At 44.8% G+C, this 57,671-nt stretch carries 55 protein-coding genes, 3 pseudogenes and 1 other annotated feature (2 of these 59 running past the window's edge); of the genes and pseudogenes, 49 read left to right on the top strand and 9 right to left on the bottom strand.

Annotation, left to right across the window (positions count from 1 at the left end; all coding sequences use genetic code 11):
* From accD to MOF34_RS00830, 5 genes are all read left to right on the top strand, one after another.
* On the top strand, positions 1 to 58 hold the final stretch of the coding sequence (gene accD, locus MOF34_RS00850; RefSeq protein WP_268397993.1) for an acetyl-CoA carboxylase, carboxyltransferase subunit beta. It extends 815 nt beyond the left edge of the window; only the last 58 of its 873 coding nucleotides appear in the window; its start codon lies beyond the left edge, outside the window; the stop codon is at positions 56 to 58.
* On the top strand, positions 43 to 1,020 hold the full coding sequence (accA, locus tag MOF34_RS00845; RefSeq protein WP_268397991.1) for an acetyl-CoA carboxylase carboxyl transferase subunit alpha: 978 nt from the start codon (positions 43 to 45) through the stop codon (positions 1,018 to 1,020). Before accD ends, accA begins: the two co-directional genes overlap by 16 nt.
* Before the next feature lie 183 nt (positions 1,021 to 1,203).
* A complete protein-coding gene (gene pfkA / locus MOF34_RS00840; RefSeq protein WP_019715356.1) occupies positions 1,204 to 2,163 on the top strand; it encodes a 6-phosphofructokinase in 960 nt (319 codons plus the stop codon).
* A gap of 41 nt (positions 2,164 to 2,204) precedes the next feature.
* Complete coding sequence (gene pyk, locus MOF34_RS00835) at positions 2,205 to 3,962, top strand: pyruvate kinase (protein WP_268397990.1); 1,758 nt, start codon at positions 2,205 to 2,207, stop codon at positions 3,960 to 3,962.
* Positions 3,963 to 4,056: 94 nt separating this feature from the next.
* Positions 4,057 to 4,440 (top strand): FxsA family protein, encoded by a 384-nt coding sequence (locus tag MOF34_RS00830; RefSeq protein ID WP_268397988.1) that lies wholly within the window; start codon positions 4,057 to 4,059, stop codon positions 4,438 to 4,440.
* A 32-nt stretch (positions 4,441 to 4,472) separates the two neighbouring features.
* Here MOF34_RS00830 and ytvI read toward each other — a convergent pair whose 3' ends face one another.
* Complete coding sequence (gene ytvI, locus MOF34_RS00825) at positions 4,473 to 5,588, bottom strand: sporulation integral membrane protein YtvI (RefSeq protein ID WP_268397986.1); 1,116 nt, start codon at positions 5,586 to 5,588, stop codon at positions 4,473 to 4,475.
* 94 nt (positions 5,589 to 5,682) lie between these two features.
* On the opposite strand from ytvI, the gene MOF34_RS00820 reads away from it, so the two are divergent.
* From MOF34_RS00820 to thrS, 18 genes and pseudogenes are all read left to right on the top strand, one after another.
* Positions 5,683 to 6,147, top strand: a complete 465-nt coding sequence (locus MOF34_RS00820; RefSeq protein WP_268397984.1) for a DUF441 domain-containing protein — start codon at positions 5,683 to 5,685, stop codon at positions 6,145 to 6,147.
* A 329-nt stretch (positions 6,148 to 6,476) separates the two neighbouring features.
* Positions 6,477 to 7,595, top strand: coding sequence for a citrate synthase (citZ, locus tag MOF34_RS00815; RefSeq protein ID WP_268397982.1), 1,119 nt, complete (start codon positions 6,477 to 6,479; stop codon positions 7,593 to 7,595).
* 164 nt (positions 7,596 to 7,759) lie between these two features.
* Positions 7,760 to 9,031, top strand: coding sequence for an NADP-dependent isocitrate dehydrogenase (gene icd, locus MOF34_RS00810; protein WP_003223557.1), 1,272 nt, complete (start codon positions 7,760 to 7,762; stop codon positions 9,029 to 9,031).
* Between the two features lie 43 nt (positions 9,032 to 9,074).
* Positions 9,075 to 10,013 (top strand): malate dehydrogenase, encoded by a 939-nt coding sequence (gene mdh, locus MOF34_RS00805; RefSeq protein WP_003237775.1) that lies wholly within the window; start codon positions 9,075 to 9,077, stop codon positions 10,011 to 10,013.
* A 205-nt stretch (positions 10,014 to 10,218) separates the two neighbouring features.
* Entirely contained in the window at positions 10,219 to 10,941 is a 723-nt protein-coding gene (gene phoP / locus MOF34_RS00800; protein WP_019715351.1) for a two-component system response regulator PhoP, read from the top strand.
* Positions 10,934 to 12,673, top strand: a complete 1,740-nt coding sequence (phoR, locus tag MOF34_RS00795) for a sensory box histidine kinase PhoR (protein WP_268397979.1) — start codon at positions 10,934 to 10,936, stop codon at positions 12,671 to 12,673. The genes phoP and phoR overlap by 8 nt, the downstream gene beginning before the upstream one ends.
* Before the next feature lie 241 nt (positions 12,674 to 12,914).
* On the top strand, positions 12,915 to 15,557 hold the full coding sequence (gene polA / locus MOF34_RS00790; protein ID WP_268397969.1) for a DNA polymerase I: 2,643 nt from the start codon (positions 12,915 to 12,917) through the stop codon (positions 15,555 to 15,557).
* A gap of 22 nt (positions 15,558 to 15,579) precedes the next feature.
* On the top strand, positions 15,580 to 16,410 hold the full coding sequence (gene mutM / locus MOF34_RS00785; protein WP_268397965.1) for a DNA-formamidopyrimidine glycosylase: 831 nt from the start codon (positions 15,580 to 15,582) through the stop codon (positions 16,408 to 16,410).
* 148 nt (positions 16,411 to 16,558) lie between these two features.
* Positions 16,559 to 17,209 (top strand): annotated as a pseudogene (gene ytaF, locus MOF34_RS00780) (sporulation membrane protein YtaF); the annotation flags it as partial.
* A 21-nt stretch (positions 17,210 to 17,230) separates the two neighbouring features.
* A complete protein-coding gene (gene coaE, locus MOF34_RS00775; RefSeq protein WP_019715347.1) occupies positions 17,231 to 17,824 on the top strand; it encodes a dephospho-CoA kinase in 594 nt (197 codons plus the stop codon).
* A gap of 266 nt (positions 17,825 to 18,090) precedes the next feature.
* A complete protein-coding gene (locus tag MOF34_RS00770; RefSeq protein WP_268397962.1) occupies positions 18,091 to 19,113 on the top strand; it encodes a glyceraldehyde-3-phosphate dehydrogenase in 1,023 nt (340 codons plus the stop codon).
* A 237-nt stretch (positions 19,114 to 19,350) separates the two neighbouring features.
* A complete protein-coding gene (speD, locus tag MOF34_RS00765) occupies positions 19,351 to 19,731 on the top strand; it encodes an adenosylmethionine decarboxylase (protein ID WP_003223584.1) in 381 nt (126 codons plus the stop codon).
* 272 nt (positions 19,732 to 20,003) lie between these two features.
* Positions 20,004 to 20,462, top strand: coding sequence for a transcriptional regulator NrdR (nrdR, locus tag MOF34_RS00760; RefSeq protein WP_019715345.1), 459 nt, complete (start codon positions 20,004 to 20,006; stop codon positions 20,460 to 20,462).
* Between the two features lie 114 nt (positions 20,463 to 20,576).
* Complete coding sequence (gene dnaB, locus MOF34_RS00755; RefSeq protein ID WP_019715344.1) at positions 20,577 to 21,998, top strand: replication initiation membrane attachment protein DnaB; 1,422 nt, start codon at positions 20,577 to 20,579, stop codon at positions 21,996 to 21,998.
* 27 nt (positions 21,999 to 22,025) lie between these two features.
* Positions 22,026 to 22,961 (top strand): primosomal protein DnaI, encoded by a 936-nt coding sequence (gene dnaI, locus MOF34_RS00750; RefSeq protein WP_019715343.1) that lies wholly within the window; start codon positions 22,026 to 22,028, stop codon positions 22,959 to 22,961.
* 33 nt (positions 22,962 to 22,994) lie between these two features.
* Complete coding sequence (locus MOF34_RS00745; protein WP_268397953.1) at positions 22,995 to 23,636, top strand: TVP38/TMEM64 family protein; 642 nt, start codon at positions 22,995 to 22,997, stop codon at positions 23,634 to 23,636.
* 78 nt (positions 23,637 to 23,714) lie between these two features.
* A complete protein-coding gene (ytxC, locus tag MOF34_RS00740; protein WP_019715341.1) occupies positions 23,715 to 24,560 on the top strand; it encodes a putative sporulation protein YtxC in 846 nt (281 codons plus the stop codon).
* Between the two features lie 400 nt (positions 24,561 to 24,960).
* Positions 24,961 to 26,892: a threonine--tRNA ligase gene (thrS, locus tag MOF34_RS00735; RefSeq protein WP_019715340.1), complete on the top strand. Its 1,932-nt coding sequence runs from the start codon at positions 24,961 to 24,963 to the stop codon at positions 26,890 to 26,892.
* Between the two features lie 40 nt (positions 26,893 to 26,932).
* Here the strand turns inward: thrS and MOF34_RS00730 are convergent, their stop codons facing one another.
* Positions 26,933 to 27,715: an HAD family hydrolase gene (locus MOF34_RS00730; RefSeq protein ID WP_268397949.1), complete on the bottom strand. Its 783-nt coding sequence runs from the start codon at positions 27,713 to 27,715 to the stop codon at positions 26,933 to 26,935.
* Positions 27,716 to 27,879: 164 nt separating this feature from the next.
* Between MOF34_RS00730 and lytS the strand changes: the two genes are divergently transcribed.
* The 4 genes from lytS to lrgB all read left to right on the top strand — a co-directional run bounded on the left by lytS (position 27,880) and on the right by lrgB (position 31,653).
* The gene (lytS, locus tag MOF34_RS00725; protein ID WP_268397946.1) at positions 27,880 to 29,661 is read left to right on the top strand and encodes a two-component system sensor histidine kinase LytS; all 1,782 of its coding nucleotides are present in this window, start codon (positions 27,880 to 27,882) and stop codon (positions 29,659 to 29,661) included.
* Complete coding sequence (gene lytT / locus MOF34_RS00720) at positions 29,639 to 30,364, top strand: two-component system response regulator LytT (RefSeq protein WP_019715337.1); 726 nt, start codon at positions 29,639 to 29,641, stop codon at positions 30,362 to 30,364. The genes lytS and lytT overlap by 23 nt, the downstream gene beginning before the upstream one ends.
* A gap of 132 nt (positions 30,365 to 30,496) precedes the next feature.
* On the top strand, positions 30,497 to 30,937 hold the full coding sequence (lrgA, locus tag MOF34_RS00715) for an antiholin-like murein hydrolase modulator LrgA (RefSeq protein ID WP_019715336.1): 441 nt from the start codon (positions 30,497 to 30,499) through the stop codon (positions 30,935 to 30,937).
* Positions 30,938 to 30,957: 20 nt separating this feature from the next.
* Positions 30,958 to 31,653: an antiholin-like protein LrgB gene (gene lrgB, locus MOF34_RS00710; protein WP_268397942.1), complete on the top strand. Its 696-nt coding sequence runs from the start codon at positions 30,958 to 30,960 to the stop codon at positions 31,651 to 31,653.
* Positions 31,654 to 31,726: 73 nt separating this feature from the next.
* Here the strand turns inward: lrgB and MOF34_RS00705 are convergent.
* Positions 31,727 to 31,928 (bottom strand): annotated as a pseudogene (locus MOF34_RS00705) (hypothetical protein); the annotation flags it as partial.
* Between the two features lie 230 nt (positions 31,929 to 32,158).
* Positions 32,159 to 32,289, top strand: a sequence feature (ribosomal protein L20 leader region).
* Between the two features lie 58 nt (positions 32,290 to 32,347).
* Between MOF34_RS00705 and infC the strand changes: the two are divergent.
* From infC to MOF34_RS00685, 4 genes are read left to right on the top strand one after another with little or no spacing between them, the layout of a single operon-like run.
* Positions 32,348 to 32,869, top strand: coding sequence for a translation initiation factor IF-3 (infC, locus tag MOF34_RS00700; protein WP_010886591.1), 522 nt, complete (start codon positions 32,348 to 32,350; stop codon positions 32,867 to 32,869).
* 12 nt (positions 32,870 to 32,881) lie between these two features.
* Positions 32,882 to 33,082 carry a 50S ribosomal protein L35 gene (rpmI, locus tag MOF34_RS00695; protein ID WP_003222418.1) on the top strand — a complete coding sequence of 67 codons (201 nt, stop codon included), beginning with the start codon at positions 32,882 to 32,884 and terminating at the stop codon, positions 33,080 to 33,082.
* 31 nt (positions 33,083 to 33,113) lie between these two features.
* Positions 33,114 to 33,473 carry a 50S ribosomal protein L20 gene (gene rplT / locus MOF34_RS00690; RefSeq protein WP_003222420.1) on the top strand — a complete coding sequence of 120 codons (360 nt, stop codon included), beginning with the start codon at positions 33,114 to 33,116 and terminating at the stop codon, positions 33,471 to 33,473.
* Between the two features lie 55 nt (positions 33,474 to 33,528).
* A complete protein-coding gene (locus MOF34_RS00685) occupies positions 33,529 to 33,798 on the top strand; it encodes a DUF1294 domain-containing protein (RefSeq protein ID WP_268397939.1) in 270 nt (89 codons plus the stop codon).
* 16 nt (positions 33,799 to 33,814) lie between these two features.
* Here the strand turns inward: MOF34_RS00685 and ysdB are convergent, their stop codons facing one another.
* A complete protein-coding gene (ysdB, locus tag MOF34_RS00680; protein WP_268397937.1) occupies positions 33,815 to 34,207 on the bottom strand; it encodes a sigma W pathway protein YsdB in 393 nt (130 codons plus the stop codon).
* Between the two features lie 184 nt (positions 34,208 to 34,391).
* Here ysdB and MOF34_RS00675 point away from each other — a divergent pair, with 184 nt between their 5' ends.
* From MOF34_RS00675 to MOF34_RS00605, 15 genes are all read left to right on the top strand, one after another.
* The gene (locus MOF34_RS00675; protein WP_268397935.1) at positions 34,392 to 35,477 is read left to right on the top strand and encodes a M42 family metallopeptidase; all 1,086 of its coding nucleotides are present in this window, start codon (positions 34,392 to 34,394) and stop codon (positions 35,475 to 35,477) included.
* Between the two features lie 155 nt (positions 35,478 to 35,632).
* The gene (locus tag MOF34_RS00670) at positions 35,633 to 36,601 is read left to right on the top strand and encodes a glycoside hydrolase family 43 protein (RefSeq protein WP_268398064.1); all 969 of its coding nucleotides are present in this window, start codon (positions 35,633 to 35,635) and stop codon (positions 36,599 to 36,601) included.
* A gap of 272 nt (positions 36,602 to 36,873) precedes the next feature.
* Positions 36,874 to 38,364 carry an L-arabinose isomerase gene (araA, locus tag MOF34_RS00665; protein WP_268397933.1) on the top strand — a complete coding sequence of 497 codons (1,491 nt, stop codon included), beginning with the start codon at positions 36,874 to 36,876 and terminating at the stop codon, positions 38,362 to 38,364.
* Between the two features lie 15 nt (positions 38,365 to 38,379).
* Positions 38,380 to 40,065: a ribulokinase gene (gene araB, locus MOF34_RS00660; protein WP_019715327.1), complete on the top strand. Its 1,686-nt coding sequence runs from the start codon at positions 38,380 to 38,382 to the stop codon at positions 40,063 to 40,065.
* Positions 40,066 to 40,078: 13 nt separating this feature from the next.
* Positions 40,079 to 40,768, top strand: coding sequence for an L-ribulose-5-phosphate 4-epimerase (araD, locus tag MOF34_RS00655; protein ID WP_268397930.1), 690 nt, complete (start codon positions 40,079 to 40,081; stop codon positions 40,766 to 40,768).
* Positions 40,746 to 41,564 carry an HAD-IIA family hydrolase gene (locus tag MOF34_RS00650; RefSeq protein WP_268398062.1) on the top strand — a complete coding sequence of 273 codons (819 nt, stop codon included), beginning with the start codon at positions 40,746 to 40,748 and terminating at the stop codon, positions 41,562 to 41,564. The genes araD and MOF34_RS00650 overlap by 23 nt, the downstream gene beginning before the upstream one ends.
* Positions 41,561 to 42,745, top strand: a complete 1,185-nt coding sequence (gene egsA, locus MOF34_RS00645) for a sn-glycerol-1-phosphate dehydrogenase (RefSeq protein ID WP_268397928.1) — start codon at positions 41,561 to 41,563, stop codon at positions 42,743 to 42,745. The genes MOF34_RS00650 and egsA overlap by 4 nt, the downstream gene beginning before the upstream one ends.
* A 30-nt stretch (positions 42,746 to 42,775) precedes the next feature.
* The gene (locus MOF34_RS00640; protein ID WP_268397925.1) at positions 42,776 to 44,077 is read left to right on the top strand and encodes an ABC transporter substrate-binding protein; all 1,302 of its coding nucleotides are present in this window, start codon (positions 42,776 to 42,778) and stop codon (positions 44,075 to 44,077) included.
* Positions 44,078 to 44,112: 35 nt separating this feature from the next.
* On the top strand, positions 44,113 to 45,054 hold the full coding sequence (locus MOF34_RS00635) for a carbohydrate ABC transporter permease (protein WP_019715323.1): 942 nt from the start codon (positions 44,113 to 44,115) through the stop codon (positions 45,052 to 45,054).
* Positions 45,055 to 45,900 carry an arabinose ABC transporter permease AraQ gene (gene araQ, locus MOF34_RS00630; RefSeq protein WP_268397919.1) on the top strand — a complete coding sequence of 282 codons (846 nt, stop codon included), beginning with the start codon at positions 45,055 to 45,057 and terminating at the stop codon, positions 45,898 to 45,900.
* 18 nt (positions 45,901 to 45,918) lie between these two features.
* Positions 45,919 to 47,421: an alpha-L-arabinofuranosidase AbfA gene (gene abfA / locus MOF34_RS00625; protein ID WP_003222445.1), complete on the top strand. Its 1,503-nt coding sequence runs from the start codon at positions 45,919 to 45,921 to the stop codon at positions 47,419 to 47,421.
* A gap of 223 nt (positions 47,422 to 47,644) precedes the next feature.
* Entirely contained in the window at positions 47,645 to 47,929 is a 285-nt protein-coding gene (locus MOF34_RS00620) for a DUF4097 family beta strand repeat-containing protein (protein WP_419901017.1), read from the top strand.
* Between the two features lie 112 nt (positions 47,930 to 48,041).
* A complete protein-coding gene (gene cstA / locus MOF34_RS00615) occupies positions 48,042 to 49,838 on the top strand; it encodes a carbon starvation protein CstA (protein WP_268397916.1) in 1,797 nt (598 codons plus the stop codon).
* Entirely contained in the window at positions 49,781 to 49,969 is a 189-nt protein-coding gene (locus MOF34_RS00610; protein ID WP_268397914.1) for a hypothetical protein, read from the top strand. The genes cstA and MOF34_RS00610 overlap by 58 nt, the downstream gene beginning before the upstream one ends.
* Positions 49,884 to 50,252 (top strand): VOC family protein, encoded by a 369-nt coding sequence (locus MOF34_RS00605; protein WP_268398060.1) that lies wholly within the window; start codon positions 49,884 to 49,886, stop codon positions 50,250 to 50,252. The genes MOF34_RS00610 and MOF34_RS00605 overlap by 86 nt, the downstream gene beginning before the upstream one ends.
* 36 nt (positions 50,253 to 50,288) lie before the next feature.
* Here the strand turns inward: MOF34_RS00605 and MOF34_RS00600 are convergent, their stop codons facing one another.
* The 4 genes from MOF34_RS00600 to sspI form a co-directional block, all read right to left on the bottom strand.
* Positions 50,289 to 51,623: a (Fe-S)-binding protein gene (locus MOF34_RS00600; protein ID WP_268397913.1), complete on the bottom strand. Its 1,335-nt coding sequence runs from the start codon at positions 51,621 to 51,623 to the stop codon at positions 50,289 to 50,291.
* On the bottom strand, positions 51,620 to 53,032 hold the full coding sequence (gene glcD, locus MOF34_RS00595; RefSeq protein ID WP_268397911.1) for a glycolate oxidase subunit GlcD: 1,413 nt from the start codon (positions 53,030 to 53,032) through the stop codon (positions 51,620 to 51,622). Before glcD ends, MOF34_RS00600 begins: the two co-directional genes overlap by 4 nt.
* Positions 53,033 to 53,403: 371 nt before the next feature.
* On the bottom strand, positions 53,404 to 54,264 hold the full coding sequence (locus tag MOF34_RS00590; protein WP_268397909.1) for a glycerophosphodiester phosphodiesterase family protein: 861 nt from the start codon (positions 54,262 to 54,264) through the stop codon (positions 53,404 to 53,406).
* A gap of 478 nt (positions 54,265 to 54,742) precedes the next feature.
* On the bottom strand, positions 54,743 to 54,958 hold the full coding sequence (sspI, locus tag MOF34_RS00585; protein WP_019715313.1) for a small acid-soluble spore protein SspI: 216 nt from the start codon (positions 54,956 to 54,958) through the stop codon (positions 54,743 to 54,745).
* Between the two features lie 118 nt (positions 54,959 to 55,076).
* On the opposite strand from sspI, the gene MOF34_RS00580 reads away from it, so the two are divergent.
* Complete coding sequence (locus tag MOF34_RS00580; protein ID WP_268397906.1) at positions 55,077 to 55,823, top strand: TrmH family RNA methyltransferase; 747 nt, start codon at positions 55,077 to 55,079, stop codon at positions 55,821 to 55,823.
* Positions 55,824 to 55,847: 24 nt separating this feature from the next.
* On the opposite strand, the pseudogene MOF34_RS00575 reads toward MOF34_RS00580, so the two are convergent.
* Positions 55,848 to 56,094: pseudogene (locus MOF34_RS00575) on the bottom strand (hypothetical protein).
* An 80-nt stretch (positions 56,095 to 56,174) separates the two neighbouring features.
* Between MOF34_RS00575 and pheS the strand changes: the two are divergent.
* On the top strand, positions 56,175 to 57,209 hold the full coding sequence (pheS, locus tag MOF34_RS00570) for a phenylalanine--tRNA ligase subunit alpha (protein WP_268397904.1): 1,035 nt from the start codon (positions 56,175 to 56,177) through the stop codon (positions 57,207 to 57,209).
* Positions 57,210 to 57,224: 15 nt separating this feature from the next.
* On the top strand, positions 57,225 to 57,671 hold the beginning of the coding sequence (gene pheT / locus MOF34_RS00565; RefSeq protein ID WP_268397902.1) for a phenylalanine--tRNA ligase subunit beta. It continues 1,968 nt past the right edge of the window; only the first 447 of its 2,415 coding nucleotides appear in the window; the start codon lies at positions 57,225 to 57,227; the stop codon falls past the right edge of the window.

The following is a 57,671-nucleotide window of genomic DNA, read 5'->3' as shown; positions in this document are numbered from 1 at the left end:
AGAGAATCTGCTGGATATGCATCAAACAGGAGGTGACATAGAGTGGCTGCAAGATTAGAATTTGAAAAACCGGTGATTGAACTGCAAACTAAAATCGCCGAACTAAAAAAATTCACCCAAGATTCCGATATGGATCTAAGTGCGGAAATCGAACGGCTCGAAGACCGTCTCGCTAAGCTTCAGGATGATGTTTACAAAAATCTGAAGCCTTGGGACCGTGTTCAAATCGCGCGTCTGGCGGACCGTCCGACAACGCTTGATTATATTGAACATCTGTTTACCGACTTTTTTGAATGTCACGGGGACAGAGCGTACGGGGACGATGAAGCCATTGTCGGCGGGATTGCGAAGTTCCATGGCCTTCCTGTAACGGTTATCGGGCATCAGCGAGGCAAAGACACGAAAGAAAACCTAGTCCGTAATTTTGGGATGCCTCACCCTGAAGGCTACCGAAAAGCGCTTCGTCTCATGAAACAGGCTGACAAATTCAACCGACCGATTATCTGTTTTATTGATACGAAGGGAGCATACCCTGGACGAGCAGCGGAGGAAAGAGGACAAAGCGAAGCCATTGCCAAAAACCTGTTTGAGATGGCCGGCCTTCGAGTGCCTGTTATCTGCATCGTCATCGGTGAAGGCGGAAGCGGCGGAGCCCTTGGTCTGGGTGTAGGCAACCACTTGCATATGCTGGAAAACTCTACTTATTCTGTTATTTCTCCGGAAGGTGCCGCGGCACTTTTATGGAAGGACTCCAGTCTTGCTAAAAAAGCAGCAGAAACAATGAAAATCACTGCGCCAGATTTAAAAGAATTAGGTATTATAGATCATATGATAAAAGAAGTAAAAGGCGGAGCGCATCACGATGTAAAGCTGCAGGCAAGCTATATGGACGAAACCCTTACACAATCGTTGAAAACTTTGCTGAAGCTGAGCGAAGAAGAGTTAGTTCAGCAGCGTTATGAAAAATATAAAGCAATTGGCAAGGTCTCGGTTGAAGATCAATATATCGGGGTAAACTAAATAAACGTGAAGCCTTTGGCTCACGTTTATTTTTTGTGACAATCATTAAATTTTATTTAAAAACAATTTATTTAATTGTATAATAGGTAAGGTTTGATAGGGAGGATGGAGATCCCTTTTCATTGTTTTTAGAGCAATGATCATGTTATGTTTAATCATATATGTTGCTGAGGTGAATGGAGAATGAAACGTATAGGGGTATTAACGAGCGGCGGGGATTCCCCGGGAATGAACGCAGCAGTTCGCGCAGTAGTCAGAAAAGCGATTTATCATGACGTTGAAGTTTACGGCATTTACAACGGATACGCAGGATTGATCAACGGAAAGATTGAAAAGCTTGAGCTCGGATCTGTTGGGGATATTATACATCGCGGAGGAACAAAGCTTTATACGGCAAGATGTCCTGAATTCAAAACGGTTGAAGGCCGTGAAAAAGGGATAGAAAACTTGAAAAAGCTTGGTATTGAAGGTCTTGTTGTTATCGGCGGAGACGGTTCCTACATGGGTGCGAAAAAATTAACGGAACACGGGTTTCCATGCGTAGGTGTACCGGGTACAATTGATAATGACATTCCGGGCACTGATTTTACAATCGGTTTCGATACTGCTTTAAATACAGTAATTGACGCAATTGATAAGATTCGAGATACAGCGACTTCTCATGAACGTACATATGTGATCGAAGTAATGGGACGCCATGCCGGTGATATCGCATTGTGGGCCGGTCTTGCAGGGGGCGCGGAATCAATCTTAATCCCTGAGGCAGACTATGACATGCACGAAATCATTGCCCGTTTAAAACGCGGCCACGAACGCGGCAAGAAACACAGTATTATTATCGTTGCCGAAGGTGTAGGCAGCGGTGTTGAGTTCGGGAAACGCATTGAAGAAGAAACAAATCTTGAAACTAGGGTATCTGTGCTGGGCCATATCCAGCGCGGTGGTTCTCCAAGCGCTTCTGACCGCGTGCTGGCTAGCCGTCTTGGCGCATATGCTGTTGAACTGCTGCTAGAAGGAAAAGGCGGACGCTGTGTAGGTATACAAAACAATAAGCTTGTAGACCATGATATTATAGAAATACTGGATACAAAACACACAGTTGAGCAAAACATGTACCAGCTTTCAAAAGAACTGTCTATTTAATGTCAGCTGAAGGCTGAAGATTTCAGAAGGAAGTGAACCAAATGAGAAAAACTAAAATTGTTTGTACTATCGGTCCGGCAAGTGAAAGTGTTGAAATGCTTACGAAATTAATGGAGTCAGGAATGAACGTGGCTCGTCTAAACTTTTCTCACGGAGATTTTGAGGAGCACGGTGCAAGAATTAAAAATATCCGCGAAGCAAGCAAAAAGCTTGGCAAAAATGTCGGTATCCTGCTTGATACAAAAGGTCCTGAAATCCGCACACATACAATGGAAAACGGCGGCATTGAGCTCGAAACAGGCAAAGAGCTTATCGTTTCAATGGACGAGGTAGTAGGAACAACAGATAAAATTTCAGTCACATATGAAGGTTTAGTTGACGACGTTGAAAAAGGTTCAACGATTCTGTTAGATGACGGACTGATCGGTCTTGAGGTACTAGATGTAGATGCTGCTAAACGCGAAATCAAAACAAAAGTAATGAACAACGGAACACTTAAAAATAAAAAAGGTGTTAACGTACCGGGCGTCAGCGTCAATCTTCCGGGGATCACTGAAAAAGATGCACGAGACATCGTTTTTGGTATTGAGCAGGGAGTAGACTTCATCGCGCCATCTTTTATACGCCGTTCCACGGACGTGCTTGAAATTCGTGAGCTTCTTGAAGAGCACAACGCTCAGGATATTCAAATCATCCCTAAAATCGAAAACCAAGAGGGCGTTGACAATATCGATGCGATTCTCGAAGTGTCTGACGGCTTAATGGTTGCACGCGGAGACTTAGGTGTGGAAATTCCAGCTGAAGAAGTACCGCTCGTGCAAAAAGAGCTGATCAAAAAATGCAACGCGCTAGGAAAACCTGTTATTACAGCGACACAAATGCTTGACAGCATGCAGCGCAACCCGCGTCCGACTCGTGCGGAAGCAAGTGACGTTGCAAACGCGATTTTCGATGGATCAGATGCGATCATGCTTTCTGGTGAAACAGCTGCTGGAAGCTATCCGGTTGAGGCGGTTCAAACGATGCACAACATCGCGTCACGTTCTGAAGAAGCTTTAAATTATAAAGAAATTCTGTCAAAACGCAGAGATCAAGTAGGAATGACGATTACAGACGCAATTGGACAATCTGTCGCACATACGGCAATTAACCTGAATGCTGCTGCGATCGTAACACCGACTGAAAGCGGCCATACAGCGCGTATGATCGCGAAATACCGTCCACAGGCGCCAATTGTTGCGGTTACTGTAAACGATTCTGTTTCCAGAAAACTTGCGCTCGTATCAGGCGTATTCGCAGAAAGCGGCCAGAATGCGAACACAACAGATGAGATGCTTGAGGATGCTGTCCAAAAATCATTGAACAGCGGAATTGTAAAACACGGCGATCTGATCGTCATTACAGCAGGTACTGTCGGTGAGTCTGGCACTACGAACTTAATGAAAGTTTACACTGTCGGCGATATCATCGCTAAAGGCCAAGGCATTGGACGCAAATCAGCTTTCGGCCCGGTTGTCATTGCACAAAATGCAAAAGAAGCTGAGCAAAAAATGACTGACGGGGCGGTACTTGTTACAAAAAGCACTGACCGTGATATGATTGCATCTCTTGAAAAAGCGTCTGCTCTTATTACAGAAGAAGGCGGTTTGACAAGCCATGCTGCGGTAGTCGGATTAAGCCTTGGCATTCCGGTAATCGTTGGCCTTGAAAATGCAACATCTATTTTGACAGTAGGCCAAGAAATTACAGTTGACGCTTCCAGAGGCGCAGTCTACCAAGGCCGTGCGAGCGTTCTTTAATTACAAGTGAAAACGGAAGGGATATTCCCTTCCTTTTCTCTTTATCTTGCCTAATGTTGAACAGAGGCGTGTTACACGTGTGGGGGGCTTGGATATGAGATTTTTATTTTTGCTTTTTATTCTATTTCCGGCAATAGAAATCGGCATATTCCTATTTTCAGGCAAGCTGATCGGCATTTTGCCGACGGTCCTTTTAATGATTCTGACGGGCATTATCGGCGCAGCAGCTGCAAAAAAACAAGGAACCGAAGTATATTACAAGGTTCAGCGTGATCTTCAATATGGTAAAATGCCGGGGGAAGCGATTGCTGACGGCCTATGCATTTTCATTGGCGGTCTATTGCTGATGCTTCCAGGCTTTTTATCAGATTTGGCCGGCACCTGTTTGCTTATCCCGTTTACCCGCAGCTGGTGTAAGCCGATTCTGTTCAAATGGCTGAGAGGGATGTCGAAAAACAAGCGGATCATCATCAAATAAAAAACGGCAGCCATGCAACATGGGCTGCTGTTTTATTTTTGCTGAACAGTAATGTAGGACCATATTTCCTTTAATGCGCCTGTTGTGATGAAGGCCTGGATGATGACGAGAACAGCCGGCCCGGCAATCAATCCTAAAAATCCGAATAATTTAAAACCGGCAAACAGGGCGATGAGCGTTGCCAGCGGATCGATCCCAATAGACTTACTAAGTATTTTAGGCTCTGTCAGCTGCCGCTGAATCAGAACGACGAGGTACAGCACGCCGATTCCGATCGCCTGAGGCAGCTGGCCTGTAATCGATAAATATAAAATCCACGGCACAAATACCGAGCCCGCCCCCAAATAAGGGAGAAGATCAACAAGTCCGATTAAAAAAGCAATTGTTGCAGCATGTTCAACCTTTAAGAGAGAAAGGCCGATAAATACAATCACCATCGTAATGAAAACAAGAACGGCTTGAGCTTTGATAAAACCGGTCATTGCTTTTTTTAATTCGCTGGTGATGGCCTTGCTGTTAGCTGTAACCCGATCCGGCAAAATCGAAACGAGCATCGCTTTCAGTTTGTGCCAATCCTTTGTCATAAAAAATGTTGCCAGGAGAGAAAAAATCAGAACAGCCGCCGTATTGGGAAGAAGCGCGAAAAACCTCGGAATCATTTCTAGGATGTGGGACAGCAGCAGTCCGGCATTTTTAGCGGCGGAATCACCGAGTGCCTGAATGTGAGTGACAATCGAAGCCTGCTGGTTGGTCTCCAATTCTCGAAACAAAAGGGTCAGTTCGTTATAGAGCGGCTGGATATGAGTCGTAAACAATTTTTCGCAATATGAGATAAACGTGCTGATATGCAGAGGCAGTGTTTTTGCAAGATAGGCTGTTCCCGTTACGATTTCCGCTACAAGTATGGTGAGCAAGCCGAAGGCGGCGAGCAGAAAAAAAGCAAGCACGCCCAAGACGTTTATCGTTCGGGGGAATCCTGTCACTTTGTCCAAATAGTCAACAACAGGATGAATCACTGATGAGAGAATAAGGGCGATCAGGAACGGATAAGTTAACGGAAACGAATAATAGGCCGCAGCTATCAATCCTGCGGTCGTTGATATGACAAAGAGGGTTCTGAAGAATATAGTGATATAAGATTGATTCACGAAATCGGTCCTCCTCTCGTCAGCATGTCCTATTTTTTATATGTATTCACGCTCCGGCTGAATATGAATACATTCATCTTAATGGAGGGATGGCATGTTTACACAAGCGAATCTATTTTTAATTATACTCTTGGCTATTGCACTTATCGCAAAAAACCAATCATTGCTCTTTGCTGTATCCGTCCTATTGATCATAAAGATCGTTGGACTTGACCAGAAATTTTTTCCAACCATCCAGTCAAAAGGCATTAACTGGGGAGTGACCATTATCACAATCGCTGTTCTTGTTCCGATTGCCACGGGAGAAATCGGATTTAAGCAGCTTGGAGAAGCAGTGCGGTCTTCCTATGCTTGGATCGCCTTGGGAGCAGGAATTGCAGTGGCGCTGATTGCCAAAAACGGCCTGACCCTGCTGGAAAATGACCCACATATTACAACTGCTCTTGTGATCGGGACCATTCTTGCAGTTGCGCTTTTTGGCGGAGTTGCGGTGGGACCGCTGATCGGAGCGGGGATTGCTTATATAGCCATGCAGATCGTAAAACTGTTCACTTCATAAAAAAAGCGGCCCAAATGCCGCTTTTTTTTATGCAAAAACCCTCAAATAATGGCGTTTTTTCGGGAAAATCACAGAATGAAAAAAAAAATTATAGGTAAACATTTAACAAATGTCTGATTATTGTTTATAATAAGAATAGGCTTAAACTTAAATAAGCTTATAAGAATTTGTTATGGTCTTTCATAAGCAAAGGGATTCAGTAGAAGCAGGCAGTGAAATGTAAGCATTTTCTTTTAGGGGGAGAGAAATACTTGCATCATGCTTTTTAAGTAAGCCACATGATTTACAACACTCTTAAAGGGGAAATTCATTGAAAAGGAGATGTTTATATGACAGCGACACGCGGTCTAGAAGGGGTTGTAGCAACAACATCATCTGTTAGTTCTATTATTGACGATACCCTTACATATGTGGGGTATGATATCGATGATTTAACAGAGAATGCAAGTTTTGAAGAAATCATTTATTTGCTTTGGCATTTAAGGCTGCCGAACAAAAAGGAGCTTGATGAGTTAAAGCAGCAGCTTGCAAAGGAAGCTGCCGTTCCGCAAGAAATTATTGAGCACTTCAAATCTTATTCCCTCGAAAATGTTCATCCCATGGCTGCTCTTCGGACAGCAATTTCATTACTAGGCCTGCTTGACAGCGAGGCTGATACCATGAACCCTGAAGCCAACTACAGAAAGGCGATCCGCCTTCAGGCAAAGGTGCCTGGTCTGGTTGCAGCGTTTTCCAGAATCCGCAAAGGTCTTGAGCCTGTTGAACCAAGAGAAGACTACGGCATTGCCGAAAATTTTCTCTACACATTAAACGGTGAAGAGCCTTCGCCAATTGAGGTTGAGGCTTTCAACAAAGCGCTGATTTTACATGCTGACCATGAGCTGAACGCGTCAACGTTCACAGCAAGGGTCTGCGTCGCAACACTTTCTGATATCTATTCAGGCATTACTGCGGCAATCGGCGCACTGAAGGGTCCTCTTCACGGCGGTGCAAATGAAGGCGTGATGAGAATGCTGACAGAAATAGGTGAAGTGGAAAACGCTGAGCCGTACATCCGCGCTAAACTTGAAAAGAAAGAAAAAATCATGGGATTCGGCCACCGCGTGTATAAGTATGGCGACCCGCGCGCGAAGCATCTGAAAGAAATGAGCAAGCGCCTGACAAACCTGACAGGCGAAAGCAAATGGTATGAGATGTCGATTCGTATAGAAGAAATCGTTACATCGGAGAAAAAGCTACCGCCTAACGTTGATTTCTATTCGGCTTCTGTTTATCACAGCCTCGGTATTGACCATGATTTGTTCACGCCGATTTTTGCTATAAGCAGAATGTCTGGCTGGCTTGCACATATTCTTGAGCAGTATGACAATAACCGGCTGATTCGCCCGCGGGCAGATTACACAGGCCCTGATAAACAAGCATTTGTTCCGATTGAAGAAAGAGCCTAAAGAACCATTGGAGGCTGGCTTGCGTTAATGAGGTTAGCCTCTTGTTCAGAACATTAAAAGTGGTTTACACTTTATATTGAATGTTGAGAAAAATCATTTTGTTTTCTATATAAGAAAAATAAAATGTTTTCTAAATATGAATTACATACTGGGAGGTTTTTATTGTGGCACAAGGTGAAAAAATTACAGTTTCTAACGGAGTATTAAACGTACCAAACAACCCGATAATCCCGTTTATCGAAGGAGACGGAACCGGTCCTGATATTTGGAACTCGGCTTCGAAGGTTTTGGAAGCAGCAGTTGAAAAAGCATACAAAGGCGAAAAGAAAATCACGTGGAAAGAAGTTTATGCCGGAGAAAAGGCTTATAATAAAACAGGTGAGTGGCTGCCTGCTGAAACATTAGATGTTATCCGCGAATATTTCATCGCGATTAAAGGCCCGTTAACGACACCTGTCGGCGGCGGAATCCGATCTTTGAACGTAGCGCTCAGACAAGAGCTTGACCTATTCGTCTGCTTAAGACCTGTAAGATACTTTACTGGAGTGCCGTCACCGGTAAAACGCCCTGAAGATACTGATATGGTCATCTTCCGCGAAAATACAGAAGATATTTACGCAGGCATCGAGTACGCAAAAGGCTCTGAAGAAGTGCAAAAGCTCATCAGCTTCCTGCAAAATGAGTTAAACGTCAACAAAATCCGTTTCCCTGAGACATCAGGTATCGGCATTAAGCCTGTTTCTGAAGAAGGAACAAGCCGTTTGGTCAGAGCAGCCATTGATTATGCGATCGAGCACGGCCGCAAATCTGTAACACTTGTTCACAAAGGAAACATCATGAAGTTCACAGAAGGCGCCTTCAAAAACTGGGGCTATGAACTTGCTGAAAGAGAATATGGCGAAAAAGTCTTCACATGGGCTCAATATGACCGCATTGCTGAAGAACAAGGAAAAGACGCTGCCAACAAAGCGCAAAGCGAAGCGGAAGCAGCAGGCAAAATCATTGTCAAAGACAGCATTGCTGACATCTTCCTTCAGCAGATTCTAACGCGCCCGAACGAATTTGATGTCGTTGCAACTATGAACTTGAATGGTGATTACATCTCTGATGCTCTTGCTGCGCAAGTCGGCGGAATCGGCATTGCACCTGGAGCGAATATCAACTATGAAACAGGACATGCGATTTTCGAGGCGACGCACGGAACGGCTCCTAAATATGCAGGCCTTGATAAAGTAAACCCATCTTCCGTTATTCTTTCAGGCGTTCTGCTTCTTGAGCATTTAGGGTGGAACGAAGCGGCTGATTTGGTTATCAAATCTATGGAAAAAACAATCGCTTCTAAAGTTGTAACTTACGATTTTGCCAGATTAATGGACGGCGCGACTGAAGTGAAATGTTCAGAGTTCGGAGAAGAACTGATTAAAAACATGGACTAAGCAAGGAAACAGCCTAAAACTAGCCATAAAGGAGAAGAGAGACATGGGAAATACTCGTAAAAAAGTTTCTGTTATCGGAGCAGGTTTTACCGGAGCGACAACTGCATTTTTAATCGCTCAAAAAGAGCTGGCAGACGTAGTTCTTGTTGACATTCCGCAATTGGAGAACCCGACAAAGGGAAAAGCGCTTGATATGTTGGAAGCAAGCCCGGTTCAAGGTTTTGACGCAAAAATTACGGGCACATCCAATTACGAGGATACAGCGGGGTCTGACATTGTTGTCATTACAGCCGGTATCGCAAGAAAACCTGGTATGAGCAGAGATGATCTAGTCTCTACAAACGAAAAAATTATGAGAAGCGTTACACGAGAAATCGTGAAATATTCTCCTGACTCTATCATTGTGGTGCTGACAAATCCTGTTGATGCAATGACATACGCGGTGTACAAAGAATCAGGTTTCCCTAAAGAGCGCGTAATCGGCCAGTCCGGTGTGCTTGATACCGCACGATTCAGAACATTTGTGGCAGAGGAATTAAACCTGTCAGTGAAAGATGTGACTGGTTTCGTCCTTGGCGGCCACGGTGACGATATGGTGCCGCTTGTGCGTTATTCTTACGCTGGCGGTATCCCGCTTGAAACTCTCATTCCGAAAGAACGGATTGACGCAATTGTGGAGCGCACTAGAAAAGGCGGAGGCGAAATCGTGAATCTTCTTGGAAACGGAAGCGCGTATTATGCGCCTGCGGCTTCTCTGACAGAAATGGTCGAAGCGATCTTGAAAGATCAGCGCCGCGTCCTTCCTACAATTGCTTACCTTGAAGGGGAATACGGCTATGAAGGCATCTACCTTGGTGTTCCTACAATTGTAGGCGGCAACGGTCTTGAGCAAATCATTGAACTTGAGCTGACAGACTATGAGAGAGCACAACTGAATAAATCAGTTGAATCTGTCAAAAATGTCATGAAAGTATTATCTTAATAAAAAGAGAAAGGCTTCCTTGCTAGAGCCTTTCTCTTTTTATTATAAATGAAAGCGTTATCATTAACTTCTTTCTTTTAAAAATGGTGTAAAAGACGAATTGTCGGAATGTCCTGCTTTCGCTAAAATAAAATCATGAAACATGTTAAGATGACATAAAATAGAGAAATAGGATGTCGGGGAATTATAATACTGGAGGCACAGCATGAACAAGAAAATTTTAGTTGTGGATGATGAAGAATCTATTGTTACTCTTTTACAGTACAATTTGGAACGGTCAGGCTATAATGTCATTACCGCCTCGGATGGGGAAGAAGCGCTCAAAAAAGCAGAAACAGAGAAGCCTGATTTGATTGTGCTTGATGTGATGCTTCCAAAACTGGACGGAATCGAAGTATGCAAGCAGCTGAGACAGCAAAAACTGATGTTTCCGATTTTAATGCTGACAGCGAAGGATGAGGAATTTGACAAAGTATTAGGGCTTGAGCTTGGTGCTGATGATTATATGACCAAGCCGTTCAGTCCAAGGGAAGTAAACGCAAGAGTCAAAGCGATTTTAAGGCGTTCGGAAATGGCTGCGCCCTCTAGTGAAACGAAAAACGATGAAATTGAAGGTCAGATCGTAATTGGCGATCTGAAAATACTGCCTGATCATTATGAAGCGTACTTTAAAGAAAATCAGCTTGAGCTGACACCGAAAGAATTCGAACTGCTGCTCTATTTGGGCAGACATAAAGGCAGAGTGCTGACGAGAGATCTTCTGTTGAGCGCTGTCTGGAATTATGATTTTGCCGGAGATACGAGAATTGTTGACGTACATATCAGCCATCTCCGCGACAAAATTGAAAATAATACTAAAAAACCGATCTATATTAAAACGATTAGGGGATTGGGGTATAAACTGGAGGAGCCAAAAATGAATGAATAAATACCGTGTGCGCCTTTTTTCTGTACTCGTTGTCTGTATGACTCTGGTGTTTAGTGTCCTCGGGCTGTTTTTGCAGCAGCTCTTTGAAACATCTGATCAAAGGAAAGCAGAGGAACGCATTGAAAAAGAAGCCAAATACATGGCTTCGCTTCTTGATGCCGGCAATCTGAATGATCAAGCAAATGAGAAAATCATTAAAGATGCAGGCGGCGCGCTTGATGTGAGCGCATCCGTTATCGATACAGACGGCAAGGTGCTGTACGGGTCAAACGGGAGAGCAGCAGATTCTCAAAAGGTGCAGGCACTTGTTTCTGGCCATGAGGGTGTTCTTTCAAAAGCAGATAACAAGCTTTATTATGGACTCTCGCTTAGAAATCAAGGTGAAAAAACAGGGTATGTGCTGCTTTCTGCCCCTAAAAAAAGCTACGGCTTGAAAGGTGAAATGTGGGGGATGCTGACGGCCAGTCTTTGTACCGCTTTTATCGTCATTGTTTATTTTTATTCCAGTATGACCTCACGCTATAAAAGGTCGATTGAAGCAGCGACAAACGTAGCAATAGAACTATCCAAGGGGAACTACGATGCCAGGACGTACGGCGGCTATATCAGGCGCTCTGATAAGCTCGGCCGGGCGATGAACAGCCTTGCCGTTGATCTGATGGAAATGACGAGAACGCAGGAAATGCAGCGGGACCGGCTGCTGACAGTCATTGAAAACATCGGCTCCGGGCTGATTATGATTGATGGAAGAGGTTTTATCAATCTCGTAAACAGGTCTTATGCCAAGCAGTTTCATATCAACCCGAATCAGATGCTGCGCCGTCTTTATCATGATGCATTTGAACATGAAGAAGTGATTCAGCTTGTCGAAGACATTTTTATGACGGAGACAAAGAAATGCAAGCTGTTAAGGCTTCCGATCAAAATTGAACGGCGTTATTTTGAAGTGGACGGCGTTCCGATTATGGGGCCGGACGATGAATGGAAAGGTATTGTGCTCGTTTTCCACGACATGACGGAGACGAAAAAATTAGAGCAGATGAGAAAGGATTTTGTGGCTAATGTTTCTCATGAGCTAAAAACGCCGATTACATCCATTAAAGGGTTTACGGAGACATTATTGGACGGGGCGATGGAGGACAAAGAAGCGCTTTCTGAATTTCTCTCCATTATTTTAAAGGAAAGCGAAAGGCTTCAGTCTTTGGTTCAGGATCTTCTCGACCTCTCAAAAATCGAGCAGCAAAATTTTACGCTCAGCATCGAAACGTTTGAACCAGCCAAAATGCTTGGTGAGATTGAAACACTTCTTAAGCATAAGGCGGATGAGAAAGGCATCTCCTTACAACTGAATGTACCGAAAGATCCGCTATACGTATCAGGGGACCCGTACAGGCTGAAACAGGTATTTCTTAATCTCGTAAACAATGCGTTAACCTACACGCCTGAAGGGGGCTCTGTAGCTATCAATGTAACGCCAAGAGACAAAGACATTCAAATTGAAGTTGCCGATTCCGGAATCGGAATTCAGAAAGAAGAAATCCCTCGCATCTTTGAACGTTTTTACCGCGTAGATAAAGACAGAAGCAGGAATTCGGGCGGAACCGGTCTGGGCCTTGCAATCGTAAAACATTTAATAGAGGCTCATGAAGGGAAAATCGATGTCAAAAGCGAGCTTGGACGAGGAACGGTCTTTACAGTGACACTGAAAAGGGCCGCTGAAAAGTCCTCCTAATGTTTACAAAGGTTTAACAATATCTTCATGCACTGTTAAACCTACGCTGGTAAGATGTAGTAGAACCCCTTCATCCAAGGAGCCAATTTTGACGGCGGGAACCATTTTGTGTTCCCGTCCTTTTTTGTGTCTTCTCTCAGTTCGCGCATTTTCCTTTCAAATTGAACTTTGTTAAAATAAGAGGAGCTAATGACTATGTAAGAGATGAATGGAAGCCTGATGCTTCTTAGGAGGATATTGAATGACGGAACAAAAAAAATTAGTGCTTGTAGACGGAAACAGTCTAGCTTACCGGGCGTTTTTTGCATTGCCGCTGTTAAGCAATGATAAAGGTATTCATACGAATGCCGTATACGGTTTTGCGATGATTTTAATGAAGATGCTTGAGGATGAAAAACCGACGCACATGCTGGTTGCATTTGATGCCGGGAAAACAACATTTCGTCACGGCACATTTAAAGAATATAAAGGCGGCAGACAGAAAACCCCGCCTGAACTTTCTGAACAAATGCCGTTTATCCGCGAGCTGCTGGATGCCTATCAGATCAGCCGCTACGAACTGGAACAATATGAGGCCGATGATATCATTGGCACACTGGCCAAATCGGCTGAAAAAGACGGATTTGAAGTAAAGGTTTTCTCAGGAGATAAGGATTTAACCCAGCTGGCAACAGACAAAACAACGGTTGCCATTACGAGAAAAGGAATTACCGATGTTGAATTTTACACACCGGAGCACGTCAAAGAGAAATACGGGCTTACGCCTGAACAAATCATTGACATGAAGGGTCTGATGGGCGATTCATCGGATAATATTCCAGGTGTGCCCGGTGTAGGAGAAAAGACAGCGATTAAGCTCTTAAAACAGTTCGATTCCGTGGAAAAGCTGCTGGAGTCCATTGACGAGGTGAGCGGAAAGAAACTGAAGGAAAAACTTGAGGAATTTAAGGATCAGGCATTGATGAGCAAGGAGCTTGCGACGATCATGACGGATGCGCCGATTGAGGTATCCGTTTCCGGCTTGGAATATCAAGGCTTTAATCGTGAACAGGTCATTTCCATCTATAAAGATCTTGGATTCAACACGCTTCTTGAACGTCTTGGTGTAGACAGTGAAGAAGCAGAGCAGGAACAGGTGTTAGATGAAATAAGTGTAAAAACCGTCACAGACGTGACTAGCGATATGTTGGTTTCCCCATCTGCCTTTGTCGTTGAACAGATTGGCGATAATTATCATGAAGTGCCGATTCTTGGATTTTCAATCGTAAATGAAACGGGATCTTATTTTATTCCGAAAGACATTGCCGTGGAGTCTGAGGTGTTTAAAGAATGGGCGGAAAATGACGAGCAGAAAAAATGGCTTTTCGATAGCAAGCGGGCTGTTGTCGCTTTGCGCTGGCAGGGCATTGAGCTGAAAGGGGCGGAGTTTGATACGCTTCTCGCGGCTTATATCATCAATCCGGGCAATTCATATGATGACGTTGCAAGTGTGGCCAAGGATTACGGACTGCATATTGTATCTAGCGACGAATCGGTTTACGGCAAAGGAGCAAAACGGGCGGTGCCGTCAGAAGATGTACTGTCTGAGCACCTTGTACGAAAAGCGTTAGCCATTCAAAGCCTCCGGGAAAAGCTTGTTCAGGAGCTGGAGAACAACGATCAGCTTGAACTGTTTGAAGAGCTCGAAATGCCGCTTGCGCTTATTCTTGGCGAAATGGAATCAACTGGCGTCAAGGTCGATGTTGATCGTTTAAAACGAATGGGCGAAGAACTGGGTGCGAAGCTAAAGGAATATGAAGAAAAAATTCATGAGATTGCGGGAGAGCCGTTTAATATCAATTCGCCGAAACAGCTCGGCGTCATCTTGTTTGAAAAAATCGGCCTGCCTGTCGTGAAAAAAACAAAAACAGGCTATTCAACGTCTGCTGATGTGCTTGAAAAGCTGGCTGACAAGCATGATATTGTCGACTATATTTTGCAATACAGACAAATTGGCAAGCTTCAATCGACATATATCGAAGGGCTTTTAAAGGTGACGAGACCGGATTCCCATAAGGTGCACACGCGCTTTAACCAGGCTTTAACGCAAACAGGCCGTCTTAGCTCGACTGATCCGAATCTGCAAAACATTCCGATCAGGCTTGAAGAAGGGCGTAAAATCCGCCAAGCTTTTGTTCCGTCTGAAAAAGACTGGCTAATTTTTGCAGCCGACTACTCACAAATCGAGCTGCGGGTGCTTGCCCATATTTCTAAGGATCAAAATCTTATCGAAGCTTTTACAAATGATATGGATATTCATACGAAAACGGCAATGGATGTGTTCCATGTTGCCGAGGATGAAGTGACATCTGCGATGAGACGCCAGGCGAAAGCGGTCAACTTTGGCATCGTGTACGGCATCAGCGATTACGGGTTGTCACAGAACCTCGGCATTACCCGGAAGGAAGCTGGCGCATTCATTGACCGCTATTTGGAAAGCTTCCAAGGCGTAAAAGCGTACATGGAAGATTCAGTTCAGGACGCGAAGCAAAAAGGATACGTGACAACGCTTATGCATCGCCGCCGCTACATTCCTGAGCTGACGAGCCGAAACTTTAATATCCGCAGTTTTGCGGAGCGGACGGCAATGAATACGCCGATTCAAGGAAGCGCAGCTGATATTATAAAAAAAGCCATGATTGATATGGCTGCCAAGCTGAAAGAACAACAACTGAAAGCAAGACTGCTGCTTCAAGTACACGATGAATTAATTTTTGAAGCGCCGCAGGAAGAAATTAAAATTCTTGAAAAGCTTGTTCCTGAAGTGATGGAACATGCGCTTGCATTAGATGTGCCGTTAAAGGTGGACTTTGCGTCAGGCCCATCTTGGTACGATGCGAAATAAACAGAGATAGGAAGTGATGGATGTGCCGGAATTACCAGAAGTTGAAACGGTCCGGCGCACTCTGACCGGGCTTGTAAAGGGAAAAACAATCAAATCGGTAGAGATCAGATGGCCAAATATCATCAAACGGCCTGCCGAACCGGAGGAATTTGCGCGAAATTTAGCAGGAGAAACGATACAGTCTATCGGAAGACGGGGGAAGTTTTTGCTGTTTCATTTAGACCATTTTGTCATGGTTTCTCATCTTCGAATGGAAGGGAAATACGGGCTTCATCAAGCGGAGGAGCCAGACGATAAACACGTCCATGTCATATTCACGATGTCAGACGGCACCCAGCTTCGTTACAGGGATGTGCGGAAGTTTGGAACCATGCACTTATTTAAACCGGGAGAGGAAGCGGGTGAGCTCCCTCTTTCTCAATTAGGGCCGGAGCCGGATGCAGAAGAATTTACGAGCGCATATTTAAAAGAACGGCTTGATAAAACAAACCGTGCTGTCAAAACCGCCCTGCTGGATCAGAAAACAGTTGTCGGACTCGGGAACATTTATGTGGACGAGGCTCTGTTCAGAGCGGGTGTCCATCCTGAGACGAAAGCAAATCAATTGTCAGACAAAACAATCAAAACACTTCATGCTGAAATCAAAAACACCCTGCAGGAAGCGATTGATGCAGGCGGCAGCACAGTCCGTTCGTATATCAATTCCCAAGGGGAAATCGGAATGTTCCAGCTGCAGCATTTTGTGTACGGAAAAAAAGACGAGCCGTGCAAAAATTGCGGAACGATGATTTCAAAAATTGTCGTAGGTGGCAGGGGCACGCATTTTTGTGCGAAGTGCCAGAAAAAAAAGTAGCATAATGCTTCTTTGTCCAAGCTGTCGGTGCATATATCAGTAACTCTGTAATAGAGGATGCCATTTTCGAAACACGGATTTTTCACTTTCCCATATATATGATTGTGATGAATCCCGGGCATTTTACATCTGATACAAGAGCACCAACAGAAAGGAAGAAACGGATATGCAAATGGTTTCTATACTGCTGCTGGCGTTGGCTGTCAGCTTGGACAGTTTTTCAGTCGGTTTTACGTATGGATTGAGAAAAATGAAAATCCCGTTTAAAGCGATTTTGGTTATCGCCTGCTGTTCCGGTGCCGTCATGTTTATATCCATGCTGATCGGAAGCTTTCTCACGAAGTTTTTACCTGTTTATGTGACGGAGAAGCTTGGCGGTTTGATATTGGTCGGAATCGGTGCGTGGGTTCTGTATCAATTTTTCAAACCGGCAAAAGACAAGGAATACTTATTGCATGAAAAAACGCTGCTTAATTTAGAGGTTCGGTCATTAGGGATTGTGATTCATATTTTAAGAAAACCCATGAGTGCGGATATCGACAAATCGGGTGTGATCAATGGTATTGAGGCGGTCTTGTTGGGATTTGCCTTATCGATTGATGCCTTCGGAGCAGGTATTGGCGCAGCCATTCTCGGTTTTTCACCGATTGTGATGAGCATTGCCGTGGCAATCATGAGCTCGCTGTTTGTATCAATCGGAATCAATGCCGGCCATTTTCTGTCTAAGTGGAAATGGATTGATAAGATGGCGTTTTTGCCAGGACTTCTGCTGATCACGATTGGGCTCTGGAAATTGTAAATGTAAAAAGGAGTTGAGCTCTTGACCTTAGTCATTGGTTTAACGGGAGGAATAGCTAGCGGCAAAAGTACGGTAGCCGCTATGTTGATTGAAAAAGGAATAACAGTTATAGATGCAGATATCATTGCCAAACAAGCGGTTGAAAAAGGGATGCCGGCCTACCGGCAAATCATTGACGAATTCGGTGAAGACATTCTGCTCCCAAACGGTGATATAGATCGAAAAAAGCTTGGGGCACTGGTATTTACAAATGAACCAAAGCGCCTTGCTTTAAATGCAATTGTCCATCCCGCAGTCAGGCAGGAAATGCTCAATCGCCGTGATGAAGCGATAGCAAAACGCGAGGCCTTTGTTGTATTAGATATCCCGCTATTGTTTGAAAGCAAATTGGAATCTTTAGTTGATAAAATTATTGTGGTCAGTGTAACCAAAGAGCTTCAGCTGGAACGTCTCATGAAGCGCAATCAGCTGACGGAAAAAGAAGCGATCAGCCGTATTTGTGCTCAAATGCCCTTAGAGGAAAAAACAGCAAGAGCAGATCAAGTCATTGATAACAGCGGCACGCTTACAGAGACCAAACAGCAGCTTGATAAAATCATCACAAACTGGGCATAAACAAAAACACCGTTCGTATGTCGTATGAACGGTGTTTTTTGTCATGTAAAACAGGAGTTATAAGAAATGAAAGCAGTCAGTGCGGGACGCTGGCTGTTTTTTGGTTCTTACACCTAAATTGTGTGCAAGAAAACATATAATGCATCATAAATTAGCGTTGTAATCGTTGATTTTATCAATATGTACTGGCGAATCCATTTTAATGTGTTATACTAATTACAAATGAAGGTAAATTAGAATGGCATAATTGATAAGGGGTGTCCAACATGAAGGTAAAAGTAGCGATCAACGGGTTTGGAAGAATCGGGAGAATGGTTTTTAGAAAAGCAATGTTAGATGATCAAATTCAAGTAGTGGCCATTAACGCCAGCTATTCCGCAGAAACGCTGGCTCATTTAATAAAGTATGACACAAATCACGGCAGGTACGACAAAGAGGTTGTGGCTGGTGAAGACAGCCTAATCGTGAATGGAAAGAAAGTGCTTTTATTAAACAGCCGTGACCCAAAACAGCTGCCTTGGCGGGAATATGATATTGACATTGTCGTCGAAGCGACAGGGAAGTTTAATTCAAAAGATAAAGCGATGGGTCATATAGAAGCGGGCGCGAAAAAAGTTATTCTGACAGCTCCGGGAAAAAATGAAGACGTTACCATTGTGATGGGGGTAAATGAGGACCAATTTGACGCCGACCGCCATGTCATTATTTCAAATGCGTCATGCACGACAAACTGCCTTGCGCCTGTTGTAAAAGTGCTGGATGAAGCATTTGGCATTGAGAGCGGGCTGATGACCACAGTCCACGCATATACGAATGACCAAAAAAATATTGATAATCCGCATAAAGATTTGCGCCGGGCGCGGGCATGCGGTGAATCCATTATTCCGACGACAACAGGAGCGGCAAAGGCGCTTTCGCTCGTGCTCCCGCATCTGAAAGGAAAGCTTCACGGCCTTGCCTTGCGCGTCCCCGTTCCGAACGTCTCACTGGTTGATCTTGTTGTCGATCTCAAAACTGATGTAACGGCTGAAGAGGTAAACGAGGCATTTAAACGGGCTGCCAAAACTTCGATGTACGGCGTTCTTGATTATTCAGATGAACCGCTCGTTTCAACTGACTATAATACAAATCCGCATTCAGCGGTCATTGACGGGCTTACGACAATGGTAATGGAAGACAGTAAAGTAAAGGTGCTCGCATGGTATGACAACGAATGGGGCTACTCATGCAGAGTTGTTGATCTGATCCGCCATGTAGCTGCGCGCATGAAACATCCGTCTGCTGTATAAAATAAGGTCATGGACGCATTTTGAAGAAAAAACCCTTAACAGCATATTTTGAAAAAACGCACCTTGCAAATTAGACTTAAACACAGTATACTATTTTTCGTGAACTTCTTGCTTGAGACTGTTTCGGAATTACTTAAAGGGTTAGGACCTCTCCGGACTAACTTTCCCCCGTGGTAAATGGCCGACCCAGTTGTTGGAATTTCACTTTTTAATTCTTGTTAAGGGGGGTCCATGACTATGGAAACAATGGGGCGTCACGTTATCTCCGAGCTATGGGGATGCGATTTTGATAAGCTGAATGACATGGATTTTATTGAAAAAACGTTTGTAAATGCTGCTCTAAAATCAGGTGCTGAGGTGCGCGAGGTTGCATTTCACAAGTTTGCACCGCAAGGCGTAAGCGGAGTTGTGATTATTTCTGAATCACACTTAACAATTCACAGTTTTCCTGAGCACGGATATGCGAGCATTGATGTTTATACTTGTGGAGACTTAGATCCTAATGTCGCTGCTGACTACATCGCAGAGGCATTACATGCTGATACAAGAGAAAACATTGAAATACCAAGAGGCATGGGGCCTGTGCAAATTAAACAGGCGCAAGCGAAAGTACTATAGTAAACACGAACACAAAGGGAGCTGAAGCTAGAAAGCCATTATGCGCTTTTTAGCTTATGCTCCTTTTATTTTTATAAAGAAACAAGGTGGTCAAGCTTTTTCTTTTTTTATTTTTTTTGTAAAATAAGAAAGAGATTTTCACAAACCACCAGATGCTGTAGACACAGCTCTATACAACGGCTCTCCCGACAGATGCTTTCACATCTATTTTTAAAAGGCGGAGGCTGCCGAACATACATTGCAGGGAACGAAATAGTTGGGAGCTGATTTTATTGAAATGTCCTTCATGCCAGCATAACGGAACGAGAGTCCTCGATTCACGGCCTGTGGATGACGGAAAATCGATTCGCCGAAGACGCGAATGTGAATCCTGCCACTACCGGTTTACGACCTTTGAGAAAGTGGAGGAGACCCCGCTCATCGTCGTGAAAAAAGAAGGTGTGCGTGAGGAATTCAGCAGAGAAAAAATGCTGCGAGGCCTCATAAAAGCATGCGAAAAAAGACCTGTTTCACTCAAAACGCTTGAAGACATGTGCTTTGATATTGAAAAAGAACTTCGCAATCAAGGCTGTTCTGAGGTGAAAAGCGAGCTCGTCGGAGAAATGGTGATGGACCGGCTGGCTAAGGTTGATGAAGTCGCATATGTACGGTTCGCGTCCGTCTATCGGCAGTTTAAAGATATAAACGTCTTTATCGACGAATTAAAAGACTTAATAAAGAAAGAGCGTTAAAAGAGCTAAGAGGATTCTTCTAGCTCTTTTCTCATGTGCAAAATTGGCATTTGATAGATAGGAGAAACGGTGTAAAATGAAAGGTAGAAACAAATTCGGAAGGTTTGAGAATGTATGGCTGACTATTGGAAAGATGTACTGCCTGTAGATCCGTATGTGGTCAAAAGCAGATCGATGCTGCAGGATATAGACAGACAAATTATCACACAACTGTATCAGCCTTTAATCGGCCCTGTTGCATTCTCTCTTTATATGACATTGTGGGGAGAGCTTGAACAAAACCGTCTGTGGGGCGGAGAGTCCACACATAGACAGCTGATGGGGATGACACAGTCTAACTTAAAAATGATCCATCAGGAACAGGGGAAGCTCGAAGGCATCGGATTGCTAAAAGTATATATGAAGGAATCCGAGCGGCAGGAGCGCCTCTTTATATATGAACTCCTTCCGCCGCTCAGGCCAAATGATTTTTTTGAAGACGGAATGCTGAATGTTTTTCTGTACAATAGAGTCGGAAAAACAAAATACCAGCAATTAAAACAATTTTTCACGCACCCAGCCATTTCAGAAGATGCGAAGGACATTACGCGGCCGTTTAATCATGCGTTTCAATCGCTGCAGCCGAGTGAATGGAAGCTCACATCTGATATGGAGGAAACGGTTAGGCTTGCGCAGGGCACAGAGTATACTTCTGTCGGACAGGCACCGTCCTACACCATAACAGAGGATGTGTTTGATTTTGATTTGTTTTTAGCGGGACTTTCTGAGACGATGATTCCGAAAAAAGCGATGACTCAGCAGGTGCGGGACACAATCAAAAAGCTTTCTTATCTGTACGGCATAGATCCTTTGCAGATGCAAAATGTCGTGATGAGCGCGATTGATGAGCGTGACGTCATTACGACGGAGGCTTTAAGAAAAGCGGCAAGTGACTGGTATCAAATTGAAAGAAACGGACAGCTGCCTGACTTAGTGGAAAAAACACAGCCGGTGCATTTGCGTGAAGGCGAAAAATCGGCGGAAGAGGATTCGCTGGACGGGAAGCTAATCGCATTGCTTGAGGCGATTTCTCCTAAGAAGCTTCTGCAGGACATTGCAGACGGAACAGAGCCGTCCAAAGCTGATCTGAAAATCATAGAAGAAATTATGTTTGAACAGAAGCTCGAGCCAGGTGTTACAAATGTGTTAATTTATTACGTCATGCTAAAAACCGACATGAAGCTGTCGAAAAACTATATCCAAAAGATCGCGTCGCATTGGGCACGCAAAAAGGTAAAAACGGTCAGAGAAGCGATGAAGCTCGCGATAGAAGAAAATCGCCAATACCTTGAATGGGCTGAAGGGAAAGCAAATCAGCCTTCGAAACGCAATTCAAAAGTGATTCGCGAAGAAAAACTTCCTGACTGGATGAAAGAAAAGGAAACAGCGTCCGATTCAGAATCCGGACAGCAGAAGCTGCAACCGCAGGATTTGGAAGAACAGAAGAAAAAGATGATGGAAGAGATGCAAAAACTGAAAAAATACTCTGCCTATTAAAGACAGAGAAGCGGGGTGAAGGAATAGATGGAACCAATCGGCCGTTCCCTGCAGGGCGTAACCGGCAGGCCGGATTTCCAAAAACGTCTTGAACAAATGAAGGAAAAAGTCATGAAGGATCAAGATGTTCAGGCATTTTTGAAGGAAAACGAAGAAGTGGTTGATCAAAATATGGTCGAAAAGAGCTTAAATAAGCTTTATGAATATATCGGACAAAGCAAGAATTGCTCGTATTGTTCAGAAAATGAAGATTGCAACAATCTGTTGGAGGGCTACCATCCGAAGCTTGTTGTCATTGGCCGTTCTATTGATATCGAGTATTATGAATGTCCGGTCAAACGGAAGCTTGATCAGCAGAAAAAACAAAAGTCTCTTATGAAAAGCATGTATATCCAGCAGGACCTTCTCGGAGCGACATTCCAGCAGGTTGATATCAGTGATCCTAGCAGGCTCGCGATGTTCCAGCATGTTACGGATTTTCTGAAAAGCTATAATGAGACGGGAAAAGGGAAAGGACTGTATTTATACGGGAAATTCGGGGTAGGAAAAACGTTTATGCTCGCTGCGATTGCCAATGAACTGGCGGAAAAAGAGTATTCCTCCATGATCGTATATGTACCCGAATTTGTAAGGGAGCTCAAGAATTCGCTTCAAGACCATTCATTGGAAGAGAAACTCAATATGGTCAAAACAACACCTGTATTGATGCTTGATGACATCGGGGCGGAATCAATGACGAGCTGGGTAAGGGATGAAGTCATCGGAACGGTGCTTCAGCACAGAATGTCCCAGCAGCTGCCGACGTTCTTTTCTTCTAATTTCTCACCTGACGAGCTGAAGCATCATTTTACGTATTCGCAAAGGGGAGAAAAGGAAGAAGTAAAAGCGGCAAGATTAATGGAGCGGATATTATATTTGGCTGCTCCGATCCGCCTTGACGGAGAAAACCGCCGCCATCCGTAACCGCTGCGGTTCAAAGGGGAAGGAACTGAGGGTATGAAACGAAAAGCCGCTCTTAAATGGCTGGCAGTGCTGGCCGTTGCAGGTTTAATCTTTTGGGGAAATAAAAGGTATTTGAATGTATCGCCGAAAGAGATCAGGGTATGGGTATTATCATTCGGGGTCTTTGCACCGCTGATGTTTATTGGGATTTCCATCGTCAGACCTCTTGTTTTATTTCCGGTGTCTGTTATTTCTATAGCGGGCGGACTTGCGTTTGGACCGCTTCTCGGCACGCTTTACACGTTATTCGGTTCGATGTGCGCCTCAGCTGTTTCGTTTTTTGCGGCTAGTTTGTTTGCTGCGAAAAGGAACAGCCACTATGAAAAGCTGGAAGCCATTCAGAAGCAGATGGAGGATAACGGATTTTTTTATATCTTGCTTTTAAGAATCCTGCCGGTCAATTTTGATTTCGTCAGTTATGCAGCAGGCCTTTCCAATGTCAAAGCGCTACCGTATTTTGCGGCGACGGCCGCGGGAATCATCCCCGGGACTATTGCGCTTAATGTGCTGGGGGCGAGCTTTTTGGCTGGCAATCTGCCCGCTTTCTTTATGGTGCTCGCTTTGTATATCGTGTTTATCTCGCTGCCGTTCATCTTCAGAAAGAAAATGCAAAACTTTTTCCAAGAATCAAATTAAGATTTGCCAATGACCTTTACGTCTATTTTAAAAACATCCCCCATATACTTGTAACAGATGCCGTAAGGGGGGACAAACATGCTTGAAATAATCTTTGAAGATGACCATGATGCAGCTGCTTTTTTACATCTCATTCAGCATTCGGACGATCGGAACAATATCATTGTCCGTGAAGGCATACGGAAAATCGGGATTGAAAAAGCTCAGCCGGCTTTCTCTATTCAGCGTTTTATGGAGCCGATTCTGGTCAAGTTTTTTTTAGAATGCAAAGAAGACGAGCATATGCTGTCATTGATTGAGGGAACATACTGCTTCACGGACCAGGATGAACAGCAGCATATCCTTCAGCTCGCACACAGTATTATTGAAGGAGAAGCGGACGATCTTCCGTTTGAGCCGCTAAAGCTTTCGCGGAAACAATCAATTTTGGATGAACTCCAAACGATCTGTTTAGAGGAAGGCTTATTTTCCATTCGTTCCTTTCAGACCTTCCGACTCGGACAATACTACAAGCAGCTTAGAGACATTACGGAAGCGGCGATAGATGAATATAAGATGGAACAGGAATACCAAAACTTTATTCAAACACTCAGAGACTATGTAACAGCAAAACAGCCGCGAATCAAAAAGGTGCATATTGTCCATGATGGTTCATTTACATTATGGGAACTGCGCTATGTGCCGGAACGGGAAAAAATGAAATACATAGACAGGCGATTTGTCCGCGATCATCCTATGTACATTGATTCTCATTTGCTCGCGCCGCTGATTTCCATTGCGCCTGATGAAGTGGTGCTTTACACCGACGAGCCCGAGCACATGATGGCAAGGACCATTCAAAACGTATTTCAAGAGAGAATGGAATTGCTTCCGCTGCACGCTTTTTCAGACGCGGAAATACCCGTGAAGCACTCGGAAGGATAAGGGCCGGCAGCCTGTATATATAAGGCTGTCGGTTTGAAAAAAGGAAATGCGATCGTGTTGATTTTTTGGATTGAACAATTTATAATACATAGGAGATTAAGAAAGACACACGTATTGATAAGGACACGAAGGAATGATACCGGCTTAAAGAGAGGGAAGCCCCGGCTGCAAGCTTCCTAGCTATGGACCATTCACTTTACCGCCTTTGAACTTCAGCTGTGAACCCCTTTAATAAGGAGCAGTAATGGCTGACGGGAACTCCCGTTACAGAGCATAGAGCCGCAGGTGCCGGAGTATTGGCTTTTGCGGAAAAAAGGGTGGAACCACGATTCCGTTTATTTAACCTCGTCCCTTTCATAGGGGGCGGGGTTTTTATATGCAAAAAAAAGGAGTGACATAGATGTCAGATATGGTAAAAATTACATTTCCTGATGGAGCAGTCAAGGAGTTTGCGAAAGGAACAACAACAGAAGATATCGCGGCATCCATCAGTCCGGGATTAAAGAAAAAATCATTAGCCGGAAAACTGAACGGAAAAGAGATCGATTTGAGAACACCGATCAATGAAGACGGTACAGTGGAAATCATTACAGAAGGCTCAGAAGAAGGTCTTCAAATTATGCGCCACAGTACGGCTCATTTGCTGGCTCAAGCGATTAAACGCATTTATAAAGATGTCAAGTTCGGTGTCGGTCCGGTCATCGAAAACGGTTTTTACTACGATGTAGAAATGGAAGAAGCGATTACACCGGAGGATCTGCCGAAAATCGAGAAGGAAATGAAAAAAATCGTCAATGCGAACCTTCCGATCGTTCGAAAAGAAGTCAGCCGTGAAGAAGCGAAAGCCCGTTTTGCAGAAATCGGCGACGACCTGAAGCTGGAACTATTGGATGCAATTCCTGAAGGAGAAACCGTTTCGATCTACGAGCAAGGCGAATTCTTTGACCTGTGCCGCGGCGTTCACGTTCCTTCAACAGGAAAAATCAAAGAGTTTAAGCTGTTAAGCCTTGCAGGAGCATACTGGCGCGGTGACAGCAATAACCAAATGCTTCAGCGTGTATACGGCACAGCTTTCTTCAAAAAAGCTGATCTTGAAGAGCATCTTCGCATGCTTGAAGAAGCGAAAGAGCGTGACCACAGAAAGCTTGGCAAAGAATTAAAGCTGTTTGCGAACTCTCAAAAAGTCGGACAAGGTCTGCCGCTTTGGCTGCCAAAAGGCGCGACAATCCGCCGCGTCATCGAGCGATACATTGTCGATAAAGAAATCAGCCTCGGCTATGAGCATGTATACACACCTGTGCTTGGAAGCAAAGAGCTGTATGAAACATCAGGACACTGGGATCATTATCAAGAAGGCATGTTCCCTCCGATGGAAATGGACAATGAAACACTTGTATTGCGTCCGATGAACTGTCCGCACCATATGATGATTTACAAACAAGACATTCATAGCTACCGGGAGCTTCCAATCCGTATTGCGGAGCTGGGAACGATGCACCGCTATGAAATGTCAGGTGCGCTGTCAGGGCTTCAACGCGTACGCGGCATGACGTTAAATGATGCACACATCTTTGTGCGCCCGGATCAAATTAAGGATGAGTTTATCCGTACAGTCCGATTAATCCAGGATGTCTATGAAGATTTCGGTTTAAATGATTACACATTCCGTCTGTCTTACCGTGATCCGGAAGACACAGAGAAATATTTTGATGACGATGAAATGTGGAACAAAGCGCAATCCATGCTGAAAGAGGCAATGGACGAAATCGGCCATGACTATTACGAAGCAGAAGGTGAAGCGGCATTCTACGGCCCTAAACTTGATGTTCAGGTGAAAACAGCGATCGGCAAAGAAGAAACATTGTCTACGGTTCAGCTTGACTTCTTATTGCCTGAACGTTTCGATCTGACCTATATCGGTGAAGACGGCAAGCAGCACCGTCCGGTTGTTATTCACAGAGGTGTCGTATCTACAATGGAACGCTTTGTTGCCTTCTTAATCGAAGAACACAAAGGCGCACTGCCAACATGGCTTGCACCGGTTCAGTTCCAAGTCATCCCGGTGTCTCCGGCTGTGCATTTAGACTACGCGAAAAAAGTGCAGGAACGCCTGCAGCGTGAAGGCCTGCGTGTAGAAGTCGACAGCCGCGATGAAAAAATCGGCTACAAAATCCGTGAAGCGCAAATGCAAAAAATCCCTTACATGCTTGTGGTCGGTGACCAAGAAGCAGAAAACGGAGCGGTAAACGTCCGTAAGTACGGAGAGCAGAACTCTGAAACCATTTCGCTTGATGATTTTGTGAAAAAGGCAGTAGCTGAAGCGAAAAAATAACATAAAAAGGCATGATCTCATTGAAGAGATCATGCTTTTTTTATTTCTCTAATATAGGAAACAAATCATGAAGGCTGCTGATGATGTAATCAGGCGTCACATCGGTTTCGTTTTTCTTATCTGTCCGATTAATCCAAACGGTTTTGATTCCGGCTTTTGAAGCGCCTAAAATATCAGTATTCAAATTATCGCCGACCATGATCGCATCGTCTTTTTCAATATTCATCAGCTTAAGGCAGTGCTCAAAAATGGAAACATCCGGTTTCCCTTTTCCGAAAGCGCCGGAGATGACGATTTCATTGAAATAAGGGGCGAGTTCAGGCACGCCGGCGAGCTTCTCCTTTTGCAGACTCGGATCGCCGTTTGTCAAAAGCAGCAATTCATATTTGCCTTTTAATTGATCGAGTACAGCAAATGTTTCATCATATACAAATGGGCGTTTTCTGCGTTCTGCCGCAAAAAACTCTCCTAAATATTCGCCGTATGCCGGATCATCGATGCCTAGCGCTTTCAGTCCGTTTGTCCATGCGTTTTTTCTGTACTCCGGCACAATCTTGTTCAGCTTCTGAAAGCCTTCACTGATCGGTTCTGAGAAATTGGACCACAGTCCTTCAAACGGGTTAATGCCGATCATCACTGTATATGGATACGTCTCATAAGACATGTACAATTCTCTCGCCGCTTCGCGGACAGCTGCTTCGAATGCTTGCGGGTTAAGGCCATATTTTTTCTCCGCCTGTACACAAGTTTCTGCAAATGTTGTTCTGACGCTTTTTTCATCCCAAAGTAGTGTATCGTCTAAATCAAAAAATACGGCTTTCATGATCTTCTCCTCTGCTACAGATTCAAATCTTTCTGCCAAAAGGCTCATGTTTTATTTTACAATAGATAAAAGCCATGTGAAATATGTTTTCAGACGATTTTAAAAAAACAGTCAGCCGTGAAACGAAAACATGCTAGAATAAACGGAAAGAACAGGTGACAGGCATGATTCATTTAATGATTATGATGCTTGAGAGGGTAGGGATTATCGTTATATTGGGTTTCATTCTTGCCCATACAAAGCTTTTTAGACAAGCTCTTCAGAATCAGGACGGCTATAAAGGAAAAGCGGTTTTAATCTCTATTTTTTCTCTCTTCAGCATTATCAGCAATTATACAGGCATCGAAATTCAAAAAAATATGATTGTAAACAATGACTGGGTGTTTGCGATAGATCCGTCGGGCTCTATCGCGAATACCCGTATTTTGGGCGTGGAAATCGGAGGCCTTCTCGGAGGTCCGTTAGTAGGGGCGGGGATCGGTATACTGGCAGGCCTGCACCGTTTTTCGCTCGGCGGCAGCACGGCCTTAAGCTGTGCGGTATCATCCGTTTTAGCAGGTGTTCTTGCAGGCTTGATCGGCAGGTATTTTATGAAGCGCTACCGAATGCCGACACCGCGTATCGCGGCTCTTGTGGGAATCGGCATGGAGTCTCTGCAGATGGTGATTATTTTGCTGATGGCGAAGCCATTCAGTGACGCTTGGGCGCTTGTCAGCATGATCGGGATTCCGATGATACTCATCAACGGAACAGGCAGTTTTATTTTCCTGTCGATTATTCAAGCGATCATTCGCAAGGAAGAGCAGGCAAGGGCGCTTGAGACACACAGAGTGCTGACAATTGCTGACCAGACGCTTCCATTTTTTCGCCAAGGTCTAAATGAAAACTCCTGTAAAAGTGTGGCGGCCATAATTCATAAGCTGACCGGAACAGATGCGGTGTCCCTCACTGACAATGAGAAGATCCTTGCGCATGTCGCCGCGGGAATGGATCACCACATCCCATCCAAAAGCTTGATCACCGGCTTGTCCAAAAAGGTGATTAAAACAGGGCAAATCATGAAGGCGATTTCCCAGGAAGAGATTGAATGCACGCATTCTGAATGTCCTTTGCATGCGGCAATTGTCCTGCCGCTGACATCAAACGGTAATACAATCGGCACCTTAAAAATGTATTTTAAAAACCCGGCTGGCCTGAGCCAAGTAGAGGAGGAGCTTGCTGAAGGACTGGCCATGCTGTTTTCCACACAGCTTGAGCTTGGGGAAGCAGAGCTGCAAAGCAAGCTTCTCAAGGATGCTGAAATCAAAGCGCTTCAAGCTCAGGTGAATCCGCATTTTTTATTTAATGCGATCAATACGATTTCTGCGTTATGCCGCACGGATGTAGAAAAAACACGTAAGCTCTTATTGCAGCTCAGTGTTTATTTTCGTTCAAACCTTCAAGGTGCGAGACAGCTGCTGATTCCGCTCTCAAAGGAGCTGAACCACCTTCACGCCTATTTGTCATTAGAACAGGCGCGTTTTCCCGGGAAATATAAAATTGAGCTAAATATCGACAGCAGGCTGGAGCAAATTGAAATCCCACCGTTTGTTTTACAGGTGCTTGTGGAAAACGCGCTTAGGCATGCGTTTCCGAACAAACAAGACATGTGCAATGTGACGGTCTGTGTCTTATCTAATGATACATTCGTCTATATGAAGGTGACGGATAACGGACGGGGAATTTCGCCGGACATCCTGCTGAATCTGGGAAAGAAACCGTTTCCGTCAAAGGAGGGAACCGGTACAGCGCTTTATAACCTAAATCAGCGGCTGGTCGGTTTATTCGGACAGCAGGCCGCCCTGAATATCAGGAGTGAGGTTCAGAAAGGGACAGAGGTTTCCTTTCAAGTGCCAATGCAACAGATGAAAGAGGGAGAAGAACATGCTCAAGGTGTTAATAGTTGATGATGAGATGCTGGCAAGAGATGAACTGGCTTACTTGCTCAAGCGGGCCAATGAGGAAATAGAAATCAATGAAGCGGAAAATATCGAATCTGCTTTTGACCAAATGATGGATCAAAAACCTGATTTGCTGTTTTTAGACGTTGATTTATCCGGAGAAAACGGTTTTGATATCGCAAAGCGATTGAAAAAAATGAAGCATCCTCCTGCTGTTGTATTTGCGACAGCGTATGACCAATATGCGCTCAAAGCGTTTGAGGTGGACGCTCTTGATTATTTAACTAAGCCTTTTGATGAGGAAAGAATTCAGCAAACGCTGAAAAAATATAAAAAAGTAAATCGGGATATCGTTGAAATAGAACAGAACAGCCATGCCAGCCAGCATAAACTCGCGCTATCTGTCGGAGAATCAATTGTAATCGTAGATACGAAGGACATTATCTATGCCGGAACGGAAGATGGTCATGTCAATGTAAAAACCTTCGATACATCTTATTCGGTCAGCGATACGCTCGTAGTGATTGAGAAAAAGCTGCCTGATGCTGACTTTATCCGCGTCCACCGAAGCTTTGTCGTCAATACCGAATATATTAAAGAGATTCAGCCGTGGTTTAATTCAACGTACAATCTGATCATGAAAGACGGATCAAAAATACCGGTCAGCCGGACATATGCGAAGGAATTGAAAAAGCTGCTCCATATTTGATGGGCGGCTTTTGCATTTCAGCCATTTGATTCTGCACCTCAGTCCCGCTATTCGACATGTTATCTTGTAAGCGCTTCATAATAGGGGATTCTTATTTATAATGAGGGTACCAAAGAGAAAGAGGTGAAGAAAATGAGTGCTAAAAAAGTGTATGGGTTTTTAACACAAGCATTTATTTTTGCCGTCATTATGCTGGTTTCGAATATGATTGCAGCTATTGTCCCAATACCTATCCCGGCATCGGTTGTAGGGTTGGTCTTATTATTTCTTCTATTATGTTTGAAAGTCGTTAAATTGGAACAAGTAGAAACGCTCGGAACGTCTTTAACCTCTCTGATCGGATTTTTATTTGTCCCGTCTGGTATATCTGTTATGAACTCGCTAGGTGTGATGCAGCAATACGGTCTGCAAATTGTTCTTGTCATTCTGCTCGCAACGATCATTTTGCTAGGGGCTACAGGATTGTTTTCTCAGCTGATTCTTTCGCTCAGCGGAAAACGCAAATCCGCAGCGGAGATGAAAGCAAAAACAGTGCAAAGCCCGCAGAACAATAAAGAACTCGTTCACCATTAAGGAAACAGGAGGTTCATCAGATGGAAAGCACAATGAGTCCTTATTTCGGAATTGTCGTATCGCTTGCTGCATTCGGCATCGGCACCTTTTTATTTAAGAAAACGAAAGGCTTCTTCCTTTTCACTCCTTTGTTTGTTGCCATGGTGCTTGGGATCGCATTTTTAAAAATCGGCGGTTTTTCCTATGCGGATTATAATAACGGGGGAGAAATCATTAAGTTTTTCCTTGAACCGGCGACGATCGCTTTTGCAATTCCTCTGTACAAACAAAGAGATAAGCTGAAAAAATACTGGTGGCAAATCATGTCCTCCATTATTGTCGGTTCTATCTGCTCTGTCACGATTGTTTATTTGCTCGCAAAAGGCATTCACCTCGATGCGGCAGTAATGAAAAGCATGCTTCCACAGGCGGCTACAACGGCAATTGCGCTTCCTCTATCAAAAGACATTGGCGGCATCAGCGACATCACTGCCTTTGCGGTCATCTTTAACGCTGTTATTGTTTACGCGCTCGGAGCATTGTTTCTGAAGGTGTTTAAAGTAAAGAATCCTATTTCTAAAGGATTGGCTCTCGGAACGTCCGGACATGCACTCGGTGTAGCCGTCGGAATCGAAATGGGAGAAGTTGAAGCTGCGATGGCAAGTATTGCGGTTGTCGTCGTAGGAGTGGTAACGGTTCTGGTCATCCCTATGTTCGTGCAGCTAATCGGAGGATAAGCTAAGGCTGAAAGCCTTGGCTTTTTCTATTTTATGGTGCGCCTTCGGGATCGATATATCCTTGTTTACCCACCTATTCCACTTGATCGTCGTGCCACTTTTTTCGTTCTTCATATCCATCGCCATCAGGAAGCTCTGAAGCGGGCTGTTGAACGGGATCATCTGCCTGTTTCGGAAGATGGTTCATTTTTGCTATTAGATAAGGGTGCCTCGGTCTGCTGCTGTTGTGCCTGCGATTGCCGTTTTTCCTCAGCATTCGCTTCCTGCTCTTTTTTGGACTGCTGCCTATCGCTGTCCGGCTTCTTCCTTTGCTTTGAGCATTTCCGGGGATCGGTCATGGAGCACCGCAGGTTCAGAAACTTCACATCCTGGATGAGAATGAAAGATTTTCTTTTTCTCTCTTGCGCTTATAGTAAACCCATGTTACAATGTAAAAGTTGTTCCGGATAAGTCGTCCTTGACTAAAGATCCGGTATTGTGTAGAATAGTCATTGAATTGAATATAAATCACAAGCAGAAGCACCCGCTTCTCACCTGATTGACACATGCATGTAGTTGGCAGGTTGACCGTACATTTTTATTGATACAGATGTTCGTAGTGTGGGTGTTTTATAATGCCCACACTTTTTGTTTGCCTGCAGAATGCAGTCAAAATGAGTTGTGAATCAATTCGAAGAAACTATGGAGGTGGCTCATTATTAGCAAAGATCAATTGGTTAATGAGGGTATCCGTGCACGTGAGGTCCGTCTAATCGGACAAAATGGCGACCAGCTTGGAATCAAGTCCCGTCAGGAAGCACTTGAAATCGCCGGCCGCGCAAATCTTGACCTTGTGTTAGTTGCAGCGAATGCAAAACCGCCTGTCTGCCGAATCATGGACTACGGTAAGTTCCGATTTGAGCAGCAGAAAAAGGAAAAAGAAGCACGCAAGAATCAAAAAATCATTAACTTAAAAGAAGTTCGGTTAAGTCCGACAATCGATGAGCATGACTTTAACACGAAATTGCGCAATGCGATTAAATTCCTTGAAAAAGGCGATAAAGTGAAAGCTTCTATCCGCTTTAAAGGACGCGCAATTACTCATAAAGAAATCGGCCAGCGTGTGTTAGACCGTTTTTCTGAAGCATGTGCTGAGGTTGCGACTGTCGAAACAAAACCAAAAATGGACGGCCGCAGCATGTTCTTAATGCTCGCGCCGAAAAACGAAAAGCAATAAGGAGGAAATCCCATGCCAAAAATGAAAACTCACCGCGGATCTGCTAAACGTTTTAAAAAGACAGGTTCTGGGAAGTTAAAACGTTCTCATGCATACACAAGTCACTTATTCGCCAACAAATCTCAAAAGCAAAAGCGTAAGCTTCGCAAGAGTGCTGTTGTAAGCGCAGGAGACTTCAAGCGTATCAAACAAATGCTTGCTAACATCAAGTAATCGGACAAGGAACAATTAGGAGGGAAATTCAATGCCAAGAGTAAAAGGCGGAACTGTTACACGTAAGCGTCGTAAAAAGGTTCTTAAATTAGCAAAAGGTTATTTCGGTTCAAAACATACATTATACAAAGTAGCTAACCAGCAGGTCATGAAATCTGGAAACTATGCTTTCCGTGACCGTCGTCAGAAAAAACGTGATTTCCGTAAGCTTTGGATCACTCGTATCAACGCAGCTGCTCGTATGAACGGTCTTTCTTACAGCCGTTTAATGCACGGTCTTAAGCTTTCTGGTATCGAAGTAAACCGTAAAATGCTTGCTGATCTTGCTGTAAACGATCTTACTGCATTCAATCAGCTTGCTGATGCTGCTAAAGCTCAATTAAACAAGTAATCATATAGAGCCGCTCTCCAGCAGAGCGGCTTTTTTATATAAAGGATGAGGCAACATGGTTATTGCTTTGTATTTGGTGCTGATTAATCTTTGCGGTTTTTGGGTAATGGGCATTGACAAACGAAAAGCGCAGCAGCACAAATGGAGAATTTCTGAAGATCGGCTGTGGCTGATAGCGATCGTGTTTGGAGCGCTCGGTGTCTGGCTTGGCATGCAAACCTTCAGACATAAAACGAAACACATGTCTTTTAAGTACGGAGTGCCGTTTCTTCTGGTAATTGAAGCGATTTTGATCGGCATTTATTACAGCCCGTTTGATTTATAAAAAGCAGAAAAGCGTTTTAGCGCTCTTCTGCTTTTTTTGCGAGTTTAATGGGCTGGTCCCAGTCAATTTTACAATTCGGATAGCGTTCCAGCACTCTTTCTTCAATGTTCTCAAAATCTTTTTCAGAGAAATGTTTCAGCTTCTCAGGAGATTCTGTCCAGACAAAGATGGTGTGGATAAACAGCGGATGATCCTTGGCAGGAATATGCTTTTCTCCTTCAAAAAGCACGCCTTTATACGTCAGCTGAAAGTTCTTTCGGGTATTGTTCTGTTCATCAATAATATAAAAATGTTCTTTTGATTGGGCCAGCTTAAGCCTTCTCTTTGGATTTGCGACATATTTGACTGCGGCATAGATACAATAAGCAAAAAGTGCAAGCAATATGATCCTTAAAACCATGACAAACATTGTGTGAAGGCACCTCCCTTATTGTGATGATCTGATGTAATACGAAGAGCATAGAAAAAGGTTTCACTTTTTCTAAAAGAAAGTTCTAAAAACATATACCCAATTTTCAAGTGAAATAGTCGTATGGTTAGCGCCAGGTTTTGTATAATAAGAAGGCAGGACTGATGAAGGAGGTTTTTGAAACATGGCAAAATTAGATGAAACATTGACCATGCTGAAAGATTTAACAGATGCAAAAGGCATACCGGGCAATGAGAGAGAAGTAAGGCAAGTGATGAAATCATACATAGAACCATTTGCTGATGAGGTGACAACAGATCGGCTGGGCAGTTTAATTGCCAAAAAAACAGGTGCGCAAAACGGCCCGAAAGTTATGATCGCCGGGCATTTGGACGAAGTCGGTTTTATGGTGACACAAATCACTGATAAAGGCTTTATCCGTTTCCAAACCGTTGGCGGCTGGTGGGCTCAGGTTATGCTGGCCCAGCGTGTTACTATCGTCACGAAAAAAGGAGAGATTACAGGAGTTATCGGCTCTAAGCCGCCGCATATTTTATCTCCTGAAGCGAGAAAAAAATCAGTAGAAATAAAAGACATGTTTATTGATATTGGAGCATCAAGCCGAGAAGAAGCCTTGGAGTGGGGTGTACTCCCAGGAGACATGATCGTTCCTCATTTTGAATTTACGGTCATGAACAATGAAAAATTCTTGCTGGCGAAGGCCTGGGACAACCGCATCGGCTGTGCGATTGCCATTGATGTGTTAAAAAATTTACAAAACACAGATCATCCAAACATTGTGTATAGCGTGGGAACCGTGCAGGAGGAAGTTGGCCTGAGGGGAGCGAAAACGGCTGCCCACACCATTCAGCCTGATATTGCGTTTGGTGTTGATGTAGGTATAGCAGGAGACACGCCTGGCATTTCCGAGAAGGAAGCGCAAAGCAAAATGGGCAAAGGCCCGCAGATTATCGTTTACGATGCATCCATGGTCTCTCACAAAGGTTTGCGCGATGTAGTTGTCGCTACCGCAGAGGAAGCGGGCATTCCGTACCAATTTGATGCCATTGCCGGCGGCGGAACAGATTCCGGAGCCATCCATTTGACGGCAAATGGTGTTCCTGCACTGTCTATCACCATTGCAACCCGCTACATTCATACACACGCGGCCATGCTGCATCGTGATGATTATGAAAACACGGTCAAATTAATTACAGAAGTGATTAAGAAATTAGACCGAAAGACAGTTGACCAAATCACATATGAATAAAATCCATTAGAATCTGCTGTAAAAGGCGGATTCTATTTTTTTGTCTGTACAAATTCAATAAGCAACTCTACAATAAGGATATATATAGAAAATTTGTGCTAGTCTGGATGATAGACAAGTTTTCTATATCCCAAAAAAAGGAGGATATGATGAATATGAAAAAGAAAGCGTTTTCTGGATTATTGCGTTTTTCTTGTGCAGCTTTAACAGCTGGTGCTGTAATGTTGTCCGCTTTACCGGCATCAGCCGCTTTTTGGGGGGCATCGAACGAGCTTCTGCATGATCCGACAATGGCAAAAGAGGGGAATACTTGGTACGCTTTTGGGACAGGCCTTGCTGAGGAAAACGGATTACGTGTTCTAAAAGCGGACAGCAACGGAGTATGGAGGGTTCAAAGGTCAATTTTCACTAGTCCTTTATCTTGGTGGAAGCAATATGTGCCTAATTACGAACGAAACCAATGGGCACCGGATGTGAAATACTACAACGGAAAGTACTGGCTTTACTATTCAGTTTCTTCATTTGGCAGCAATACCTCTTTAATTGGGCTTGCTTCAACTACAAGTCTCAGTTCGGGCAGCTGGAAGGATGAGGGACTTGTTACTCGGTCAACAAGTGCCAATAATTACAATGCCATTGATCCTGAATTAACTATTGATAAAGATGGAAATCCTTGGCTGGCATTTGGTTCATTTTGGAGTGGAATTAAATTAACAAAATTAAATAAAGATACAATGAAACCCACCGGTTCATTATATTCAATAGCAGCCAGACCAAATAACGGAGGCGCTCTGGAAGCCCCTACATTAACATACAATAACGGCTACTATTACCTAATGGTTTCATTCGATAAATGCTGTGAAGGCGTAAATAGTACGTACAAAATTGCTTATGGCAGATCGAAAAATATTACAGGTCCTTATGTAGACAGAAATGGTAAAAGCATGATGGATGGAGGAGGTACGATTCTTGATGCCGGCAATGAACAGTGGAAAGGGCCGGGCGGACAGGATATCGTAAACGGCAACATACTCGTGCGTCATGCTTATGATGCAAAAGACAACGGAAAACCGAAGATGTTAATCAATGATTTGAATTGGAGCTCAGGATGGCCGTCTTATTAAAAAGATGAAGCATTCAATTGTTTAGCCCTGGTACATCAGTATCAGGGCTTTTTCTAATGGAAGTGAAATTTGTTTGGCGTAAACTATGATGAACTTGTGACCATTCAAATCTTTTTGTAAAAGAGTATAAAAATGATTGACAGTAAATAAACCTACTAATATAATAAAGTTGTTCGTACAAATTAATTGAAAGTGGTTTATTTTTTGTTATTAGTCCGTATCTGTTTGGGTAATTGAAAGCGTTTTACTATAGGAAGAAAGGGGCAGTTTACATGCTTCAGACAAAGAATTATGAATTCTGGTTTGTAACAGGGAGCCAGCACCTATATGGGGAAGAGACGTTGGAACTGGTAGATCAGCATGCGAAAAGCATTTGTGAGGGACTCAGCGGAGTTTCTTCCAGATATAAAATCACTCACAAGCCTGTCGTCACTTCACCGGAAACCATCAGACAGCTGTTAAGAGAAGCGGAGTACAGTGAGACATGCGCCGGCATCATTACATGGATGCACACATTTTCTCCAGCAAAAATGTGGATTGAGGGTCTTTCCTCTTATCAAAAACCGCTTATGCATCTGCATACACAATATAATCGCGATATCCCATGGGGTACGATTGACATGGATTTTATGAACAGCAACCAATCCGCACATGGCGATCGTGAGTACGGTTATATCAACTCGAGAATGGGGCTGAGCCGAAAAGTCGTTGCTGGCTATTGGGATGATGATGAAGTGAAGAAAGAAATATCCCAGTGGATGGATACGGCGGCTGCATTAAATGAAAGCAGACATATTAAGGTTGCCAGATTCGGAGATAACATGCGTCACGTCGCGGTAACGGACGGAGACAAGGTGGGAGCGCATATTCAATTTGGCTGGCAGGTTGACGGATATGGGATCGGAGACCTTGTTGAAGTGATGAACCGAATTACGGACGACGAGGTTGACACGCTTTATGCGGAGTATGACAGGCTTTATGTCATCAGCGAGGAAACAAAACGTGACGAAGCAAAGGTAGCGTCCATTAAAGAACAGGCGAAAATCGAACTTGGATTAACTGCTTTTCTTGAACAAGGCGGATACTCAGCTTTTACGACATCGTTTGAAGTGCTGCACGGAATGAAACAGCTTCCGGGGCTTGCTGTTCAGCGCCTGATGGAGAAAGGCTACGGGTTCGCAGGTGAAGGAGATTGGAAGACAGCGGCTCTTGTACGGATGATGAAAATCATGGCTGAAGGAAAAAGAACGTCCTTCATGGAAGATTATACGTATCATTTTGAACCGGGAAATGAAATGATTCTGGGCTCGCACATGCTTGAAGTGTGTCCGACTGTCGCCTTGGATCAGCCGAAAATTGAGGTTCATCCGCTTTCCATCGGTGGAAAAGAGGATCCTGCACGTTTTGTATTTAACGGCATCAGCGGTTCAGCCATTCAAGCAAGCCTTGTTGATATTGGGGGGCGTTTCCGTCTTGTTTTGAATGAGGTCAACGGACAGGAAATTGAAAAAGACATGCCGAATTTGCCGGTGGCCCGTGTTCTCTGGAAGCCAGAGCCGTCATTGAAAACAGCGGCTGAGGCATGGATTTTAGCCGGCGGCGCACACCATACCTGCTTGTCTTATGAACTGACAGCGGAGCAAATGCTTGATTGGGCGGAAATGGCGGGGATCGAAAGCGTTCTCATTTCCCGTGATACGACAATTCACAAGCTGAAACACGAATTAAAATGGAACGAGGCGCTTTACCGGCTTCAAAAGTAGAGAGGGGGATATCACTTGACTTACACAATAGGGGTTGATTTTGGAACTTTATCAGGAAGAGCGGTGCTCGTTCATGTCGAAACAGGGGAGGAACTGGCGTCTGCTGTGAAAGAATACAGGCATGCGGTCATTGATACCGTGCTTCCAAAAACGGGTCATAAGCTGCCGCGGGACTGGGCGCTGCAGGACCCGGCTGATTATCTCGAAGTCTTGGAAACAACCATTCCGTCTTTACTCGACCAGACGGACGTTCAACCGAAAGACATTATCGGGATCGGTATTGATTTTACGGCATGTACGATCTTGCCAGTTGACCGTACAGGGCAGCCGTTATGCATGCTGCCGGAATATGAAGAGGAGCCGCACAGCTATGTGAAGCTCTGGAAGCATCATGCGGCCCAAAAACATGCTGACCGGCTCAATCAAATCGCGGAAGAAGAAGGAGAAGCTTTTCTACAGCGGTACGGGGGAAAAATTTCATCAGAATGGATGATTCCGAAGGTCATGCAGATTGTAGAAGAAGCGCCTCACATTTATGAGGCGGCTGACCGGATTATCGAGGCTGCAGACTGGATCGTGTACCAGCTGTGCGGCTCGCTTAAGCGAAGCAACTGTACTGCAGGGTATAAAGCAATTTGGAGTGAAAAAGCGGGATATCCGTCAGATGATTTCTTTGGCAAATTAAATCCTTTAATGAAAACGATTACAAACGACAAATTAGCAGGTTCTATTCATTCAGTAGGGGAAAAAGCCGGCGGACTGACTGAAAAAATGGCACAGCTGACAGGCCTTCTTCCGGGTACGGCTGTTGCGGTTGCCAATGTTGATGCTCATGTTTCCGTGCCAGCGGTCGGCATCACAGAGCCAGGGAAAATGCTGATGATTATGGGAACTTCAACGTGCCATGTTCTTCTGGGCGAAGAGGTACATATCGTGCCGGGTATGTGCGGTGTCGTGGACAACGGAATTCTCCCGGGCTACGCGGGATATGAAGCCGGGCAGTCCTGTGTAGGCGATCATTTTGACTGGTTTGTAAAAACATGTGTCCCGCAAGCGTATCGAGAGGAAGCAGAGGAAAAAAACATTAGCATTCATGAGCTGCTGAGTGAGAAGGCAAACCTTCAAGCGCCAGGTGAAAGCGGACTGCTTGCTTTAGATTGGTGGAATGGAAACCGGTCAACCCTTGTTGATGCTAATTTAACTGGAATGCTGCTTGGCATGACGCTGCTGACGAAGCCTGAAGAGATTTATAGAGCATTAGTTGAAGCGACAGCTTACGGAACCCGGATGATTATCGAAACGTTCAAAGAAAGCGGGGTTCCAATTGAGGAGCTGTACGCAGCCGGTGGAATTGCTGAGAAAAACCCGTTTGTCATGCAGATTTATGCTGATGTGACAAACATGGACATTAAAATCTCTGGTTCCCCGCAAGCCCCTGCCTTAGGATCTGCCATTTTCGGCGCCCTTGCCGCCGGTAAAGAAAACGGCGGGTACGACGACATCAAAGAGGCGGCGGCGCACATGGGAAAACTGAAAGATATATCTTATACGCCGAACGCCGAAAACGCCGCGGTGTATGAAAAATTGTACGCTGAATATAAAGAGCTGGTTCACTATTTCGGAAAAGAAAACCATGTCATGAAACGTCTGAAAACAATTAAAAATCTTCAATTTTCATCTGCCGTCAAAAAGAATTCATAAAGGGTGATGGAGCATGCTTGAAACATTAAAAAAAGAAGTGCTGGCTGCCAACTTGAAGCTTCAAGAGCATCAGCTGGTAACCTTTACGTGGGGAAATGTCAGCGGTATTGACCGTGAAAAAGAAAGAATAGTCATTAAACCAAGCGGAGTTGAATACAGCGACCTGACAGCTGATGACTTGGTTGTTTTGAATCTTGAAGGAGAGGTCGTCGAAGGCTCGCTCAAGCCTTCATCAGATACACCTACTCATGTATATTTGTACAAAGCGTTCCCGAACATCGGGGGAATTGTCCATACCCATTCTCAATGGGCAACAAGCTGGGCGCAATCGGGAAGAGATATACCGGCTTTAGGTACGACCCATGCCGATTACTTTGACAGTGCGATTCCGTGTACAAGAGAAATGTACGATGAAGAAATCATTCATGACTACGAACTGAATACAGGAAAAGTCATAGCGGAAACCTTTCAGCATCATAACTACGAACAGGTTCCGGGTGTGCTCGTGAATAATCACGGCCCGTTCTGCTGGGGAACGGACTCCTTAAATGCCATTCATAACGCCGTTGTATTAGAAACCGTTGCGGAAATGGCCTATCATTCCATTATGCTGAACAAGGATGTAAATCCCATTAATACAGTCCTTCATGAAAAACATTTTTATCGAAAACACGGAGCAAATGCGTATTATGGCCAGTCATGATTCCGCTGTGTCACCGGCCGGTATTCTGATTGACTTGGACGGTACTGTATTCAGAGGAAATGAATTAATTGAAGGGGCAAGAGAAGCGATCAATACACTCCGAGAAATGGGCAAGAAAATTGTTTTTTTGAGCAATCGGGGGAATATTTCCCGTGCCATGTGCAGAAAAAAACTTCTCGGCGCGGGGATAGAGGCGGATGTAAGCGATATTGTTTTGTCGTCAAGTGTCACTGCATCTTTTCTGAAAAACCATTATCGTTTTGCAACGGTGTGGGTGCTCGGAGAACAAGGATTGGTTGACGAGCTGAGGCTGGCCGGCGTCCAGCACGCGAACGAACCGAAGGAAGCGGATTGGCTCGTGATCTCCCTTCATGAAACGCTCACGTACGAAGATTTAAATCAAGCCTTTCAAGCGGCCGCGGGCGGAGCTCGTATCATTGCTACAAACAAAGACCGCTCTTTTCCAAATGAAGACGGCAATGCCATCGATGTGGCCGGAATGATTGGGGCGATAGAGGCTTCAGCTCAAGCGAAAACGGAGCTTGTTGTCGGAAAGCCGTCATGGCTGATGGCGGAGGCTGCATGTACAGCAATGGGGCTTTCCGCACATGAATGCATGATTATCGGAGACAGCATTGAATCTGACATTGCGATGGGAAAGCTTTATGGCATGAAAAGCGCCTTAGTGCTTACTGGTTCTGCGAAACCGGGTGAACAGCGTTTGTACACACCGGATTATGTGCTAGAGTCTATTAAGGATGTAACCAAATTAGCTGAGGAGGGGATTCTGTTATGAATCGTATCGCAGCTGACGTTCAGCGTGCTTTTGAACAAGCCGGAGAAAAGACGTTTCCTATCGAAATGGAAGAAATTGCTCTCGGAAAACAAGCAGCCGATTCGCTTTTAGAGTATGTAAAAAGAAAAAATGACAAACAGATCGTGCTAGTCTGTGACTCGAATACACATCGCATTGCAGGAATTGATTTGGAAGACCGCTTGAATCAAGAAGGGTTCCAGGCCAAATGCCTGATTATTCCGGAAAATGAAGCCGGAGATGTAGTGGCCGATGAACAATCGCTCATTCATGCACTGATCCATACGAAAAAAACAACAGATGTCATGATCGCAGTCGGATCGGGCACGATTCACGATATCGTACGCTTTGCAGCGTTTCAAAGGGATTTGCCGTTTATTTCTTATCCGACTGCTCCATCTGTAGACGGATTTACATCAGCCGGGGCGCCGCTTATTTTATACGGTACGAAAACAACTATCCAAACGAAGGCGCCGTCCGCGCTGTTCGCTGATCTGGATCTATTAAAAGCGGCACCCCAGTCAATGGTGGCGGCTGGATTTGGTGACATGCTCGGTAAAATCACGTCTTTAGCTGATTGGGAAATATCTCGCCATCTTGCCGGCGAGCCTTATTCCCCAGCAGGGGCTAAGATCGTTCAGGAGGCACTTGATGCCTGTATCGAACACACAGAAGACATTGCGATGAAAACTGAAACAGGCATACAGGTTTTAATGGAGTCTTTAATTGTGTCGGGGCTTGTCATGCTGGCTTTAGATCATTCCCGCCCGGCATCAGGCGGAGAACATCATATTTCCCATTGGATTGAGATGGAATTAATGAAGAAAAACCGGCCTCAGATTCTCCATGGGGCAAAGGTGGGCTGTGCGGCTGTGTTATTAACTGACACATACAGAAAGCTCGCCCAGGATGATGGGCTAAACGAATTTTCTCCGCGCCGGCGCCAAGCCATTCAATCGGCTTATGAAACGCTCCCAGAAGGAGAAGTATTGGCCGATTGGCTGAGATCAGCCGGAGGCCCTGCGTTTTTTGACGAAATCGGTGTCGGGCAGGATTCCGTCAAGAATGCCTTTAGACACGCGCACACCTTAAGAGACCGCTGCACCGGATTAAGAATTATCAATGAAAACAAAACGCTGATCAATCATGGTCTATATGAATAGCCCGCACCTCGAATGGAAGGGGTAACGCAAATGAAAAAAATGACTGTCTGTTTTCTTGCGCTCATGATGCTGCTGACATTATTCATTGCTGGGTGTTCAGCAGAACGATCATCCGGGAAATCGGGTGAAACCGAACTGACCTTTTGGACATTTAACGGTCTTCATGAGCAGTTTTATGCAGAAATGGTGAAGGAATGGAACAAAAAATATCCTGACCGCAAAATCAAACTGAATACGGTTGTTTATCCATATGGACAAATGCACGATAACTTGTCTATCTCCTTAATCGCGGGAGAAGGCGTCCCTGATATTGCCGATGTCGAATTGGCCCGTTTTTCAAACTTTTTGAAGGGCTCTGATATCCCGCTTGCCGATTTGACTCCGCTGATTGAAAAGGACCGCGATAAATTCGTTAAGGCGCGGCTTACCCTGTACAGCAAAAACGGCAAGCTTTACGGGCTGGATACGCATGTAGGAACGACAGTCATGTTTTATAACATGGATGTGATGAAAAAAGCCGGTGTTAATCCTGATGATATTAAAACATGGGATGATTACCATAAAGCCGGGCAGAAAGTGCGCAAAGTAACCGGAAAGCCGATGGGAACGGTCGAAACAAATGATTCCACAACGTTCTTATCCATGATTTCACAGCAAAATTCAGGTTATTTTGATCAAAACGGCAAGCTGATCCTCAATAATGACACCAATGTAAAAACAATTCAATTTTTAAAGGACATGATTAATGATAAAACGATGATTGCCGCACCGGGCGGCGGGCATCACAGTGAAGAATATTACGGCTTTATGAACCAAGGCGGAGCAGCATCGGTTCTGATGCCGATTTGGTATATGGGAAGATTTTTAGATTATATGCCTGATTTAAAAGGAAAGATTGCCATCCGTCCGCTTCCGGCGTGGAAAGATGGGGGCGACCGTTCGGCAGGGTTGGGCGGTACGGCAACTGTTGTACCGAAGCAATCCAAGCATGTTGAGTTAGCGAAAGAGTTTTTGGCCTTTGCAAAGGGTTCTAAAGAAGGAAACAAAAAGCTTTGGAGCGTACTCGGGTTTGACCCGCTTCGCTGGGATGTCTGGAGCTCCAAGGAATTGAAAGAGAAAAACAAATACACGGATTACTTCCAAAACGGAACAGGCATTTTTACTATGCTGCTCGATATCAAGGATGAAATCAATCCGATATATTTACATGAGGATTTTGCCAAGGCTTCAGACCTTGTCAACAGAAGTGTATTGTTCGACGCACTTAAATCTCAGCAGAAAACGCCTAAACAAGCCTTGGACAGAGCGGCAGGTGAACTGAAACAGAAATAGAATCCCATTCAAAAAGTGAAAGCGGGGAGGTTCTCATGAAACCTGTGAAAACGGGAACGGTTCATCCCGTTCCTTCAGCTGAGAAACAATCAGGCTGGCGAGATTTATTTTATTCGAAAAAAGCGGCGCCCTATTTGTTTACTGCGCCATTTGTTTTATCCTTTCTCGTATTTTTTCTATACCCCATCATTAGTGTCTTCATCATGAGCTTTCAAAGAATTTTGCCGGGAGAGGTGACGTTTGTCGGATTGTCCAATTACACTGCGCTAAACAATCCGACGTTCTACACCGCTCTTTGGAATACGCTGGAGTACACCTTTTGGACGCTGATTGTGCTGATTCCTGTCCCATTGCTGCTGGCTATATTCCTGAATTCAAAGCTGGTCAAATTCAGAAATATTTTCAAATCAGCGCTATTCATTCCGGCATTGACTTCTACCATTGTGGCGGGGATCATTTTTCGACTGATCTTCGGGGAAATGGAAACGTCGCTGGCCAATTCCATCTTACTTAAACTCGGCTTTTCACCTCAGAACTGGATGAACAATGAACATACCGGCATGTTTTTAATGGTGCTGCTTGCTTCGTGGAGATGGATGGGAATCAACATCCTTTACTTTTTGGCCGGTTTGCAAAATGTGCCGAAAGAGCTGTACGAAGCCGCCGATATTGACGGCGCGAATACGATGAAGAAATTCCGGCACATTACACTGCCGTTTCTCAAGCCTGTATCTGTATATGTGCTAACCATCAGCATCATCGGCGGATTCAGGATGTTTGAGGAAAGCTACGTCCTTTGGCAAAATAATTCCCCAGGTAATATCGGTCTGACGCTTGTCGGGTATTTGTACCAGCAGGGGCTTGCCTACAATGAAATGGGATACGGAGCGGCCATCGGTATTGTGCTTTTGATTGTGATACTTGTTGTCAGCCTGATTTCGTTAAAGCTGTCAGGCTCGTTTAAGGGGGAGGGATAAATGTTGCGGCACAGTCCTCAGTACAGCGTTTACAAAATCGCGCTTACCCTGTTTTTTATCATGCTGAGCCTATTGTATATTTTTCCGATTTTCTGTTTGCTTTTAGGATCATTAAAGCCGTCATCTGAGCTTTTGCGTGTAGGGCTGAATGTTGATATTGATCCAAAAGTGATGAGTTTAGATAACTACACATTTCTGTTTAATGGCGGCAGTATTTATTTCAAGTGGTTTTTTAACAGTCTTGTGCTTGGGATTTTCACGACCGTGCTCACTCTGTTTTTTTCTTCGATGATTGGGTATGGGCTTGCGGTTTACGAATTTAAGGGCAGAAATATCATCTTTGTTCTTGTGCTGATTATTATGATGGTCCCGCTTGAAGTAATGATGCTTCCATTGTTTAAGCTTACCGTCGGACTGCATTTGATTGATTCGTATACGGGTGTCATCCTGCCATTCATCGTTTCGCCGGTCGCTGTTTTCTTTTTCAGGCAGTATGCCCTCGGTCTTCCAAAAGATTTGCTGGATTCTGCAAGGATGGATGGCTGTACGGAATTCGGCATCTTTTTCAGGATTATGGCGCCGCTGATGAAACCGGCTTTCGGCGCGATGATTATCCTCCAGTCCTTAAACAGCTGGAACAACTTCTTATGGCCGCTGATTGTGCTTCGTTCGAAAGAAATGTTTACGCTTCCAATTGGGCTGTCCAGCTTGCTGAGCCCATACGGAAACAACTATGACATGCTCATATCCGGCTCAGTATTTGCGATTTTGCCGGTGATTATCATTTTCTTGTTTTTCCAAAAGTACTTTATTTCCGGCCTGACAGTAGGCGGAGTCAAAGGTTAAAAAGGGAGGAAACGTGTGATGAAAAAAGCGCGAATGATTGTAGACAAAGAATATAAAATTGGTGAAGTAGACAAACGGATTTATGGATCGTTTATCGAACATATGGGGCGTGCGGTATACGAAGGCATATATGAGCCAGATCACCCTGAAGCGGATGAAGACGGGTTTAGAAAGGATGTCCAGTCACTGATCAAAGAATTGCAGGTTCCGATCATACGCTATCCGGGCGGAAACTTTTTATCCGGATACAACTGGGAAGACGGTGTCGGGCCTGTCGAAAACCGCCCGAGACGCCTTGACTTGGCATGGCAAACGACAGAAACGAATGAAGTGGGAACAAATGAATTTTTATCTTGGGCAAAAAAGGTGAACACTGAGGTCAACATGGCCGTAAACCTTGGCACAAGAGGCATAGACGCAGCCCGCAATCTCGTTGAATACTGCAACCACCCGAAAGGCTCTTACTGGAGTGATTTAAGAAGATCACATGGCTATGAACAGCCATATGGAATCAAGACATGGTGTCTGGGTAACGAAATGGACGGCCCGTGGCAGATCGGCCACAAAACAGCTGACGAATACGGGCGGCTTGCCGCGGAGACGGCAAAGGTCATGAAATGGGTTGACCCATCAATTGAACTTGTTGCCTGCGGCAGCTCAAACAGCGGCATGCCAACCTTTATCGATTGGGAAGCAAAGGTACTGGAGCATACGTATGAGCATGTCGACTATATTTCTCTCCACACGTATTACGGAAACCGGGATAACAATCTGCCAAACTACTTGGCCCGTTCCATGGATCTGGATCATTTTATCAAATCTGTGGCTGCAACCTGTGACTATGTAAAAGCAAAAACACGCAGCAAGAAAACAATCAATCTCTCTCTGGATGAATGGAATGTTTGGTACCACTCAAATGAGGCTGATAAAAAAGTAGAACCGTGGATTACTGCGCGTCCTATATTAGAGGATATTTATAACTTTGAAGATGCCTTATTGGTCGGCTCTCTGCTCATTACGATGCTGCAGCACGCAGACCGGGTGAAAATCGCATGTCTTGCACAGCTTGTAAATGTCATCGCGCCAATCATGACGGAAAAAGGTGGAGAAGCATGGAGACAGCCGATTTTCTATCCGTACATGCATGCTTCTGTTTACGGAAGAGGCGAGTCGCTGAAACCGCTTATTTCTTCTCCGAAGTACGACTGCTCAGATTTTACTGATGTGCCTTATGTTGATGCCGCTGTTGTGTACTCCGAAGAGGAAGAAACACTCACCATTTTTGCGGTAAACAAAGCTGAGGATCAGATGGAGACGGAGATTTCGCTCAGAGGCTTTGAATCCTATCAAATCGCAGAGCACATCGTACTCGAGCATCAGGATATCAAAGCGACAAACCAGCATAACAGAAAAAATGTCGTCCCGCATTCGAACGGAACATCGTCTGTCAGCGAAAACGGCTTAACCGCGCATTTCACGCCGCTTTCCTGGAATGTGATCCGCCTGAAAAAACAGTCATAAGAGAAACAAAGCCGGAGATCTCTCTCCGGTTTTTCTTTTTTTCTCAGTAGATATGGTTCAGTACCTTGTAATATTCAGTAGCAGCCGAAGCATACACGAATTGAAAACGAGCTGACGCTAAAAACAACGAGCAAGATGTTCAAGCGGATTAAATTCCTTCGGCCAAGGTAAGGTAAAGACAACAAGCGGATCGATAAAAAGCAGCCACACAACAGTTAAAAAGGTGACCTATAAGACAACTCCCGGGGATATTGATCTTCTTCAGGATCACCAGAACGAAGAGATCGGCTTCGTCACTACGAGCGGAAGTGTGTCAGTAGAGTATCAGAAAGAACCTGCATCTTTGGCAGTGGATTTTCAGGCTGACTCAGGTGATGCCGCGGTCAATCTCGATCAAATCCTGTATAAAGAAAAATCAGAGAACCGTATTGTAGGTTATGTAGGTGATAGCGGGACCTCTAACCGTTTAAAAGTTCGTACAACATCTGGAGACATTGAACTAAACTAACTGCCTCAAGCCGGCCTAATTTCAGCCCGCTTTTTTGTATAGGAAAAAATGACCGCTTTTCACCATGAAATTATGATATATTTATGAAAAACAGCAAAGGGGATGGGAGAAAATGAATGCGGTTACAATTGTGATAGCGTCAATGTGCATTTTGGCTATCGCCTATCGTTTATACGGAACATTTATGATGGTGAAGGTTCTCAAAGTGAATGATGACGAGCCGACGCCTGCGCACGCGCTTGAGGATGGAAAAGATTATGTGCCTACAAATAAATGGGTTTCGTTCGGCCATCATTTTGCGGCAATCGCAGCGGCTGGGCCGTTGGTCGGACCGATCCTGGCAGCGCAGTTCGGCTATTTGCCGGGGTTGTTATGGCTGTTAATCGGGGCGGTAATAGGGGGAGCCGTCCATGATATTGTTGTGCTGTTTGCCTCGATGCGCAAAAATGGTAAATCACTGTCAGAAGTAGCGAAGGACGAGCTCGGCCCTGTTGCCGGCTTTTGCACGGGACTGTCCATGCTGTTTATTATCACGATTACGATGGCGGGCCTGTCGATGGTTGTGCTGCACGCGCTTGAACGCAATCCATGGGGAACATTTGCGGTAGGGATTACGATTCCGATTGCGATGGGCGTGGGCTTATTTTTTAAGAAAACGGGAAATTTAAAGCTTGCGTCAACGATCGGCTTTCTCTTTTTAATGGCAGGAGTTTTTATCGGCCCATGGGTGCAGACTACCACGCTCGGTGACTTTTTAACGCTAGATACGAAAACGCTTGCAATAGCGCTCCCTGTATATGCGTTCTTTGCAGCGGCGCTTCCCGTTTGGCTGCTGCTTGCACCGCGTGATTATTTAAGCAGCTTTATGAAAATCGGTGTTTTTATCGCTTTGATTGCAGGAGTGTTTGTGGTCAATCCGTCCATCCCGTTTCCTGCGTTTACAGAATTCGTAAAAGGCGGCGGACCGGTGCTGGCAGGGCCTGTTTGGCCGTTCATATCAATAACCATCGCCTGCGGTGCGATCTCGGGGTTCCATGCCTTTGTCGGTTCAGGTACGACGCCGAAAATGCTGAATAAATGGAGTGATATGAAGCCGGTTGCGTTTGGTGCAATGCTTGTCGAGTGTCTTGTCGGCATCATGGCGCTGATTGCAGCGACCGCCTTGCAGCCTGCAGATTACTTTGCGATTAACAGTACGCCGGAGGTTTTCCGTACGCTTGGGATGGATGTCGTCCATTTGCCTGAATTAAGCAGGGAAATCGGTTTGGACTTAGAAGGAAGAACAGGGGGAGCTGTCACACTTGCGGTGGGAATGACTTATATTTTTACCGGAATGCCGTTTTTCAGCCATTTGGCCTCATATTTTTTCCAATTTGTCATTATGTTTGAAGCGGTATTTATTTTAACAGCAATTGACGCCGGCACACGGGTCGCACGTTATTTGATCCAGGATTTCTTTGGAGAGGTGTATAAACCGCTGAAGAAAACAGACTGGATTCCGGGATCTGTATTTGCCAGCGCGCTTGCCTGCTTGATGTGGGGCTATTTGCTGTATTCAGGGGATATTGGTTCCATTTGGGCGCTGTTTGGTGTGTCCAACCAGCTGATGGCTTCAGTTGGGCTGATTATCGGAGCGACTATCGTGCTGAAAATCGCTGATAAACGCCGTTACATTCTTACCTGCCTTATCCCGCTTGCCTATTTATATGTCACTGTCAATTATGCAGGCTATTGGATGGTGCGCAATGTGTATCTCAATCCTGAAGCAGCAGGCTACAGTGTATTGAATGGCGTATTATCGATCCTCATGCTGCTGTTAGGCTTTATCATTATCGTGGCGGCTGTGAAAAAATGGGTGCAGATGTGGAGAGATCCGAGCTTAAGAATGGAAGCCTCTATCCCGGGATAGAAAAGCTAATGAAAATGTTGAGGAGGATTGGGAATGAATCTATCAATGAAATATCTTATTCTATATGTATCAGACAGCAAGCGGGCCATTCATTTTTATCGGGATATTTTAGGACTGCCGATTCGTGCTGAACATGGAACGTATGTCGAATTTGAAACAGGATCTACGATATTGGCGCTTAATACGCGAGAAAGTGCCAGAGAAATCACGCGGCTAGACATTCCAGATACATCTGCTTCAAACACATTTGAGATCGGATTTGTCACTGAAAACGTAGAAGAGGTTATTAAAAGGGTAAGAGAAAAAGGTGTCGCAATTATTGGGGAGCCAAAAGTGAAGCCATGGGGGCAGACAGTCGCCTATATCGCTGACCCGGATGGACATTATATTGAGATTTGCAGTCCGATGGAATAAAGAACAAGCCCAAAACAAGTTCTGTTTTGGGCTTTCTTATGATGTTTTGTGTCCAGTTGCTTCCAGCAGCAAATCAGCTAGATGAACGGCTTTGACTTTACCGCTTAGTCCTTCACGCTCAATGCCGAGCTTCATCTGCAGCAGGCAACCGGGATTTGCTGTCACAATGACGATCGCTTCAGTTTCTTTGACGGCAGCCATTTTACTGTCCAGTATTTTCATAGACATTTCAGCTTCTACGATGTTATAAATTCCCGCTGATCCGCAGCAGCTGTCTGCTTTCTCCATTTCTCTAAATTCAGCCCCCTTAATGCTTTGAAGAAGCTGTCGGGGCTCAAGTGACGTATGCATCACATTTCTTAGATGGCATGAATCTTGATAGGTAATGATCTGCGGCGCCTCGAGCGCTAAGTCCATTTGATGAAAATCGAGTTCGACCAATACGGATGAAAAATCTTTCAGCTTTTGAACAAATGCAGCGGCCCGCTCCGACCACTCAGGGTCATCCTTCAGCAAATGATCATATTCAGTGAGAAAGGCTCCGCAACCTCCTGCGTTTGTAATGACAGCATCCACGTCTAATGCTTCAAAAGCAGCGATATTTTGTTTCGCGAGCTCTTTCCCCGCGTTTTTTTCACCGCTGTGCCCATGCAGTGCCCCGCAGCAAGCCTGTTCAGGCGGGATGACAATGTCGCAGCCTGCCAACTGCAGCAGCTTCAGTGTGGCATTGTTGGTCGGTAAAAACATTGTATCCATTAAGCAGCCAGAAAAAAAGGCGACCCGTTTTTTCATGGGGCTAATTGACGGCAGTAAACGCGGCCGATGCTTCATGTCTTTACTTTTAGGAACATTAGGTAGAACAGCTTCCATCGTCCGCAAGTGCTCAGGCAGGACGCGAAGCATACCGGTTTTACGCACGGCGGTTTGCAGTCCTGACCGCTGATACAAACCGATAAGGCTTACTGCTGAGCGCATACGATTATGATACGGAAACAGCTCATGAAAAGCCGCCTTTCGCAAGACACGTGCGCCGAGCGGGTGTTTTTTATTTTGGTGGATAATATCTCTGGCTTCCTCAAGCAGCTGTCCGTATTTCACGCCTGACGGGCATACAGGTTCACAGGCGCGGCAGCCGAGACAAAGTGACAGCGAACGTTCGACATCTTCATCCGGTTCAATCATACCGTCAGCTACGGCTTTCATTAAGGCGATGCGCCCGCGCGGAGAGTGAGTTTCCTGAAACCCCGATTCAATATAGGTCGGGCAGGAAGGAAGACAGAAGCCACAGCGCATACAATTCAAAAGCTCGCCTTCATCCATACGCTCTTTGAACTCATCTTGGATCTGTTTCTTTTCTTTATTTGTTGTCAACTTTCCGTCACCACACGTTTTCTGGCGTCTTTCGCAAACACTTTGCCCGGATTTAATATGTTACGGGGATCAAATGCCGATTTCATCGCTTTCATCGCGGCAATCCCTTCTTTTTTTAGCTTCATCTCCAAGTAGGGCGCTTTCATGGCCCCGACCCCATGCTCTCCGGTAATCGTGCCGCCAAGTTCAATCGCTTTCTCAAAAATCTCGGCAAAAGCCTGTTCGACACGTTCCATCTCATCCTTATTTCTTATGTCTGTCGTGCACGTCGGGTGAAGGTTCCCATCTCCAGCGTGGCCAAAGGTACAAATGGAAATATTATATTTAGCAGCAATAACATTAATAGCTTTAACCATATTGGCGATTTCTGAGCGAGGAACAGTCGCGTCTTCTAATATGGTTGTCGGCTTGAGACGGGCAAGGGCAGAAAGTGCAGAACGCCGGGCTTCAGTCAGGGCAAATGCTTCCTCCTCGGTTTGGGCGGCCTGAACGGAAACAGCATCGCCTTTTTTGCAGATCTCCTCAATCTTTTCCATATCTCGTGCAACGGTTTCAAGAGGCCCGTCTTGCTCAATTAACAGAACGGCCTTTGCGTTTGTTGGAAGTCCGATGTTGGCATAATCCTCAATGACCAAGAGTGTAGGCTGGTCGAGAAATTCCAGTGTGGCGGGTATAATTTTTGCGGCAATAATGTCAGATACTGTTTGAGCAGCTGCATCGATATTTTCATAAAGAGCAAGCAGCGTCTTCTTTGTTTCCGGCTTTGGAACGAGTTTGACAATGGCTTCTGTCACGATGCCGAGTGTTCCTTCTGAGCCGACAAAAAGGCGGGTGAGATCATATCCGGCCACATCCTTTGCGAGTTTTCCGCCTGTGCGGATGATGTCTCCGTTTGCGAGCACAATCTCCAGTCCAATAGCATAGTCGCGGGTGACGCCGTATTTTAATCCGCGGAGCCCACCAGAATTTTCATTGATGTTTCCGCCTATGGTCGATATTTTCATAGAACTCGGATCAGGAGGATAAAACAAACCTTTGCTTTCAACTGCGCGGATCATATCCAGCGTAATGACGCCCGGCTGGACTGTGGCGGTCAAATTTTCTTCATCAATCTCAAGAATCCGGTTCATATGCTTAAAGAGAAGAACTAGTCCGCCTTCAGTCGGGCACGTGCCGCCGCACAGGTTTGTCCCTGATCCTCTTGGAACGATCGGCACTTGATGTTCGCTGCAAATTGCTAAAATTCTTGATACTTCGTCTGTATTCCTCGGTGCAATCACGGCATCAGGCATAGACTGAAACTGAGGCGTCGCATCATATGAATAGACGAGACGGCCGGCATTGGAGTCATCAAGGTTTTCCGGTCCGACAATTCGGATCAGCTGTTCTTTTACACTTTTGGTAATCATTTTACCCATCCCTCTTTCAAAAAAGCGCTTTCATTCTATTGTAAAAGAATAATAGAAAAGCTTCCATAGAGTAACATACAAAAAAGAAACGAAAACTCTCTCTATTTTGTATCTAGATCTACTGACAGCCTTAGACGACTTTGGTAACGCAATATATGCATGTCTTTTTGTTGTTTGTTTCAAGGACTTATCAGCGGAACGGGGAACATCATCCATTCTCAGTACCGCAGAGCACCTCCTCAACCTCATACAATTTGCCCAGGTGTCCACTAGCCGATGGAATGATAACCGCGTTGCAGCAGCTATTAGCTCAGTTTCATTAATGAATGAAAAAGCCTGCAGAGGGAACTGCGGGCTTTATTTTTTAGTCTCTAGCGTACTTTTTTCGGAACATAATCAGGAAAGTCTGTCACAATTCCGTCCACGCCGGCTTTTAAAAGCGGAGACACTTCATCACGGGAGCGGACGGTCCAAGGGGTAATCTTCATGCCGAGCGCATGAATTCTCGGCACAAGCGTAGGATCAGCGGTCACATTTTTTAAGTTGGTGTTCACGTATTTGGCGTAACCTGAAAATTCTTTGAGTTTTGCATCTGTTAAGTCCGCAGCTTTTGACGTTAAAACACCTGTCGGCATCGATGGAAGAAGCTGATGAATTTTGTAAACAGAGTTAAAATCAAACGATTGCACAATGATTTTACCGTTTTTAGGCTTATCCATACTCCGCTCTTTCAATGCTGCTGATACTTTTTCCTCGATTCCCGGATAGCGTGCAGGCTCTTTCAATTCGATCAGCAGTCCGATCTTGCCTTTATACCGGTCAAGCACTTCTTCAAATGTCGGAATGCGTTCCCCAGTGAACTGCGGAGCGAAAAAGCTGCCTGCATCAAGCTTGCGCAGCTCGGCAAGCGTCAAGTTCTTTACGGCAACCGGCAGCACTGAGTCAATATCTGTCGTACGGTTTACGGTTGTATCATGGATGATGACAAGCTCTCCATCCTTTGACATTTGAACATCCAGCTCGATATAATCTGCTTTCATCTGAAGCGCCTTTTCAAAAGCGGCCATCGTGTTTTCCGGCGCATATCCTGAAGCGCCTCTGTGAGCAATGATATCGACTTTTTTAGGCTTGGCCGCCGGCTCTGCTGCCTCCGCATTCGGTGCAAACAGAGCTGATCCGATGGAAATCCCGATCAATGAAGAGAACATTAATTTTTTTAATAAAGCTGACACATCATCCACTCCCCTTTTATTTGCTTTTCTCTTGCCAAATTATAGGGTTGCTTTGTTAAGATTATGTTTCAACAGTCTTTTATTTTCATAAAATTTCCTGATATCCAAAAAAGACCCTTTAGCAGAGATCTTTTTTGGATATATCAGCGTGCACAAGCAATTTTGTCTATTGCTCGGTCCAGACGTCATATAGATTTAAAATATAAGGCGTATAATTCGTTTTCCGCCTTCGTTTTTGTATGTCTTATCGCAGGCACTTCAAAAAAAACGGTGAAAGACCAGCAGACAAAAGATTCGCCGCATTCCTTCACCCGGTTTGAAATCTTCGTCTATTTCTTATGTATCATATATTTTCCTCATTAGATTGACATTTTTTTAAATCGAATAAAAGTCTTTGATAACATGTGTAAAAACATGAAAAACTTTCTCATCAGTTTTAAAAGAAAAAACCGGGTGCTGTCACCCGGTTTCATTAGTCTTATTGGACGGGTTTTAATCCGCCTTCAAGCGTTTTTAGCATTTCGTTTTTCTCACTTTCGGATGCGTGCTGCCAGATAACTTCGAATAAAACGCCGAGGCCTGGAAGCATTTTTTCTTCACCGCTTTGAATCGCATCCACAATTGTATGTTCAAGCTGCTCCTGATTGTTTCCGGTTACATTGGCAATGACGGCGTGACGTAAATTAAGATCCATGTGAAACGCTCCTTTTTCTAAAAAGTTATACGTATATTCTAACCTTGCACCTGGTTTATTATGTGCTGTTCTTGCGATATAATAACATCATGTTAAAAAAAGGAGAGCCACACAGACAGTGAAACAAATAGAATCGGCAAAAAACCAAAAAGTGAAGGATTGGAAAAAGCTTCACACGAAAAAAGAACGAACAAAAACGAATACATTCCTGATAGAGGGAGAACATCTTGTTGAAGAGGCGCTCAAGAGCCCGGGAACAGTAAAAGAAATCCTTGTAAAGGATGAGATGAAAATTCCCTCAGATCTTGATGTGAGCATCCAGTGCTACGTGCTGAGTGAAGATGCGTTTTCAGCTGTTACTGAAACCGAAACGCCGCAGCAGATTGCCGCTGTGTGCCATATGCCTGAGGAAAAACTGGCGTCGCCTCAGCGGGTGCTGCTGATTGACGCTGTTCAAGATCCGGGAAACCTCGGCACGATGATTCGGACGGCTGATGCGGCCGGGTTGGATGCGGTTGTGCTCGGTGACGGCACGGCGGACGCTTATAACGGAAAAACACTGCGATCAGCGCAAGGATCTCACTTTCATATTCCTGTGGTGAGAAGAAACCTGCATACATATGTGGATGAATTGAAGGCAGAGGGCGTACCAGTGTACGGTACGGCGCTGCAAAACGGGGCGCCTTACCGGGACATGTCTCAGGCTGAATCCTTTGCGCTCATTGTAGGAAATGAAGGGGCAGGGGTGGATGTCGCCTTGCTGGAAAAAACAGATTTGAATCTGTATGTGCCGCTTTACGGACAGGCTGAATCACTGAACGTTGCCATTGCGGCTGCCATCCTCGTGTATCACTTGCGAGGATAGTGTTGCGCCGAGCGGAGTATTTCACTATAATAGAACATAATATTTGAAAAACCGTGACAGAGGATCACGATTTCTGATCAACTGCCTTCCAGGGAGAAAATGCCGCAGACTGAGAGCATTTTTAACGCAGCCGGAAATCGGTTTCACCTCTTGAGTTGTCACCGGGACCGCGCACTGCGCGTAAAGGTGAACCGGAATCTGATTCCGTTATGTCAATGAAGCTGACGACAGCATCAGTCTGTCTGAAATAAGGGTGGTACCGCGGCCACAACTCGTCCCTTGTATAAGGGACGGGTTTTTTTGTTTTCCAAAGACATATAACGGTTTGTTTACATAAAAGGAGGATGCAAAATGGAAGAAAAGCTAAAACAGCTGGAACAAGAAGCTTTAGAACAAGTAGAAGCGGCAAGCTCATTAAAGGTTGTCAATGATATTCGGGTGCAATATCTCGGAAAAAAAGGGCCGATTACAGAAGTGCTGCGCGGAATGGGCAAACTTTCTGCTGAGGAACGTCCGAAAATGGGCGCGCTCGCGAATGAAGTAAGAGAGCGTATCGCCAATGCAATTGCTGTCAAAAATGAGAAGCTTGAGGAAGAGGAAATGAAGCAGAAGCTTGCTGGACAGACAATCGACGTCACGCTGCCTGGGAACCCTGTCGCAGTCGGAGGCCGCCATCCGCTCACTGTTGTCATAGAAGAAATTGAAGATTTATTTATCGGTATGGGCTACACAGTTGAGGAAGGACCTGAGGTTGAAACGGATTACTACAACTTCGAATCGCTTAACCTGCCGAAAGAACACCCTGCGCGCGATATGCAGGATAGCTTTTACATCACAGAGGAAACTTTGATGAGAACGCAAACATCCCCTGTGCAAACACGAACCATGGAAAAGCATGGAGGCAAAGGGCCGGTTAAAATCATTTGTCCGGGTAAAGTATACCGCCGCGATAACGATGATGCGACGCACTCTCACCAATTTATGCAAATTGAAGGGCTTGTTGTTGACAAAAATATCAGCATGAGTGATTTAAAAGGAACGCTTGAACTTGTTGCGAAAAAAATGTTCGGGCAAGACCGTGAAATCAGACTCCGCCCAAGTTTCTTCCCGTTTACTGAACCTTCAGTAGAAGTAGACGTGACATGCTTTAAGTGCGGAGGAAACGGCTGCTCAGTATGTAAAGGAACAGGCTGGATCGAGATCCTCGGCGCTGGCATGGTTCACCCGAACGTACTGAGAATGGCAGGCTTTGATCCGGAGGAATATCAGGGCTTCGCATTCGGAATGGGTGTTGAGCGCATCACGATGCTGAAATACGGCATTGATGATATCCGCCACTTCTATACAAATGATTTCAGATTTATTTCGCAGTTTAAACAGGCGTAAGAGGAGGATGCTAGGATGTTTGTTTCTTATAAATGGTTAGAGGATTATGTTGATATAAAAGGCATGGACCCGGCTGTTCTTGCTGAGAAAATTACTAGAGCCGGTATCGAAGTTGAAGGAATTGAATACAAAGGGGAAGGCATCAAAGGCGTTGTCATCGGCCACGTGCTGGAGCGCGAGCAGCACCCGAATGCTGATAAGCTGAATAAGTGCCTTGTGGATATTGGAGCGGATGAACCTGTACAAATCATTTGCGGCGCGCCGAATGTGGATAAAGGGCAAAAAGTCGCAGTTGCAACAGTTGGAGCGGTGCTTCCGGGCAATTTCAAAATCAAAAAAGCAAAGCTTCGCGGTGAAGAATCTAACGGCATGATCTGTTCTTTACAAGAGCTTGGCATTGAAAGCAAGCTTGTGGCGAAAGAGTATGCGGAAGGTATTTTCGTATTCCCGAATGACGCTGAA

The organism is Bacillus sp. T17B1, from assembly GCF_026796395.1.
Lineage (GTDB): Bacteria > Bacillota > Bacilli > Bacillales > Bacillaceae > Bacillus > Bacillus spizizenii_A.
The sequence above is the reverse complement of the archived record's forward strand: the minus strand, read 5'-3'. Positions and strand labels throughout refer to the sequence as shown.

What these genes read in the sequence shown, in the direction of transcription:
- pfkA (WP_019715356.1), top strand. Translation starts at nt 1,204, where the DNA reads ATGAAACGTATAGGGGTATTAACGAGCGGCGGGGATTCCCCGGGAATG.
- pyk (WP_268397990.1), top strand. Translation starts at nt 2,205, where the DNA reads ATGAGAAAAACTAAAATTGTTTGTACTATCGGTCCGGCAAGTGAAAGT.
- MOF34_RS00830 (WP_268397988.1), top strand. Translation starts at nt 4,057, where the DNA reads ATGAGATTTTTATTTTTGCTTTTTATTCTATTTCCGGCAATAGAAATC.
- MOF34_RS00820 (WP_268397984.1), top strand. Translation starts at nt 5,683, where the DNA reads ATGTTTACACAAGCGAATCTATTTTTAATTATACTCTTGGCTATTGCA.
- citZ (WP_268397982.1), top strand. Translation starts at nt 6,477, where the DNA reads ATGACAGCGACACGCGGTCTAGAAGGGGTTGTAGCAACAACATCATCT.
- mdh (WP_003237775.1), top strand. Translation starts at nt 9,075, where the DNA reads ATGGGAAATACTCGTAAAAAAGTTTCTGTTATCGGAGCAGGTTTTACC.
- phoP (WP_019715351.1), top strand. Translation starts at nt 10,219, where the DNA reads ATGAACAAGAAAATTTTAGTTGTGGATGATGAAGAATCTATTGTTACT.
- phoR (WP_268397979.1), top strand. Translation starts at nt 10,934, where the DNA reads ATGAATAAATACCGTGTGCGCCTTTTTTCTGTACTCGTTGTCTGTATG.
- polA (WP_268397969.1), top strand. Translation starts at nt 12,915, where the DNA reads ATGACGGAACAAAAAAAATTAGTGCTTGTAGACGGAAACAGTCTAGCT.
- MOF34_RS00770 (WP_268397962.1), top strand. Translation starts at nt 18,091, where the DNA reads ATGAAGGTAAAAGTAGCGATCAACGGGTTTGGAAGAATCGGGAGAATG.
- speD (WP_003223584.1), top strand. Translation starts at nt 19,351, where the DNA reads ATGGAAACAATGGGGCGTCACGTTATCTCCGAGCTATGGGGATGCGAT.
- dnaB (WP_019715344.1), top strand. Translation starts at nt 20,577, where the DNA reads ATGGCTGACTATTGGAAAGATGTACTGCCTGTAGATCCGTATGTGGTC.
- dnaI (WP_019715343.1), top strand. Translation starts at nt 22,026, where the DNA reads ATGGAACCAATCGGCCGTTCCCTGCAGGGCGTAACCGGCAGGCCGGAT.
- MOF34_RS00745 (WP_268397953.1), top strand. Translation starts at nt 22,995, where the DNA reads ATGAAACGAAAAGCCGCTCTTAAATGGCTGGCAGTGCTGGCCGTTGCA.
- ytxC (WP_019715341.1), top strand. Translation starts at nt 23,715, where the DNA reads ATGCTTGAAATAATCTTTGAAGATGACCATGATGCAGCTGCTTTTTTA.
- thrS (WP_019715340.1), top strand. Translation starts at nt 24,961, where the DNA reads ATGTCAGATATGGTAAAAATTACATTTCCTGATGGAGCAGTCAAGGAG.
- MOF34_RS00730 (WP_268397949.1), bottom strand. Translation starts at nt 27,715, where the DNA reads ATGAAAGCCGTATTTTTTGATTTAGACGATACACTACTTTGGGATGAA.
- lytS (WP_268397946.1), top strand. Translation starts at nt 27,880, where the DNA reads ATGATTCATTTAATGATTATGATGCTTGAGAGGGTAGGGATTATCGTT.
- lytT (WP_019715337.1), top strand. Translation starts at nt 29,639, where the DNA reads ATGCTCAAGGTGTTAATAGTTGATGATGAGATGCTGGCAAGAGATGAA.
- lrgA (WP_019715336.1), top strand. Translation starts at nt 30,497, where the DNA reads ATGAGTGCTAAAAAAGTGTATGGGTTTTTAACACAAGCATTTATTTTT.
- lrgB (WP_268397942.1), top strand. Translation starts at nt 30,958, where the DNA reads ATGGAAAGCACAATGAGTCCTTATTTCGGAATTGTCGTATCGCTTGCT.
- rpmI (WP_003222418.1), top strand. Translation starts at nt 32,882, where the DNA reads ATGCCAAAAATGAAAACTCACCGCGGATCTGCTAAACGTTTTAAAAAG.
- rplT (WP_003222420.1), top strand. Translation starts at nt 33,114, where the DNA reads ATGCCAAGAGTAAAAGGCGGAACTGTTACACGTAAGCGTCGTAAAAAG.
- MOF34_RS00685 (WP_268397939.1), top strand. Translation starts at nt 33,529, where the DNA reads ATGGTTATTGCTTTGTATTTGGTGCTGATTAATCTTTGCGGTTTTTGG.
- ysdB (WP_268397937.1), bottom strand. Translation starts at nt 34,207, where the DNA reads ATGTTTGTCATGGTTTTAAGGATCATATTGCTTGCACTTTTTGCTTAT.
- MOF34_RS00675 (WP_268397935.1), top strand. Translation starts at nt 34,392, where the DNA reads ATGGCAAAATTAGATGAAACATTGACCATGCTGAAAGATTTAACAGAT.
- MOF34_RS00670 (WP_268398064.1), top strand. Translation starts at nt 35,633, where the DNA reads ATGAAAAAGAAAGCGTTTTCTGGATTATTGCGTTTTTCTTGTGCAGCT.
- araA (WP_268397933.1), top strand. Translation starts at nt 36,874, where the DNA reads ATGCTTCAGACAAAGAATTATGAATTCTGGTTTGTAACAGGGAGCCAG.
- araD (WP_268397930.1), top strand. Translation starts at nt 40,079, where the DNA reads ATGCTTGAAACATTAAAAAAAGAAGTGCTGGCTGCCAACTTGAAGCTT.
- MOF34_RS00650 (WP_268398062.1), top strand. Translation starts at nt 40,746, where the DNA reads ATGCGTATTATGGCCAGTCATGATTCCGCTGTGTCACCGGCCGGTATT.
- egsA (WP_268397928.1), top strand. Translation starts at nt 41,561, where the DNA reads ATGAATCGTATCGCAGCTGACGTTCAGCGTGCTTTTGAACAAGCCGGA.
- MOF34_RS00640 (WP_268397925.1), top strand. Translation starts at nt 42,776, where the DNA reads ATGAAAAAAATGACTGTCTGTTTTCTTGCGCTCATGATGCTGCTGACA.
- MOF34_RS00635 (WP_019715323.1), top strand. Translation starts at nt 44,113, where the DNA reads ATGAAACCTGTGAAAACGGGAACGGTTCATCCCGTTCCTTCAGCTGAG.
- araQ (WP_268397919.1), top strand. Translation starts at nt 45,055, where the DNA reads ATGTTGCGGCACAGTCCTCAGTACAGCGTTTACAAAATCGCGCTTACC.
- abfA (WP_003222445.1), top strand. Translation starts at nt 45,919, where the DNA reads ATGAAAAAAGCGCGAATGATTGTAGACAAAGAATATAAAATTGGTGAA.
- cstA (WP_268397916.1), top strand. Translation starts at nt 48,042, where the DNA reads ATGAATGCGGTTACAATTGTGATAGCGTCAATGTGCATTTTGGCTATC.
- MOF34_RS00610 (WP_268397914.1), top strand. Translation starts at nt 49,781, where the DNA reads ATGGGTGCAGATGTGGAGAGATCCGAGCTTAAGAATGGAAGCCTCTAT.
- MOF34_RS00605 (WP_268398060.1), top strand. Translation starts at nt 49,884, where the DNA reads ATGAAATATCTTATTCTATATGTATCAGACAGCAAGCGGGCCATTCAT.
- glcD (WP_268397911.1), bottom strand. Translation starts at nt 53,032, where the DNA reads ATGATTACCAAAAGTGTAAAAGAACAGCTGATCCGAATTGTCGGACCG.
- sspI (WP_019715313.1), bottom strand. Translation starts at nt 54,958, where the DNA reads ATGGATCTTAATTTACGTCACGCCGTCATTGCCAATGTAACCGGAAAC.
- pheS (WP_268397904.1), top strand. Translation starts at nt 56,175, where the DNA reads ATGGAAGAAAAGCTAAAACAGCTGGAACAAGAAGCTTTAGAACAAGTA.